This window comes from Enterobacter cloacae complex sp. 277I4, assembly GCF_050031465.1.
Lineage (GTDB): Bacteria > Pseudomonadota > Gammaproteobacteria > Enterobacterales > Enterobacteriaceae > Enterobacter > Enterobacter cloacae.
In genome coordinates this window covers 2,797,637-2,853,945 of sequence record NZ_JBLGWC010000001.1, presented here as the reverse complement: position 1 = coordinate 2,853,945, position 56,309 = coordinate 2,797,637, and the positions used below count along the sequence as shown (strand labels likewise).

Genomic DNA, 56,309 nt, shown 5'->3' with positions numbered 1-56,309 from the left:
GAGTCATTTTTGCGTGGCAGAATGATGCTGACATCGACACCGCGCTGTGCTGCGGTGCAGATTGCGTGCAGCAGGTCATCGCTCGGAACGAAGTACGGGGTGGTCATGATCAGATATTCACGCGCCGCGTAAGTGGCGGTCAGCAGCGCCTGATGGATTAAATCCTCCGGGAAACCCGGCCCGGAGGCAATGGTATGGATGGTATGTCCGCTGGCCTCTTCAAAGGGCATGATATTGCCATCCGGTGGCGGCGGGAGAATACGCTTACCGGTTTCTATCTCCCAGTCGCAGGAATAGACAATCCCCATGGAGGTGGCAATCGGTCCTTCCATCCTTGCCATCAGGTCAATCCACTGGCCGACCCCCGAGTCCTGCTTGAAGAAGCGGGGATCAACCATGTTCATGCTGCCGGTATAGGCAATATAGTTGTCGATCATGATCATCTTGCGGTGCTGGCGAAGGTCCATCCGGCGCAGGAAAACGCGCAGTAAATTGACCTTTAACGCCTCGACCACTTCGATGCCGGCATTACGCATCATCCCTGCCCAGGGGCTACGGAAAAAGGCGACGCTGCCTGCGGAGTCGAGCATCAAACGGCAGTGAATGCCACGACGTGCGGCAGCCATCAGCGATTCCGCCACCTGGTCTGCCATCCCGCCGGGCTGCCAGATATAGAACACCATCTCGATATTGTGACGAGCCAGTTGAATATCGCGGATCAAGGCCTGCATGACGTCATCAGAAGAGGTCAGCAGCTGGAGCTGATTGCCTTTTACCCCACCAATACCTTGTCTGAGTTCACACAGTTTAAATAATGAGGAGGCAACGCTGCTGTTTTCCTCTGCGAAGATGTGTTTACAGGCTTTGAGATCGCTCAGCCATTTGGCGGTGGAAGGCCACATGGCCCGGGCACGCTCGGCACGACGCTTGCCCAGATGAAGTTCACCGAAAGAGAGATAGGCAATAATTCCTACCAGCGGCAGGATATAAATTATAAGAAGCCAGGCCATGGCAGAGGGTACGGCTCTGCGCTTCATCAGGATGCGCAATGTCACACCCGCGATTAACAGCCAGTATCCCAGAATGACCAGCCAACTCACCACGGTGTAGAAGGTTGTCATAGGTAAAAAAATCCTTTTGAAAGCGTATTGTTATGAGTGTACGCATCAGGAATCATCTGGCAAATAAAAACGCCAGGTAAAAGCGCTGGTTTGCTGCAGGGTTGGGTTTATAATGGCCTCTCTTTTAGAGAAAGAGTTGTAGACATGAAGCGCAGTAGAACTGAAGTAGGGCGCTGGCGCATGTTGCGACAGGTGAACCGTCGTAAGGCTCGTTGGCTGGAAGCACAATCCCGCCGCAATATGCGTATACACGCCATCAGGAAATGTGGAATGACCCGGCACCGCAATGCGTTGCTGTTCGCAGTCCAGGATTTCTGAGAACCATCAGGGCACCGCAAGGTGCCCAATGATTTTATGGCGTATGGTTGTTGGGAATAGCGTCTTTGCAGCGCTATTCCTGTTGTGTTGAGCAAAAGGAGGGAGAAGTGTTTGCGGAGTTTGGCGTACTGAATTTCTGGACATACGTTGTCGGCGCATTTTTTATTGTGCTGGTGCCAGGGCCGAATACTTTATTTGTGCTGAAAACCGGGATTGGTCACGGCGTTAAAAAAGGGTATCTCGCCGCCACCGGCGTGTTTATCGGCGATGCCGTACTGATGTTCCTGGCCTGGGCGGGCGTTGCCGCGTTAATTCAGACCACACCGGTACTGTTTAATATCGTACGTTATTTAGGTGCTTTTTATCTGCTGTGGCTGGGCGGTAAAATGCTCTGGTCGGTCATTACCCGTCAGAATAATACACATGAAAGCGGTACCGAGCCTGCCAGCATGATCATGAAACGCTCGCTGGTATTGAGCCTGACGAACCCGAAAGCGATTCTGTTCTACGTCTCGTTCTTTGTTCAGTTTATCGATGTGAATGCGAAGAATACCGGTACCTCTTTCCTGATCCTCGCGACCACGCTTGAGCTAATAAGCTTTATGTATATGAGCTTCCTGATCTTCTCAGGCGCTTTTGTCACACGTTATCTGAAAACGAAAAAGAAACTGGCAAAGCTGGGGAACGGCCTGATAGGACTGTTGTTTGTCGGGTTTGCGGCGCGGTTAGCATCGCTGCATTGATTGAAAGAAAGGCTCCTGAGGGAGCCTTTTTGGTATCAGAACACTTTCTTGTACGGTCGAACCGTCACTTTCGCATAAACACCCGCAGCAACGTACGGATCGGCATCGGCCCAGGCCTGAGCGGCCTCCTGGGATTCAAACTCGGCAATCACCGTGGAGCCAGAAAAACCGGCAGCACCCGGATCGTTGCTGTCGACGGCTGGCATAGGGCCCGCAGTCAGTAAACGCCCTTCATCCTGTAGCAACTGTAAGCGTGCGAGGTGAGCAGGGCGTACAGACTGGCGTTTTTCCAGGGAATCAGCGACATCTTCAGAGTAAATCACGTAAAACACGGTGAAGCTCCTTAACCATTAAAAGTGTCAGTTACGTTATGTGAAAGGACAACTGACTGCAATGTAAAATAAAAACAATGTTAATACCCTGATCTGAATGCCTCTTTTTTGGCCTCTCCCGCGCCTAAATTGCGCCAGAACAAAGTGTCTTATTGAATATGATTGCTATTTGCATTTAAAATCAGGGTTCGGTTTTTTAACGTTGATGATTATGACTTCGATGACCCTTGATTTACCTCGCCGCTTTCCCTGGCCGACGCTGCTTTCTGTCGTGATTCACGGTGCTGTCGTGGCGGGTTTGCTCTATACCTCGGTTCATCAGGTTATTGAAATGCCAGCGCCTTCGCAGCCCATTTCAGTGACGATGGTCTCGCCTGCGGATCTTGAGCCGCCGCAGGTTGCACCACCGCCGCAGCCGGTTGCTGAGCCGGAGCCAGAACCAGAACCTGAGCCGGTTCCGGAGCCACCAAAGGAAGCGCCGGTGGTGATCCATAAGCCCGAACCCAAACCGAAGCCTAAGCCGAAACCAAAACCGGTGAAAAAGGTGGAGGAGCGCCCTAAACGGGAAGAACGCCCGGTTGAACCACGCGCTACGCAGAGGGTAGAAAACACAGCGCCTTCGCGTCCGTTGATGAATAACACGCCCACGACCGCAAAACCGACGCCAACCGCGCCCGCTGGCCCGCGCGCCGTGAGCCGCAACCAGCCGCAATATCCTCCTCGTGCTCAGGCGTTGCGCATTGAAGGTCGCGTGCGGGTCAAATTTGACGTCACCCCGGACGGGCGTGTTGATAACGTGGAAATCTTGTCTGCTCAGCCTTCAAATATGTTTGAGCGTGAAGTGAAATCGGCGATGCGCAGATGGCGTTATGAGCCAGGCAAACCAGGCAGTGGGTTGATCGTTAATATTGTTTTCCGCCTGAACGGCGGGGCGCAGATGGAATAAGAAAAGCCTCCGCAAGGAGGCTTTTTTATGTCTGACGATCAGGCCTGAGGCAGCTGGCGGGGTTTGCCCTCGCTATCGACTGCCACATAAATAAACAGCGCTTCTGTTGCTTTATAACGCTGTCCAATCGGTTCAGATGAGACCTTTTTCACCCAGACTTCAATGTTAATGGAAATGGAAGTATTACCGCGCTTGACGCAGCGTGCATAGCAGCAGACCACATCACCCACCGCGACCGGGCGCAGGAAGGTCATCCCATCCACCCGGACGGTCACAACGCGACCATGCGCGATCTCTTTTGCCAGAATTGCGCCGCCCATATCCATTTGCGACATCAGCCAGCCGCCAAAAATATCGCCATTGGCATTCGTGTCCGCAGGCATTGCCAGTGTGCGTAAAACCAGTTCGCCCTGAGGGGCGTCATTTGTTGTCATTGTTTTAAACTCGTAACTGAAGACTTCAGGCGGGATGCTACTATGATTTTTGGCAGGAGAGAATAGACCAGAACGCCTGTTGTGCACGTTCTGGTCGGGGATTCATCAGTGTTTATCATCCTGCGGCATGTGCCGGTAGATATAGACACCGCTTAACAGAGTGAAGATGAGCGTCAGCGCCGTCAGGCCAAAGACCTTGAAGTTGACCCAGATATTCTGCGGCAGCCAGAAGGCGATGTAGATATTCGCCAGGCCGCAAAGAATAAAGAACAGCGCCCAGGCGATATTCAGACGGGACCATACTTCCTGTGGCAGCGTCAGCTCTTTACCCAGCATGCGCTGGATCAGTGGCTTTTTCATTACCCACTGGCTGATCAGCAACGCACCGGCAAACAGCGCGTAAATCACGGTGACTTTCCATTTAATGAATTCATCATTGTGGAAGAACAGCGTCAGGCCACCGAACACGGCCACCAGTGCGAACGTAATCAGAGCCATTTTTTCGACTTTACGATAGCGAACCCAGCTGTAGATCAGCACGATAGCGGTAGCAACGATCAGCGCCATCGTGGCTGCATAAATGTCATACAGCTTATAAAACGCGAAAAACACGACCAGCGGTAAAAAATCAAGAAACTGCTTCATTCTGTGATTCCATCTTCTGTGTGTGGCCGGGTGCTGCGCTGCACCCCGCCACAGGATTACTGACGAATTAACATATACAGGCGGAACAGATAAACCAGCAGTATCGCTGAAATCAGATTACTCAGCGTGTTGGCTACCACCGCACCGACGTTCGGCGTTAAGACTGCAAAGTTTGGGGCAAACAGCAGCAGGAGCGTTTTGGCCAGCAGCCAGCTAATTACGGCCGGTGCCACCAGGCGCATATTGGCCCATGCCAGTTTGATGCTGCTGCGCATGGCGGTAAAGATCCCCATTTTGTCCTGCACCACCATCACCGGAGCGAACGCGAGGACGATAGCCAGCAGCACGCCTGGAACCACAACGAGCATGATCCCCATCTGCACCAGCAGGGTGGTTAAAAAGATGAGGATAAACAGCTTAGGCAATACCGGCGCGCTGGCACCGATCGCCCGTAAGGCGCTGACGCGATGGCCTGCAGAAACCAGCTGGATCATCAGCAGAACACCGCCCGCGAGAATGGCATTGCCGATCAGTCCAGAGAAAGTCGATGCCGCAGAGGCCCGCAGCAGGATTTGCTGCTGCTCTGGCGTCATGTTTTGCACCAGCTCAAACAACCCCACGCTCCCTGCAAGATGGTCGCCCTGGCTCAGGCTAGCGATCTGTTCGTCACTCGGAGAGAACGCGTGACCCAGCACCACCGTAATAAAGGCGCATAACAACGCGATCAGTAAAAAGGTTACGAACTGATTGCGGAAAAAGTTTCCCGTGTCACGGTAGACAGACTTCGCCGTGATAGACATGCACTCTCCTTGAGTATTGCAGGTGTTAATTAGCCGGCAATTGTACACCGGATAACGCGGTCGTGGCAGCATCAAGGCTTGTATGGAAAAGCATATCTTTGTAAAGCGGCGGTAATCCGAAGCGCGCGCGGGCGCGATTACAGGCTTCGTTGACCTGACCCTCTTCGCCAGACATCGCAAAGTCCCGACACGGGCTGGGGCGATCCTCATAGATGGAGCAGCGGGTCGACACGCCTGGCTCGCCTTGTAACGCCACACAGCGGGCCTGCTTTTGATTTGTACCGCTCATGCAGCGCAGAAAAGGGGATAACGGTTCAGTGAGATGAACCGGAACGGTGCCGCCGCCATCGCTGGCTTCGGCCCAGTAGAAAGAGACTCGAAAATACGCACAACAGGCTCCGCACGTCATGCACGGGTTCATATCACTCATGGCACACCTGCAAAAAAGAACGCATCAAATCACATTGTGAGAGCGCTAAATTATCCAGCCGCCATTCGAAGAGCAAGAGGGGGGAAACAGAAAATTTTGTAACCGGGAAATGCCAAAAATTGACGTAAGAACAACTTTTGGCCTTACGGTGTGTCACCAAAAATTAACCCAGATCAATGAATGTTAAGTTACTGGTTTTAATGTGATCTGTGACAGATCACTTATTACTCATTTGTGAGTATATTCTCATCCGCAGCTAAAACCACAACGATGGAGCGGATATGAAAAAATTAGCGGTGGCAGCCCTTATCTTAAGCAGTCTCTCTGGCGGCGCGTATGCGCATGAAGCAGGTGAATTCTTTATTCGTGCCGGTTCGGCAACGGTACGTCCAACTGAAGGTTCTGATAACGTGCTGGGAATGGGCGGCTTCAACGTCAGCAACAACACCCAGTTAGGTTTAACATTCACGTATATGGCGACGGATAACATTGGCGTTGAGCTTCTGGCAGCGACGCCATTCCGTCATCGCGTTGGTTTAGGCCCAACCGGTGATATCGCCACGGTGCATCATCTGCCGCCAACGCTGATGGCGCAGTGGTACTTTGGTGACTCAAGCAGCAAACTGCGTCCCTATATTGGCGCAGGCGTGAACTACACAACCTTCTTTGATGAGAATTTTAACGATACCGGTAAAGAGGCCGGACTGACCGATCTCAGTCTGAAAGATTCATGGGGCGTGGCAGGACAGGTGGGGATGGACTATCTCATTAACCGCGACTGGTTAATTAACGCCTCGGTCTGGTATATGGATATCGATACCGATGTCCGCTTCAAGGCAGGCGGACAGCAACAAAGCATCAGTACCCGTCTGGATCCATGGGTATTTATGTTCTCTGCAGGTTATCGTTTCTGATTCTACTTTCCGGGACTGGCCAGAACATGGCCAGTCTTTCTAGCGGCTTACCTCTACGGTTGCCCCTCCATGTTCCAGCGGGCAGAACCCATATCCTGAAATACACGCTCGTCTGTGAAGGGCGGGAAGGTGGCCCGTGTTGCCGCGTCGGCTAAAGCCTGGCAATACGCTTTGTCTCCGCCTTTTATCTCCAGGTTCTGCAGTAGCCCGTCGACGGTGAAGTCGAGATGCATGTTGCATCGCTTACCATTCCAGGCGTGCGGATCGGTCAGCGCCGAGTCCAGCGCTTTCTTTATCGCGGCAGCCTGTTGACCATAGATATCCTTATCGGAGACTTTACCGGACTGCTTATAGGAGCACGAGTCGAGAGCGGTTTTCTTCTGACAACCTTCAGGCGCGAGAGGGGCACAGCCCGTTATTGCTGTGGCAAGGCATATCAGCATCACTACTTTTTTCATTGTTAAGTCCGTTTATCGAAATTATTTTATTGTACAACGATTTAAATCAGCCCCGGGATTCCGGGGCTTAAGTTTCTCACCAGCCTCGCTAGCGTACAACCAGCACCGGGCATTTTGCATGGCGTACCACAACCGCCGCGTTTGAACCTAAAAGGTAGGTTGTGATATCCGGTCGATGGGACGCAATGATAATAAGGTCTGCGTTGATACTGTCAGCCAGCTTCAGGATCTGATCTTTAGGCGCACCTGAGATGGCGTGTGTCTCCACACGATCGGCAGGTAAATTGAACTGCTTAACCATCTCTTTGAGCTTCGTAAGGGCTTCCTCCTGAATCTCCGCCAGCTTTGGCATTTCAACCGAATACGCCAGCCCAAGCGATGAATAGTAAGGGAAAGAAGGCACTACCGTCAGAAAATGGATTTTACCGTTACCGATTGCTGCGTTTGCCTGAACATAGGGAATCACCTGTTCGGTCAGACGACTTTCAGAGATATCGACAGGGACTAAAATTGAATTAAACATACCTCACCTCCTGTTTGTTTTTTATCCACTTTAAGTGTAGTGCTACCATTTTCAGTGGCGCTGTATTCGCCATCAAAATGGGAGGTGAGGCAGCTTTTTTGACGGGGGGACGCCCCCCGTCACCTGGCGGTTTACTTCTGGATAAGATAGCGAATGGTCGGGCCATCCTGCTGAATATCCAGTACGGTATAACCGTGGTTTTTGGCATCCAGAGGAATGTTGTTGATGGACTGCGGGCAGTCGCTCACCACTTCCAGAATTTCCCCTTTTTGAAGCTGCGGGAGCGCTTCAAGCGTAGCGACAGCCGGGTAAGGACACGGTTCACCGACCATATCAAGGCGGTAGTCAGGCACAATCTCTTTCATGCTGCATTCTCCTGGGGTTCAGGTTTAACCGTGGCACGGCGAAAGAAGCGTTTCTCTTGCGCGACAACCAGTAAAAAAGCGACCAGCAGCAGGGCGTAGGTCACCAGCAGCCCGCCGAGCGGGCCAAACGTGCTGAGCAGATTCACCTTGTCCCAGTTCGTGGCCAGCACCGGAGACAAATCGTCCCAGTACCAGGCCAGCAGGGTGGAGCCGATGACGTTCCCCAGACCTACCCACCAGTAATGCACCTGACCTTCAACCGCGCGGTACATCCAGCCGGTTTCACACCCGCCAGCCAGTACAATTCCGAAGCCAAACAGCAGACCGCCAATCACCGCGTTCGGACCAGCCCACATGATTTTCGGCTCAACACCCAGTTGCACATAGCTGAAGATGCCAATGGCGCTTACCGCCATACCCGCAATAATCGCTTTGGCCATCATTGTACGGCCGGTGATCCACATATCGCGAAACGCCGAGGTGAAGCAAATCTGCGCACGTTCTATCAGCAGGCCGAAACCGACACCGAACAACATGGCCAGACCCAGCTTAGGCTGGTTGAGCGCCGTACAGAGCGCCCAGGCGACCATGGCGAAAAAGACCAGCATGCCGAGACGAAAACGACGACGCGCCTGAGAAGGCTTTTGCGTCAGCGGCGAGGCAGCGCTGACCTTCACCATTTTGACCGGAATGCGGAACAGCGGCAGGAGGGTAAACTTCGCGCCAAAGTAAGAGCCAATCGCCGTGGCGACAGCAAAAAACCAGGCGTGCAGCGAAAACTGTGGAATGCCGGTAAAGAAAGCGGCCAGGTTACACCCCATCGCCAGACGGGCGCCGAATCCGGCAATCATGCCGCCGACAATCGCCTGCATAACGCGTATCCGGCTTTTAGGCATTCGCAACTTAACGTTGTTAGCCCACAGCGCGGCGGCAAAACACCCCCCGAACATGCCGATAATCATCATACCGTCGATACGGGTCAGCGGCGTGCCGTCCAGATGAATAAGCTTAAAGTAACCCCACTCCTCGGTATGTACGCCAGCGAGCTGCAGCAGTTGCCCACCCCAGCGGGTGAATTCGCCGGTCACGGCCCAGAAGGTGCCGGTAATGCCGAAATAGTAGGTGGAAAGGATCCCCGCCGCGATGACGGCCGGTACTGGTGACCAGAACTTAACCAGGTAAGTCTGTTTGAAGTATTGCCATGACATGAGTAAGCCTCTGAACTCAGAAGGTTTAAAGCCGAAAAGAGACCAAATCATACGCTTACGGCAAGGTTTGAAAAGCCATTGACGCCGAAAATATCGATGGGATCAATTTTGGCGTAACGCTTAAGTGATAGCAGGAATATAAGAGGAAGACCGTCTGGCTGAGTCGCCAGACGGTGGAAGGGTCAGGCTTTACGCGTTGCGGCTTTCATCGCCGTAACAAATGCTTTGAGTTCAGCCAGCATCTGATCGGGTTTGTCCACGTTCTTCTCAATGATTTTGACGATAGCAGAGCCGGAGATCGCGCCTGCCGCTTTTGCGTCAATTGCCGCCGTAACCTGATCCGGGGATGAAATGCCGAATCCCTGCAGCGGAGGTGCTGCGTGGTATTCAGCCAGTTTTTCAACCAGATGATGCAGCGGCAGCGCGGCTTTGTTTTCAGCACCCGTCACGCCCGCGCGGGAGAGCAGGTAGGTGTAACCACGGCCGTAAGAGGCAATCTGGCGCAGCAGTTCGTCATCGGCGTTTGGCGGGCAGATGAAAATCGGCGCCACGTTATGACGCATAGCAGCCTGGCGGAACGGTGCAGATTCTTCAACCGGGACGTCGGCCACCAGCACGGAGTCAACGCCGACCCGCGCGCACTCGGCATAAAATTCGTCGATTCCGCGGTTAAAGACCAGGTTGGCATACATCAGCAGGCCAATCGGAATGGTCGGGTGCTTCTGACGGATCGCGGCAAGCATCTCAAAACACTGCGTTGGGGTTACGCCCGCGGCAAAGGCACGCAGAGTGGCGTTCTGAATGGTCGGGCCATCCGCCAGAGGGTCAGAGAACGGGATCCCCAGCTCCAGCGCATCGGCACCGGCTTCAATCAGGGCGTCGATAATTTTTAGCGACTGTTCCGGGCCCGGATCGCCCAGGGTTACGAAGGGAACGAACGCGCCTTCCTGGCGGGATTTCAGTTGTGCAAATGCGTTATCGTAGCGTTCCATCAGATTTCCCCTCGTGCTTTCAGAATATCGTGAACGGTGAAGATATCTTTATCACCGCGACCGGAAAGGTTAACGACCAGCAGTTGCTCTTTTTCCGGGTTTTCTTTCATCATTTTCAGCGCATGCGCCAGAGCATGCGAGGACTCCAGCGCCGGTATGATCCCTTCGCTGCGGCACAGCGTCTTAAACGCTTCCAGCGCTTCGTCATCGGTGATGGAGACGTAGTCCGCGCGTCCGGTGCTGTTCAGGAACGCATGCTGTGGCCCGACGGACGGGAAATCCAGACCGGCAGAGATGGAGTACGACTCTTCAATCTGACCTTCATCGGTCTGCATCATCGGCGCTTTCATGCCGAAGTAGATCCCCACGCGGCCATGTTTCAGCGGAGCGCCGTGCTCACCGGTTTCAATCCCGTGACCCGCTGGCTCCACGCCGATCAGGCCAACACGGGTTTCGTCGATAAAATCAGCGAACATCCCGATGGCGTTTGATCCCCCGCCCACACAGGCAATCACCGCGTCCGGCAGACGGCCTTCTTTTTCAAGGATCTGCGCTTTGGTCTCTTCGCCAATCATGCGCTGGAATTCACGCACGATAGTCGGGAACGGGTGCGGACCAGCGGCTGTGCCGAGCATGTAGTGCGCGGTTTCATAGCTACCAGACCAGTCGCGCAGCGCTTCGTTACAGGCATCTTTCAGCGTGGCAGAACCACTGTGAACTGGGATCACTTCTGCGCCCATCAGACGCATACGGAATACGTTCGGAGACTGACGCTCAACGTCTTTCGCCCCCATATAGATACGGCATTTCAGGCCGAGGAGGGCGCTGGCCAGTGCTGATGCCACGCCGTGCTGACCCGCGCCGGTTTCGGCGATGATCTCGGTTTTGCCCATCCGTTTTGCCAGCAGTGCCTGTCCTAACACCTGGTTGGTTTTATGCGCGCCGCCGTGCAGCAGGTCTTCACGCTTGAGGTACAGCGTGGTTTTGGTGCCGGCAGTCAGGTTACGGCATTTGGTCAGCGCTGTTGGACGGCCCGCGTAGTTTTTCAGCAGGTCGGTAAATTCAGCCTGAAACGCTGGATCTTTCTGTGCGCTCACAAACGCTTCTTCCAGCTGGCGCAGTGCGGGCATCAGGATCTGCGGAACGTACATCCCGCCGAACTCACCAAAATACGGGTTAAGTAATGTCGTCATTTTTTCTTCCTTAATATGCACGCAGAGTTTTAAATACCGAGGCCAGCTTACTGGCATCTTTGATGCCCGGTTGCGACTCTACGCCTGAATTGAAATCGAGGCCCGCGCAGCCGGTTTTGGCTGCTTCCACACAGTTATCCGGGCTAAGTCCACCCGCCAGCAGGACATTGTCCAGCGCTTCGCCGTTCAGCAGTGACCAGTCAAAACGCTGGCCTGTACCGCCCTGGCCGTTATCGAGCACGTATTTATCAACATGATTCAGGTTACGTGCTGGCAGGGTGCTGCCCACGCTCTGCGCTTTCCAGATCTGAACCTGAGGAGCCAGCCCGGCACGCAGGGCATCGATGTATGCCTGATCTTCATCACCGTGCAGTTGTACTGCACTAAGGGATAACGCTTCGGCTTTTGCCGTAACGTCCGCAATATCAGCGTTACGGAAGACGCCCACATAGCTGAGTGGGGCTGCCGCTATCACCTTGCGTGCCTGTTCATCGCTCACCGCACGCGGTGAGGAGCCCACAAAGATCAACCCGCCGTAAATAGCCCCCGCCTCATAGGCAGCCTGGGCATCCTGTTCGCGGGTTAAGCCGCACACTTTGTTTTCACCCAACAGCACCCGACGCACTGCGGCATTGAGATCGTCATGTGCCATCATCGCGGAGCCAATCAGGAAACCGTTGGCGAAGTGGCTCAACTCACGCACCTGGGCGTAGCTGTTGATCCCGGATTCACTGATAACGGTCACGCCAGAGCCCAGATGCGGTGCCAGCTGACGCGTACGATTCAGGTCGATTGACAGATCGCGCAGATCGCGGTTGTTAATCCCGACCACTTTCGCCTGCAGTGCAATGGCACGCTCCAGCTCTTCTTCGTTGCTCACCTCGGTCAGCACGCCCATGTTGAGGCTGTGCGCCACCGCAGCCAGCTGGCGATACTGCTCGTCGTCGAGTACCGAGAGCATCAGCAGGCAGGCGTCAGCCTGGTAAAAACGCGCCAGCCAGATCTGATACGGGTCGATAATAAAGTCTTTGCACAGAATCGGTTGCGGCGCGATGCTGCTGACAACAGGCAGAAAATCGAAGCTGCCCTGGAAATATTTCTCATCCGTCAGCACGGAGATCGCCGACGCATGATGCTTATAAATGCCGGCAATACGCGCCGGATCGAAATCCTCACGGATAACGCCTTTCGACGGGGAGGCTTTTTTGCACTCAAGAATAAATGCGGTGCGCGCGCCCTGCAGGGCATCATAGAAACGACGGCTGCTTGGGACGACGTCGTTCTGAAAACTGGCAAGCGGCTGCTGCGCTTTGCGGGCTTCCACCCAGATGGCCTTATCGGCAACGATTTTCGCTAAAACGGTCTGCATTCTTTACCCTCTTGCCGCAAGTGCGGTAACGCGATCGTAAGCTGCACCAGAGCGCAGTACGTCCAGAACTTTTTGTGCGTTGGCTTTGAGATCCTCTTCGCCGTGCAATCGCATCAGCATGGCGACGTTGGCTGCCACGGCTGCCTCATGGGCGACCTCTCCCTTACCTTGTAATAAGCGCGTGAGAATGTCACGGTTTTCTTCCGGCGTGCCGCCTGCCAGCGCCTCCTGATGATACGGCGTTAAACCAAAGTCGGCGGCTTCCAGCTGATAGCTCAGGATTTCGCCATTGCGCAGTTCCGCAACGAGAGTTGGCGCGTGAAGGGACACTTCATCCATTCCCCCGCTGTGAACCACTGCCGCGCGCTGATAACCGAGCACGCGCAGGGTTTCGGCAATTGGCAGAACCAGTTCCGGGCTGTAAACACCAATCAGCGCCAGCGGCGGGTGCGCCGGGTTGATCAGCGGCCCCAGTACGTTAAACAGCGTGCGTGTTTTGAGTTGCTGACGAACCGGCATCGCATGGCGGAAACCGGTGTGATACTTCGGCGCAAACAGGAAGCAGACGCCCAGATCGTCCAGCGCTTCACGGGAGCGTTCGGCGTTCATATCCAGGTTAATGCCGAAGGCAGCCAGCAAATCGGACGAGCCCGAGCGGCTGGAGACGCTGCGGTTACCGTGTTTCGCCACTTTCAGGCCACACGCCGCGGCCACGAAGGCACTGGCGGTGGAGATATTGATGCTATTGCTGCCATCTCCCCCGGTGCCGACGATATCCGCAAACTGATAATCCGGGCGCGGGAAGGGGGCGGCATTTTCCAGCAGGGCCGTGGCGGCACCGGCGATTTCTTGCGGGCTTTCGCCGCGCACTTTCATGCTTACCAGTGCGGCCGCCAGCTGTTCAGGTTTCAGCTCACCGCGAACCACAGCAGAAAAGAGCTGGTGGCTCTCCTGCTGGCTCAGGGTCTGCGCCTGATACAGCTTTTCCAGAATCGGTTGCAGCGTGTTGGTCTGCTCCAGTTTCTGCAACGCCCAGTCCAGCGTCTGCTCCAGCAGTCGCGCGCCATGGGTCGTGAGAATCGACTCCGGATGGAACTGCATGCCGCAGACGCGATCCGCATCGTGACGCACAGCCATCACCATCCCTTCAAACGAGGCGTTAATGGTCAGCCCGGCCGGGATGTTGCTGCCTACCAGGGAGTGATAACGCGCAACCGGCAGCGGATTTGGCAGGCCGGCAAACATCGCCTGGCCGTCATGTTCAATGCTGGAGGCCTTGCCATGCAGGATCTCACCTGCCTGACCCACGTAGCCGCCATAGGCTTCCACAATCGCCTGGTGACCCAGACAGATACCGATAATCGGCAGTTTACCGCGCATACGGGTCAGCAGCTCCGGCATACAGCCCGCTTCACTGGGGGCACCTGGACCAGGAGAGAGCATCAGCACCGGGTTTTGCATGGTTGCCAGACGGTCTATCAGCGTCTGTGCCGGAACATGGTTACGATAGATAACGACGTTGTGACCATTCGCACGCAGCTGATCTGCCAGGTTATAGGTAAAAGAGTCGATGTTATCGAGCAGCAGAATGTCAGCCATCAGAAAATCTCCTGTGCGTGATGTGCGGTAGCAATGGCGCGCAATACCGCGCGGGCTTTACTGCGGGTTTCGTCAGCTTCAGACTGCGGAACAGAATCCAGAACAATCCCTGCGCCTGCCTGCACGGTAGCGATACCGTCCTCAACGTAGGCGGAGCGGATCACAATGCAGGTATCCAGATCGCCATGGGCAGTGAAGTAGCCCACTGCACCACCGTAACTGCCGCGACGGCGCCCTTCAGCCGCCGCGATCAGCTGCATGGCGCGAACTTTCGGCGCGCCGCTCAGCGTGCCCATGTTCATACAGGCGCGGTAGGCGTGAAGCACGTCGAGGTCGCTCCGCAGTTCGCCCACCACGCGGGATACCAGATGCATAACAAACGAGTAGCGGTCGACCTTGGTTAAGTCCGCCACGTAGCGGCTGCCAGGGGTACAAATGCGCGCCAGGTCGTTACGGGCCAGATCAACCAGCATCAGATGCTCGGAGAGCTCTTTATGGTCGGTACGCATTTCCAGCTCAATGCGGCTGTCGAGATCGCGATCCAGCGAGCCATCGGCTCGACGGCCGCGTGGACGGGTTCCGGCAATCGGGTAGATCTCAATCTGGCGGCTGGTGGCGTCATATTTCAGTGAACTTTCAGGGGATGCGCCAAACAGGGTGAAATCGTTGTCCTGCATAAAGAACATGTACGGGCTTGGGTTGCTCTTTTTCAGCACGTCATAGGCCGCGAGCGGCGACGGGCAGGGCAGAGAGAAACGACGGGAAGGAACAACCTGGAAAATTTCTCCGGCGCGAATCGCTTTTTGCATCTGGCGAACCACGGCACCGTACTGATCGTCGCTCTGATTAACCTCACAGGTCATTTTCTCGACACGATGTACAGGCAGCGCAGGCGGCGCTTCGGTCATTTGTTGCTGCAACTGCTCAATACGCTGCTCAAGGCGTTTTTTCTCTGTCGCGGATGGCGTGAAGAGGCTTGCCTGAATACGGGTGTTTTTTTTCTGGTGGTCGATCACCAGTAAGGTTTCGGCCAGGTAGAAGCAGTAGTCGGGGCAGCGGTTACCCTGTTCAATGTCCGGTAAATCTTCGAACCCGGCCACCAGGTCGTAAGCAAACAGCCCGCCAAAGAACATTGCTTCGCGTTCATCTTCCGGCACGGCGACCAAATTTTGCAGCAGACGGAAGGCATCAAAAACGGAAAGAGAGCACAGGCGTGCGTCTTCGTCCAGCAACTGGCTCACCGGCGGGAAGTGCAGAACGCGCATTTCAGGATGGTGTTCATTTTCGATACCAGCAGGCAGGCTCGCATCCAGTAACGGCAGCAGAGCCGCACCGTTATCCGATAACGCTTTGATAGTGACAGTGTCACCTAGCGCCGTAATGCGCAGCGCGCTGTCCACCAACAGCAGGCTCTTGAGATCGTCTTTGCTGTCAATATCGGCGGATTCCAGTAACAACGTGGCTGGACGCGCACCGCAGACCTGATGAAACAGCGCGGTTGGGTTGTGGCGATAGGCCGCCTCGCTGGTCAGCAATTCGAGGTGTGGTTTGGCTGTTTGCATTATGTTGTTCTCATTTATTCTGTTCAAAAAAAAGCCCGCTGATGAGCGGGCGGGTATCTGTTTGCTGTACGCAAACGTGTGACACTGCCCGGAAATCAGGAAGTGCGCCACCAACCGTGCAGAGTGAAATGTGCAGTCATTTTCAGATACCTTTCTCGTGTGAACTTGCGTACTAGTTAACTAGTTCGATGGCGTATTGTCAACCCTTGATTTCAGAATTTCGTGGCAAGTCGGTATCATGGGCTTTTAAGATGTCTCTAACCTGTGACGGGAAGTGCTTTGAGCGATACCACCTACGCCGTAATTTATGATTTACACAGCCATACCCAGGCCTCCGATGGTCTGCTGACGCCCGAAGCGTTGGTGCATCGTGCCGTTGAAATGCGGGTTGGCACGCTGGCCATAACCGATCACGATACAACCGATGCCATTCCAGCCGCGCGCGCCGAGATTGCCCGCAGTGGTCTGGCACTCAAACTGGTTCCTGGCGTCGAGATATCGACCGTCTGGGAGAATCACGAAATCCATATTGTTGGCCTGAACATCGATATAGACCATCCGGTAATGTGTGCGTTTTTGCAAGAACAAAAAACGCGCCGCAATCAGCGAGCAGAAATGATCGCTGAACGTCTGGAAAAGGCGCATATTCCGGGCGCACTGGAAGGGGCAAAAAGGCTGGCAAACGGGGGCGCGGTAACGCGCGGTCATTTTGCCCGTTTTCTGGTTGAGGCAGGCAAGGCCACAACGATAGCGGATGTCTTTAAACGCTATCTGGCTCGCGGGAAAACCGGATATGTTCCGCCACAGTGGTGTACAATAAAACAAGCTATTGATGTGATTCATCATTCTGGCGGTAAGGCCGTGCTGGCCCATCCGGGGCGGTATAATCTTTCTGCTAAATGGCTGAAAAGACTGCTGGCGCATTTTGCCGAATGCGGTGGCGAGGCGATGGAAGTCGCCCAGTGTCAGCAGGCGCCCAACGAGCGTTCGCAGCTTGCGACCTACGCCCGCCAGTTTGGTTTGCTGGCGTCACAAGGCTCAGATTTTCATCAGCCCTGTGCGTGGATAGAACTGGGACGCAAGCTTTGGTTACCCGCAGGCGTTGAGCCTGTCTGGCAGCTCTGGGAACAGCCACAGCAACTTGAAGAGAGGGAAGTATGAGTCAGTTTTTCTATATTCATCCGGATAATCCGCAGCCGCGCCTGATTAATCAGGCCGTGGAGATCGTGCGTAAAGGGGGCGTTATCGTCTACCCGACCGATTCGGGTTATGCGCTGGGCTGTAAGATTGAAGATAAAGCGGCGATGGAGCGTATTTGCCGTATTCGCCAGTTGCCGGACGGTCACAACTTTACCCTGATGTGCCGGGATCTCTCTGAGCTATCGACCTATGCTTATGTCGATAACGTGGCATTTCGTCTGATTAAAAATAACACGCCGGGCAACTACACCTTCATCCTGAAAGGGACGAAAGAGGTTCCGCGCCGTCTGTTACAGGAAAAGCGCAAAACCATCGGGATGCGTGTGCCGTCTAACCCGATTGCCCAGGCCTTGCTGGAAACGCTGGGTGAGCCGATGCTCTCAACCTCGCTGATGCTGCCCGGCAGTGAATTCACCGAGTCCGATCCGGAAGAGATCAAAGACCGTCTGGAAAAGGTGGTTGAGCTGATTATTCATGGCGGTTACCTCGGTCAGCAGCCGACCACGGTTGTCGATTTAACGGAAGATGCACCGGAAGTGATTCGCGAAGGCGTGGGTGATGTTAAGCCTTTCTTGTAAAGGTGTAAGCAGCTATACTACGCGGCCATCAAATCAGGGCATAGCCCTGGTTTGACCTGATTCGACGCCTGTGAAGGCGACACCTGAGGAAGCTCAATGAGCGAGAAGTTACAGAAAGTGCTGGCGCGTGCCGGCCACGGCTCACGCCGTGAAATCGAAGCCATTATTGAAGCCGGACGCGTGAGTGTGGACGGTAAAATCGCCACGCTCGGTGACCGCGTAGAAATCGTGCCGGGGCTTAAAATCCGTATCGACGGTCATCTTATCTCGGTTAAAGAATCTGCTGAGCAGATCTGCCGCGTGCTGGCATACTACAAGCCGGAAGGTGAACTGTGTACGCGCAACGACCCGGAAGGTCGCCCGACGGTATTTGACCGTCTGCCTAAACTGCGTGGCGCACGCTGGATTGCCGTGGGGCGTCTGGATGTGAACACCTGCGGTCTGCTGCTGTTCACAACGGATGGTGAACTGGCAAACCGTCTGATGCACCCAAGTCGTGAAGTGGAACGCGAATACGCCGTACGCGTGTTCGGCCAGGTTGATGAGAACAAACTGCGCGATCTGTCGCGTGGCGTTCAGCTGGAAGACGGTCCTGCAGCGTTCAAAACCATCAAATTTACCGGTGGTGAAGGGATCAACCAGTGGTACAACGTTACCCTGACCGAAGGTCGTAACCGTGAGGTTCGTCGTCTGTGGGAAGCGGTGGGCGTGCAGGTTAGCCGCCTGATCCGTGTCCGCTACGGCGATATTCTGCTGCCAAAAGGTCTGCCACGTGGTGGCTATACCGAACTGGACCTGACGCAGACCAACTACCTGCGTGAACTGGTGGGTCTGGCGCCAGAAACCACCTCCAAAGTGGCGGTGGAGAAAGATCGCCGTCGCATGAAGGCGAACCAGATCCGTCGTGCGGTGAAACGCCACAGCCAGGTGAACAATAATCGCCGCGCTGGCAGCCGTAATAACAACGGTTAAAAATAGAAGCCCGGTTAACATCACCGGGCTTTTTATCAGTAATCAATGCCGATTTGCGCTTTGATACCGGCATCAAAAGCATGTTTAACCGGACGCAATTCGCTGACGGTATCCGCTAATTCCAGAATATCCCGATGACAGCCGCGGCCTGTGACGATCACCGTCTGATGTGCCGGGCGATTCCTGAGTGCCTCCAGTACGGCGTCCAGCGGCAGATAGTCGTAGGCGACCATATAGGTGATCTCATCCAGTAACACCATGTTCAGGGCCGGGTCTGCCAGCATTCGTTTTGCATGCTCCCAGACCGCGAGGCAGGCCGCGGTGTCGGTTTCCCGGTTTTGGGTATCCCACGTAAAGCCTGTCGCCATCACCTGGAACTCAACCCCGTGCGGCTCAAGTAAATTACGTTCACCGTTGGGCCATTCCCCTTTAATAAACTGAATGACACCCACTTTCTGCCCGTGACCAACGGCGCGCGTGGCGGTACCAAAGGCGGCGGTGGTTTTGCCTTTGCCGTTGCCGGTAAACACGATGATGATCCCGCGTTCATCCTGCGCAGCGGCGACACGGGCATCAACCTGTTCTTTCAGGCGCTGCTGACGTTGCTGGTGACGTTCTTCACTCATTGCGAAATCCCGGGTTTACGGCCTGGCTGGGCATCAAAGGTCATCCCTGTTTTACGGCGGCTGTCATCGCCCATCAGCCAGAGATAGAGCGGCATAATATCTGCCGGGGTTTTAAGCTTCTGTGGATCTTCCGTCGGGAAGGCGCTGGCGCGCATTTTGGTGCGCGTTCCGCCTGGGTTAATGCAGTTCACGCGCAGATGACGGCTCTGATATTCCTCCGCCAGCACCTGCATCATCCCTTCGGTCGCGAATTTTGAGACCGCATACGCCCCCCAGTTTGCGCGGCCTTCGCGCCCTACGCTGGAGGAGGTGAACACCAGCGAACCGGAATCAGATTTGAGTAATAAAGGAAGAAGTGCCTGGGTCAGGAAAAAGGTGCCGTTGATATTGACCTGCATGACCTGCTGCCAGATCTCAGGATCCTGTTCATCCATCGGGCGAACCTCCCCAAGCAAGCCGGCATTGTGCAGTACGCCATCCAGCCGTGGGTAGTGGGTGCTGATGCGGTGGGCAAGCTCCTGGCACGTTTCAGGGGTACAGGTGAGCAGATCCAGTGTGTACCAGCGGGCAGGAATGCCACCGGCGGCGTCAATCTCCTGAGCCACTCCTTTGAGTTTTTCTTCGTTACGGCCAATGAGAATTACGCTCGCGCCATAGTCAGCGTAGGTCAGTGCCGCTTCGCGGCCAATGCCATCGCTGGCACCAGTGACCAGAATGATGCGGTTCTGCAGCAGATTTTTTTGCGGTTGATAATGCACGGTGACTCCTCGGCGCACAGTGATGCAAAGACGCCTTATTGTGTGACTTTTCGGCTTTATGCCCGAATTAGCATGAGAATTCAATCAGTCTACAGGACGCATCGCTGTAAAATTAACAATTTGCAAATATTTAAACCAGAATCGGGGGATTCCTGAAGACGGCTCGCAGAGGTAATGTCACGAGCGAGACGCATGGGCAGGGCTGTTGTACACTGCCGTGAAAGATTCGTGGTTAAATCAAGGTGGAACGCGTGGAATTACTTTCTCAATATGGGTTGTTTTTGGCAAAGATCGTGACGGTGGTGATTGCCATTGCGGTAGTGGCCGTTCTGATTGTTAACCTGACGCAGCGCAAACGTCAGCGTGGTGAGTTACGCATTACCCGCCTGAGCGAGCAGTATAAAGAGATGCAGGAAGAGATGTCGCTGGCCCTGCTTGACAGCCATCAACAGAAACTGTGGCACAAAGCGCAGAAGAAAAAGCATAAGCAGGACGCCAAAGCGGCAAAAGCCAAAGCGAAGCTTAACGCGCCGGAGGAAACCTCAATCCCGCGTGTCTATGTGCTCGATTTTAAAGGCAGCATGGATGCCCATGAGGTCTCTTCCCTGCGTGAAGAAGTCACCGCCGTGCTTGCCGTGGCTAAACCGCAGGATCAGGTGGTTGTCCGTCTTGAGAGTCCGGGTGGGGTCGTTCATGGTTATGGGCTGGCGGCTTCGCAGCTACAGCGTCTGCGTGAAAAACAGATCCCGCTGACGGTTGCGGTGGACAAAGTCGCGGCGAGCGGTGGCTATATGATGGCCTGCGTGGCGGATAAAATTGTTGCGGCGCCGTTTTCTATTATTGGCTCCATCGGGGTGGTTGCGCAAATCCCGAACTTTAACCGCTTCCTGAAAAGCAAAGAGATCGACATTGAATTGCATACGGCGGGTCAGTACAAACGTACCCTGACGCTGCTGGGGGAGAACACGGAAGAAGGACGGCAGAAATTCCGTGAAGATCTCAATGAAACCCATCACCTCTTTAAAGACTTTGTGCACCGTATGCGCCCGGCGCTTGATATTGATCAGGTGGCAACTGGGGAGCACTGGTACGGTACGCAGGCGCTAGAAAAAGGGCTGGTGGATGAAGTGGGCACCAGTGACGACCTGCTGTTGAATCTGATGGAAGGGCGCGAACTGGTTGGCGTGCGCTTTACCCAGCGTAAGCGATTGCTTGACCGCTTTACTAACAGCGCGGCCGAAAGCGCGGATCGCCTGCTGCTCCGCTGGTTGCAACGCGGACAAAAACCGCTGCTGTAAACAAAAACGCGAGGCCAGAGCCTCGCGTTTTGCGTTAATCGACCAGGTGATATTTCTCTGAAAGCGTGTGCGCCAGGTATTTAAACATATTGAATACGGCGGTGCTTTTCGGGGTGGGTAACCCTTGTTCGTCAAGGAAGTATTCGCCGCTGAATACCAGCACGCCGTTACGTTGTTCCACGCCGGTCGCTTCAATACCCGCCAGGGTGTCTTCATGGTCACGAATCAGCTTATTTGCTTCGATAAGCAGAGAGGCTCGATCAATGGGTTGGGTTGTATTCTGCATAATCCACTCCTTAAACAGTGACAATAGTCTACGCCGGGGGCGCTTTGGGGGCAAATTTTCCCTGTAATGTGAGGGGGTAAGGGGCCGTGACCTGGCTGGCAGGATTTGCTTTTGCATGCTAATAAAGTTGCGTAACGAATTTTATCAGGTAGAGTGTGCGCTTTCGTCATTCTGGCAACAGAATTGCTTGACATTCGACCGGGAATTCGTCACGAATTACATCCGATGTGAGAAAAATACCCGATAACTCAATCACCTGGGCGTTAACGCTTTGACGTTCAGTAAGACAAAGGGGTTGATATCCCCTGACGCAGTCGCAATATCAATGGCTCGTCGTCAGTGGAAGGGAAATCAACATGCGGCGTATTCCTGGAAGAATTAAATTAGGTAAAGGTGAATATGGGTAAAGCTCTCGTCATCGTTGAGTCCCCGGCAAAAGCCAAAACGATCAATAAGTATCTGGGTAATGACTACGTGGTTAAGTCCAGCGTCGGTCACATCCGCGATTTGCCGACCAGTGGCTCAGCCAGCAAAAAGAGCGCAGACTCTACCTCCACCAAAGGGGCTAAAAAGCCTAAAAAGGATGAACGTAGCGCGCTTGTCAACCGCATGGGTGTTAACCCATGGCATAACTGGGATGCACACTATGAAGTGCTGCCCGGCAAAGAAAAAGTCGTTAACGAGCTGAAGCAGCTTGCTGAAAAAGCAGACCACATTTATCTCGCAACCGACCTTGACCGCGAAGGGGAAGCCATTGCCTGGCACCTGCGGGAAGTGATCGGGGGTGACGACAAACGCTACAGCCGTGTAGTGTTTAACGAAATTACGAAGAATGCGATTCGCCAGGCGTTTGAGAAGCCGGGTGAACTGAACATCGACCGCGTAAACGCGCAGCAGGCACGCCGTTTTATGGACCGTGTCGTGGGTTACATGGTCTCTCCACTGCTGTGGAAAAAGATTGCCCGCGGTCTGTCCGCAGGGCGTGTGCAGTCCGTTGCTGTGCGTCTGGTTGTTGAACGCGAGCGTGAGATCAAAGCCTTCGTCCCGGAAGAGTTCTGGGAAGTGGATGCCAATGTCACCACGCCGGGTGGAGATGCGCTGCCGCTGCAGGTGAGTCATCAGAATGACAAACCGTTCCGTCCTGAAAACCGTGAGCAGACCATGGCTGCCGTGGCGCTGCTGGAAAAAGCGCGCTACCAGGTTCTGGAGCGTGAAGATAAACCGACCAGCAGCAAACCTGGCGCACCGTTTATTACGTCTACGCTGCAACAGGCTGCGAGCACGCGCCTGGGTTATGGCGTGAAGAAAACCATGATGATGGCCCAGCGTCTGTATGAGGCGGGTTATATCACCTATATGCGTACTGACTCGACAAACCTGAGCCAGGATGCCGTCAACATGGTGCGCGGCTACATCAGTGACAACTTCGGTAAGAAATACCTGCCAGCGAGTGAAAACCAGTACGCCAGCAAGGAGAACTCACAGGAAGCGCACGAAGCCATTCGTCCTTCTGACGTCTCCGTGTTAGCCGAATCGCTGAAAGATATGGAAGCCGATGCCCAGAAGCTGTATCAGCTTATCTGGCGTCAGTTCGTGGCGTGTCAGATGACACCAGCACAGTATGACTCCACCACGCTGACCGTTGGCGCGGGTGATTTCCGCCTGAAAGCGCGTGGCCGTATCCTGCGCTTCGATGGCTGGACTAAAGTGATGCCTGCGCTGCGTAAGGGTGATGAAGACAGAACCCTGCCTGCGGTAAACAAAGGGGATGAGCTATCTCTGGTTGATCTCGTGCCTGCCCAGCACTTCACCAAGCCGCCAGCGCGTTTCAGCGAAGCGTCTCTGGTTAAAGAGCTGGAAAAACGCGGTATTGGCCGTCCGTCCACCTATGCGTCGATTATTTCGACCATTCAGGACCGCGGTTACGTGCGTGTTGAAAACCGTCGTTTCTATGCGGAAAAAATGGGTGAGATCGTCACTGACCGCCTGGAAGCCAACTTCCGCGAACTGATGAACTACGACTTCACCGCGCAAATGGAAGACAGCCTCGATCAGGTTGCCAGCCATCAGGCCGAGTGGAAAAAGGTTCTCGACAGCTTCTTCAGCGACTTTACCAACCAGCTTGAAAAAGCGGAAAAAGATCCTGAAGAGGGCGGCATGCTGCCGAATCAGATGGTCCTGACCAGCATCGACTGCCCAACCTGTGGTCGTAAAATGGGGATCCGTACTGCCACTACTGGCGTTTTCCTCGGCTGTTCTGGCTACGCGCTGCCGCCGAAAGAACGCTGCAAAACCACCATTAACCTGGTACCTGAGAACGAAGTGCTCAACGTGCTGGAAGGTGATGATGCGGAAACCAACGCTCTGCGTGCAAAACGTCGCTGCAAGAAATGCGGCACCGCGATGGACAGCTACCTCATCGATCCAAAACGTAAATTGCACGTCTGCGGTAATAACCCGACCTGCGATGGATATGAGATCGAAGAGGGTGAGTTCCGCATTAAAGGTTACGACGGTCCTATCGTTGAGTGTGAGAAGTGTGGTTCTGAGATGCACCTGAAAATGGGGCGCTTCGGCAAGTACATGGCGTGCACCAACGACGAGTGTAAGAACACGCGTAAAATCCTGCGTAACGGTGAAGTCGCGCCGCCGAAGGAAGATCCGGTTCCGCTGCCAGAGTTGCCGTGCGAGAAGTCCGACGCTTACTTCGTGCTGCGTGATGGTGCTGCCGGCGTGTTCCTTGCGGCAAACACCTTCCCTAAATCGCGCGAAACCCGCGCGCCACTGGTGGAAGAGTTGTACCGTTTCCGCGACCGCCTGCCTGAGAAACTGCGCTACCTGGCCGATGCGCCACAGCAGGATCCGGAAGGCAATAAAACCGTTGTGCGTTTTAGCCGTAAAACGAAGCAGCAGTATGTTGCGGCAGAGAAAGACGGCAAGGCAACCGGCTGGTCAGCATTCTTTGTTGATGGCAAATGGGTTGAAGGCAAAAAATAATCTTTCCTTACCGTAACTTACCTGTGAAAGGGCCGGACTTCCGGCCCTTTTTTATTACCTTGTTATTATTTTTTGTTCCGTACTATACAGTCAGGCTATAAATGATATAGTGGTTATAGTTAACCCTTTTCTTATTATCAAATCGTCTTAAGCGATTGACCGCATGCGCTAAATCGGATGGTCTGGCATGAAATTACAGCAGCTTCGTTATATTGTTGAGGTGGTAAACCACAACCTTAACGTCTCTTCTACCGCTGAGGGGCTATATACCTCTCAGCCGGGTATCAGCAAGCAGGTCCGCATGCTGGAAGATGAGTTAGGTATTCAGATTTTTGCTCGTAGCGGTAAACACCTCACCCAGGTGACGCCAGCAGGGCAGGAGATTATCCGCATCGCGCGGGAGGTCCTCTCTAAAGTCGACGCCATTAAATCGGTGGCGGGAGAGCATACCTGGCCGGATAAAGGGTCGCTGTATATTGCCACCACCCATACCCAGGCACGCTATGCGCTGCCGGGCGTTATTAAGGGCTTTATTGAGCGCTATCCACGTGTTTCTCTCCATATGCATCAGGGCTCGCCGACGCAAATCGCTGAGGCGGTTTCGAAGGGTAATGCGGATTTTGCTATCGCAACCGAAGCGCTGCATCTGTATGACGATTTGGTTATGCTGCCGTGTTATCACTGGAACCGTTCTATTGTCGTCACGCCCGATCACCCGTTAGCCGGTAAAGGGTCGGTCACTATTGAAGAGCTGGCGCAATATCCCTTAGTGACGTATACCTTCGGCTTCACCGGGCGCTCCGAGCTTGATACTGCATTCAATCGTGCAGGATTAACGCCGCGTATCGTTTTCACCGCAACCGATGCTGACGTGATTAAGACCTACGTGCGGCTTGGACTGGGGGTAGGGGTGATTGCCAGCATGGCGGTTGATCCCGTATCTGACCCTGACCTCGTGCGTCTTGATGCGCATGATATTTTCAGCCATAGCACCACCAAGATTGGTTTCCGTCGCAGTACCTTCCTGCGTAGCTATATGTATGATTTTATTCAGCGCTTTGCCCCACATTTAACGCGCGACGTGGTCGATACGGCCGTAGCATTACGTTCAAATGAAGATATCGAAGAGATGTTTAAAGACATCAAACTTCCAGCAAAATAATCACTCCCGGTATCTTTCCGCCCAGGAAAGATACCGAAATAACCTCTCAAAGCTAAATTAGAATTATCATCATCTGCACTTAACTGCCGTATAATGTCATTAACCATTTATTCAGTGTGGTTATAATGTCGTGAATTGGCGACAAAAGTAGAACTAATTTTTGGCTTCGCAAATATTTCCTTTCAAATATTTATTTCTGGTCAAAAGAATGAATATTTCCCATCAATAGATACGTAAATTCACTGGCTTTTCGGCTAAAGTTTCTTTAGGATTTATCTCAACAGATGATTAATTGTACCAATTGTTTGGTCTCTAAATGATAAGCGATATCGATTGTATGAGGTTAGCAATGCCTTCAGGAAGTGAAGAACCGCAAAGGGATCCTGCGCTCAAGCGTAAAGCCTGGCTGGCGGTCTTTCTCGTCTCCGCCTTGTTTTGGGTGGTGGTTGCTTTCCTGGCCTGGAACTATTGGGGTTGAATATGGCAGTGACGGTACGTACAGAAACAGTTAAACAGATGTGTCAGCTTCGTGACAGGGGCCACAAAGTGCGCAAAGCACCTGCCACTGCCGTACCCGCGTCCTGGAAACTGACGCCGCAGCAGCAAGCGTTTATTGATGTGTTCGCAGAAGACGAACCCAAAAAACAATAATTTACTTAATTGCGTAATGATGCAAATAGTCTGAATAAAGGCTCAATGCATTTGTACTCTTTAATAAATACACATCAGCAATATTGAACTGAGGGCAGACCTCGGAACCTTTAATAAATAATGCCTGGTGTCCCTATGATGAATAACATGATGTCTATGAAATACTGGTCATGGCTCGGCGTTTTTTCCGCGTCGATTCTGTTCTGGTCACAGCTTATCTGGCTGGCCCTCCACTAAATCGTAAAACCTCGCTACGGCGGGGTTTTTTGTTTTCTCCCCCGCACTGGAACATTCCTGGATTTATCATTTCGGGTTGTTATCAAAACGTTACGACATCTTTGTGTTATCTTTAATTACAGCCCTGATGATTGTCAGGACATCTCTGTAATTAAGGAGGAGCTTATGTCGGTAACCCTACGCGAAGCCAGTAAGGACACATTACAGGCAGAAAATAAAACCTGGCACTACTACAGCCTGCCGCTGGCAGCCAGGACGCTTGGGGACATTTCGCGTTTACCCAAGTCCTTGAAAGTTTTACTGGAAAACCTCTTACGCTGGCAGGATGGTGATTCCGTCACCCTTGAAGATATCCAGGCACTGGCAGGGTGGCTTAAGCATGCCCATGCTGACAGAGAAATTGCCTATCGACCGGCAAGGGTCCTGATGCAGGACTTTACCGGGGTCCCTGCTGTGGTTGACCTTGCGGCAATGCGCGAAGCGGTGAAGCGCCTTGGCGGCGATACCGCTAAAGTAAATCCGCTCTCTCCCGTTGATCTCGTTATCGACCACTCTGTCACCGTGGACCACTTTGGTGACGACGATGCCTTTGGCGAAAACGTACGTCTGGAAATGGAGCGTAACCACGAACGTTACGTCTTTCTGAAGTGGGGGCAGCAGGCCTTTAGCCGCTTTAGCGTCGTTCCGCCCGGTACGGGTATCTGCCACCAGGTGAATCTTGAATACCTGGGCAAAGCGGTCTGGAGTGAATTGCAGGATAAAGAGTGGGTGGCCTATCCGGATACTCTGGTGGGCACCGATTCGCACACCACCATGATTAACGGCCTGGGCGTTCTGGGCTGGGGCGTTGGCGGAATTGAAGCCGAAGCGGCCATGCTTGGCCAGCCGGTATCGATGCTGATCCCTGATGTGGTGGGCTTTAAGCTTACCGGCAAACTGTCGGAAGGCATTACCGCCACCGACCTGGTACTTACCGTCACGCAGATGCTGCGTAAGCATGGTGTGGTGGGTAAATTTGTCGAATTCTACGGTGACGGGCTGGATTCATTACCGCTTGCCGACCGTGCTACCATCGCCAACATGGCGCCGGAGTATGGCGCAACCTGTGGCTTTTTCCCCATCGATACTGTCACGCTGGAATATATGCGCCTGAGTGGCCGTAGCGAAGAGCAGGTGGCGCTGGTTGAAGCGTATACCAAAGCGCAGGGGATGTGGCGTAACCCGGGCGATGAACCGGTATTTACCAGCACACTTGAACTGGATATGGGGACCGTCGAGGCGAGCCTGGCGGGGCCAAAACGTCCGCAGGATCGGGTGGCGTTGAGTGACGTACCGAAAGCCTTTGCCGCCAGTAATGAACTGGAAGTTAACACGGCGAAAAAAGACCACCGCCCAATCGACTATGTCCTGAACGGACATCAGTATCAGCTTCCGGATGGTGCGGTTGTCATTGCAGCCATAACCTCCTGTACAAATACGTCGAACCCCAGCGTGCTGATGGCCGCCGGTCTGCTGGCGAAGAAAGCGGTAGAGCTGGGGCTTAAGCCACAGCCGTGGGTAAAAGCCTCTCTGGCACCGGGCTCCAAAGTGGTTTCAGATTACCTTGCACAGGCCAGATTAACGCCGTATCTGGATGAGCTGGGCTTTAACCTGGTGGGGTACGGTTGCACCACCTGTATCGGGAACTCGGGTCCGTTACCTGAACCGATTGAGATGGCGATCAAGCAGGGCGATCTCACCGTCGGGGCCGTTCTCTCCGGTAACCGAAACTTTGAAGGCCGTATTCATCCGCTGGTCAAGACCAACTGGCTGGCGTCTCCACCGCTGGTTGTGGCATACGCTCTGGCCGGGAATATGAATATCAACCTGGTCACCGATCCGATTGGCCACGATCGCAAGAATGATCCGGTCTATCTGAAGGATATCTGGCCATCTGCCCGGGAAATTGCATTGGCCGTAGAGAAAGTTTCTACCGAAATGTTCCGCAAAGAGTATGCGGAGGTGTTTGAAGGTACGCCGGAATGGAAGGCCATCGACCTCGTGGGTTCAGATACCTATGACTGGCAGGACGATTCGACCTATATCCGCCTGTCGCCGTTCTTCGATGAGATGCTGGCTGAACCTGCACCGCTGCAGGATATCCACGGCGCGCGCATTCTGGCGATGCTGGGAGACTCTGTCACCACGGACCACATTTCGCCGGCGGGAAGCATCAAAGCCGACAGTCCAGCAGGCCGTTACCTGCAGAGCCGGGGTGTGGAGCGCCGGGATTTCAACTCCTATGGCTCACGTCGTGGTAACCATGAAGTGATGATGCGCGGCACATTTGCCAATATCCGTATCCGCAATGAAATGGTGCCGGGCGTGGAAGGGGGCATGACGCGACATTTGCCGGGGAGCGACGTGATCTCAATTTATGACGCCGCCGTCAAATACCAGCAGGAAGGCACGCCGCTGGCGGTTATCGCCGGGAAAGAGTACGGCTCTGGCTCCAGCCGTGACTGGGCGGCGAAAGGCCCGCGTCTGCTTGGGGTTCGGGTGGTGATTGCCGAATCGTTTGAACGTATCCACCGTTCAAACCTGATAGGGATGGGGATCCTGCCACTCGAATTCCCGCAGGGCGTCACCCGTAAAACGCTGGGACTCACCGGGGAAGAGCTGATTGACATTAGCGGCCTGCAAAATCTGCAGCCGGGTAAAACGGTGCCGGTGAAATTAACGCGCGCAGACGGTAAAACAGAGGTGCTCGACTGCCGGTGTCGTATCGATACGGCAACAGAACTCACCTATTACCAGAACGACGGCATTCTACATTACGTGATTCGTAAGATGCTGGACTGATGGAGCCAGCCCGGCACGCGATGGCGTTGCCGGGCACTTCGCGATCACTCGCTCAGCAGATGCCCCATTTTGGCGGCTTTGGTATCGAGGTAGTGCGCGTTTTTTGGGTTACGTCCCACAATGAGCGGTACACGCTCAACGATATTGATCCCCGCTTCGGTCAGAATTTCGACTTTTTTCGGGTTGTTAGTCAGCAGGCGTACTTCATCCACGCCCAGCAGCTTAAACATATCCGCACACAGCGTGAAATCGCGCTCATCGGCAGCGAAGCCGAGCTGGTGGTTTGCTTCTACCGTGTCGTACCCTTGGTCCTGCAGCGCGTAGGCGCGGATTTTATTCAGCAAGCCAATATTGCGCCCTTCCTGGCGGTGATAAAGCAGCACACCGCGACCCTCTTCGGCAATATGAGAGAGCGCTGCCTCCAGCTGGAAACCGCAATCACAGCGCAGGCTGAACAACGCATCGCCGGTCAGACACTCCGAATGAACGCGAGAAAGTACCGGGGTTTGTCCTGAAATGTCGCCGTACACCAGCGCGACGTGATCCTGTCCGGTCGCCAGTTCTTCAAATCCCACCATCAGGAAATCGCCCCATGGGGTTGGCAGTTTGGCTTCTGCCACACGTTTAAGCTGCATGTGATTCTCCAGAGTAGGCTGACACGTTTCGTGTCTTCCGCCTGTTTTTGCTTTCTGTATCCGTTCATTTTGCCACAAGCTCAGCAGGTTCGCCTAATGGCTGCCATGCTATACGAACGTTAAACGCACGATCCGACATATCCACCCGTCGGATGAATTTCAGTTATGATTGTGACGCTTAGCGAAAAAGGAGAAGACATGCTTTCAATCGCCAGACGAACGGCAGCAGGTGCGGCCATATTGTTGATTATGCCATTAGCCGTTTGGGTATCAGGCTGGATGTGGCAGCCCGGGCACAATACCCTGTGGCTGAAAACGTTATACTGGATAACAGAGACGGTCACCCAGCCATGGGGCATCATTACTCATGTAGTGCTTTGCGCCTGGTTTTTGTGGTGCCTGCGCTTTCGTCTCCGCGCAGCGCTGGTGCTCTTTGCTATCCTCGGTGGGGCGATTCTTGTTGGCCAGGGGGTAAAATCCTGGGTGAAAGGCCATGTGCAGGAGCCGCGGCCTTTTGTGGTCTGGCTGGAAAAAACGCATCATGTACCGGTGAATGAGTTCTACAATTTAAAACGTAAAGATCGCGGTGCGCTGGTAAAAGAACAGCTTGCGGAACAGCAGAATATCCCGACGTTTTTACGTAAACACTGGCAAAAAGAGACTGGCTTTGCGTTTCCATCCGGGCACACCATGTTCGCCGCCAGTTGGGCACTTCTTGCCGTCGGCCTTTTATGGCCGCGGCGTCGGACTGTCACTATCGCCATTTTATTGGTCTGGGCGACGGGGGTGATGGGGAGCCGTCTACTGCTGGGCATGCACTGGCCACGCGATTTAGTGGTGGCGACGCTCATTTCATGGCTGCTTGTTACCCTTGCCACCTGGCTGGCTGAACGGCTCTGCGGTCCGTTAACGCCGCCGCCGGAAGAGAAAGAAGAGATCGCCGAAAGGGAGCACAGTGGCGTCTGAAGGTTGATTTTGCGCATTTAGCCCATAAATCCATGACGGGCGCGTCACTTTTTCCTTTTCGCGCCCGTCGCTAAAATGGTAGTTTATAAGGCTGATTGCGGTAAGTTGAACACACTTTATTCGCTTGAACCACATAACGGGAAGTAATGTGAAATATTTACTCATTTTCTTACTGGTATTGGCGATTTTTGTCATTTCAGTCACATTGGGTGCACAAAACGATCAACAGGTGACGTTTAACTATCTGCTGGCGCAGGGCGAGTATCGGGTTTCGAGCCTGCTGGCGGTCTTGTTCGCAGCGGGTTTCGCCATCGGCTGGCTGGTTTGCGGTCTGTTCTGGTTAAAAGTACGTGTTTCGCTTGCGCGCGCTGAACGTAAAATTAAACGCCTCGAACATCAAATTGCGCCTGCGTCCGACATCCCGGAAAGCTCTGGTGTGCCGGTCGTCAAGGAATAATCGAATATGCTGGAGTTGTTGTTTCTGCTTTTGCCTGTAGCCGCTGCCTATGGCTGGTATATGGGCCGCAGAAGTGCGCAACAAACAAAACAGGATGAGGCGAACCGACTCTCCCGCGACTACGTTGCAGGGGTGAACTTCCTCCTGAGCAATCAACAGGACAAAGCGGTCGACCTGTTCCTCGACATGTTAAAAGAGGACACAGGGACCGTTGAAGCACACCTGACCCTGGGCAACCTGTTCCGCTCGCGCGGCGAGGTTGACCGTGCCATTCGTATTCACCAGACCCTCATGGAAAGCGCCTCGTTAACTTACGATCAGCGCCTGCTGGCAGTACAACAGCTGGGCCGCGACTACATGGCGGCAGGGTTGTATGACCGTGCGGAAGATATGTTCTCGCAACTGGTGGATGAAACAGATTTCCGCATAGGTGCGCTGCAGCAGCTGCTGCAGATTTACCAGGCCACCAGCGACTGGCAGAAAGCCATTGATACCGCTGAACGTCTGGTTAAGTTGGGTAAAGACAAACAGCGCGTCGAGATAGCCCATTTTTACTGCGAACTGGCCCTGCAACAGATGGGGAACGACGACATGGACAAAGCCATGGCGTTGCTGAAAAAAGGGGCCGCCGCAGACCGCAATAGTGCGCGTATTTCCATCATGATGGGGCGCGTGTTTATGGCGAGTGGCGACTATGCCAAAGCCGTTGAAAGCCTGCTGCGCGTCATTGATCAGGACAAAGAGCTGGTCAGTGAAACCCTTGAAATGCTGCAGACCTGTTATCAACAGCTGGGTAAACAGGATGAGTGGGTAGCGTTCCTGCGCCGCTGCGTGGAAGAGAACACCGGAGCCACCGCGGAGCTGATGCTTTCCGACGTAGTGGAGCAGCATGAGGGTAGCGACACGGCGCAGGTTTATATTACGCGTCAGCTGCAGCGTCATCCTACCATGCGGGTTTTCCATAAGCTGATGGATTACCACCTGAACGACGCAGAAGAAGGGCGTGCTAAAGAGAGCCTGATGGTGCTGCGTGACATGGTGGGCGAACAGGTGCGTAGCAAGCCGCGCTACCGCTGTCAGAAGTGTGGTTTTACCGCGTATACGCTGTACTGGCACTGTCCTTCATGCCGGGCCTGGTCAACCATCAAGCCCATTCGCGGTCTCGATGGACAGTAATTTTTTTAAAACACCTCACTTTAGTTACAACATACTGATCACTTTTATAATCCCGTTCAGCATCGTGCGGTTTGCCAGCCTGGCAGGGAATAAAACGATCCTGTCAATTTGTGGCGCTGGCAGGTAGAATGCACGCCGTTTATCTGTTCCGCGCCGCTGCGCGCCCATAGACGAAAAGGGCTGGTCATGACGTCTGTTACTTCCTCCACTTCCCGCGTAGTTACTGATTCTCCTGTTGTTGTTGCTCTTGATTACAATAAACGTGACGCTGCTCTGGCTTTTGTCGACGGTATTGATCCTCGCGACTGTCGCCTTAAAGTGGGCAAAGAGATGTTTACGTTATTTGGACCGCAAATCGTACGCGATCTGCAACAGCGCGGTTTTGACGTTTTCCTCGACCTCAAATTCCATGATATTCCAAACACCACGGCGCACGCCGTTGCCGCGGCTGCCGAGTTGGGTGTATGGATGGTTAACGTGCATGCATCGGGTGGGGCGAGAATGATGACAGCCGCGCGTGAAGTGCTTCTGCCGTTTGGTAGCGACGCCCCCTTGTTGATTGCGGTAACGGTGCTGACCAGCATGGACGAAAATGACCTGCGTGACCTCGGTGTGACGTTGTCACCGGCTGAACATGCAGAGCGTCTTGCGCGGCTGACGCAAAATTGCGGCCTGGACGGTGTAGTCTGTTCCGCGCAGGAAGCGGTGCGTTTCAAAACGGAGCTGGGCCAGAATTTCAAACTGGTCACGCCGGGTATTCGCCCAGTGGGCAGCGAGGCTGGCGATCAGCGCCGTATTATGACCCCTGAGCAGGCGCTGGCGGCAGGCGTGGATTACATGGTGATCGGCCGTCCGGTGACACAATCTGCTAATCCGGCAGAGACGCTTAAGGCTATCAACGCATCACTGAAAAAGGGGGCGTAATGACCGATTCAAACAGCCGTCTGGTCTATTCAACCGAAACCGGGCGCATTGATGAACCGAAAGCGAAAGCAGAGCGCCCGAAGGGCGACGGTATTGTCCGTATCCAGCGCCAGACCAGCGGGCGTAAAGGTAAGGGTGTTTGCCTTATCACGGGTATCGATCTGGATGATGCAGAACTGGCGAAACTGGCGGCTGAACTGAAAAAGAAATGTGGCTGCGGCGGTGCCGTCAAAGACGGGATAATCGAAATCCAGGGTGATAAACGCGATGTCATTAAATCGCATCTCGAAGCCAAAGGGATGAAAGTAAAACTGGCGGGCGGCTAAAATAAATGAGCCACGGTATTTACCGTGGCTCTTGTTTTATACGTGCGTAAGTCAGACCTGAAATGCGATAAATATCGCGATGCCCATCAGGGCGTATAATAATTATTTGCCGACCTGGTGACCGATAATACCACCAACAGCAGCACCACCTAATGTACCCAGCGTACTACCGTCTGTTAATACTGCACCACCCAGTGCACCAGCACCGGCACCAATGGCGGTGTTACGGTCACGTTTAGACCAGTTAGAGCATGCGCTCAGGGACATTGCTACAGTGATTGCCAGAACAGCGGCGGCTAATTTTTTGCTGGTTAAGGTCATAATACTTTCTCCTGAATTATCGATTCACGGAAAGATGCACGCTTTAAGTATAGACTAAACGAATACTTAAATTCTGTTCTCCGTGAAAGCTGGTCGCGCAGGTGTTACGTCATCACGCAGGTGATAGTCACTTCCTGTTATATCGCTAACATTAATTTTACGTCTTCAGGGTCAGTTAAACAGGTAAAAACTCTTAAAGGGGGGTTAGGATTCCTCTCAGAGAGAGGTTAAGAGGCGCCTGAAATTCAGGCGCTCGCGGTATCAGGCGGGTTTTTTAATAATGTCGACGATAAGTCCGTCTTCCTGGAGTTTATTCCGATGCGCTTCGCTCAGACGGTCATCGGTTATTACGCGGCTGAACCGGGATATTGGCCCCATCGTATAAGGATGGACCGCGCCAAATTTTGAACTGTCGGTCAGCACGATTGCCTCACACTCTTTTTCCAGTACCGCGTTCACAACGTCTGAACGCATCATATCCCGGCCGGTAAAGCCGGTTTCTGGCTGCCAGCCGTCAATACCGATGAAGGCCTTGCTGAAATGCACCTGCTGCACGTACTGACGCGTCAGCGGGCCGACCATGCTCTCACTTTTTTTCTGATAGATACCGCCCAGCAGAATGACCTCGCAGCGTGTCTCCTTCAACAAGTGAGCGATATAGCTACTGACGGTAATGATGGTGATGTCTTTTTGCTCGGCCAGGGTGCGGGCCAGCAGGGCGTTGCTACTGCCGTTCTCAATAAAGACCGTTTCGCCATTGTTCACTAAGGACGCGGCAAACTCAGCCAGCTCACGTTTGAGGGCATAGTTATTCATCATGCGGGTTTCTACGTCCTCGCTGTCCAGCGGGACCGCATACCCATGCGCACGACGCAGGTAGCTCTGTTTTTCGAGTAGATTCAGATCCTGACGGATGGTGACTTCAGAAACGCCTGTCGTTTTAGCGAGATCGACGACGCTCACGCGCCCCTGATCGATGACCATCTGCAAAATGATTTGTTGTCGGGAATTCATAGCATCCATTTAATAAAGCGAAACGAGGGCGGATAGGGCGTGGTTAAACTTCCCACGGGGCTTTTGGCTGTCTGTTTTCTGACGCGGTTTCGGCGCCATTCTGAGCCAGAAGTTCAGACTTCAGGATCTCAAGGTTACGGATCGCAGAGTGATAATCGCCCGCCACCAGTATATCCAGCACGGTATCAATTCGTTGGGCTACGGCCTGCGCATCAATGTTAGACATAATCTCATCCCGGGTACGAAAAGTTAATATTTTCAATGATGCAGAAAATGGATTCAAAAGAGAAGGGAAAAAATGCAATAACTAAATTACATAAATGAAAGTAATAAATTTATTCCCCCGCATGCAGCGTGATGAATGAGTGGATTAGTCTAAAACTGCGCGCAAGGCGCTTTTTTATATGAGGAATTAGACTATGACAGTTATCAATCAGACTACCTGCACACTGTTTACCGATACTGAACGTTTCACTCAGTTGTCCGGGTATTATGAGGAGGAGCGCCGCACAGTCTGGATGATGTTGCGGGCGCAGCCACGACCTTGCTTCAACCATGCGTTAATCGAAGAGATCATGAACCTCTCCTGGCTCGTTCGCCAGTCCGGGTTTGCGGTCGATTTTTGGGTTACCGGTTCGCTGGTACCCGAGATGTACAATGCGGGAGGTGATTTACAGTTCTTTGTCGAATGTATCCAAAACGGACGCCGCGAGGCGTTAAGAGCCTATGCCCGTGCCTGCGTGGACTGCGTTCATGCGGCGTCACGGGGTTTTGATACGGGGGCTATTACCCTGGCGATGGTCGAAGGCAGTGCGTTAGGGGGCGGATTCGAAGCCGCGCTGGCGCACCACTTTGTGCTGTCCCAGCGCGATGCCCGCTTAGGCTTCCCTGAGATCGCCTTCAACCTTTTCCCCGGCATGGGGGGGTACTCGCTGGTTGCTCGCCGCTCAGGCATGAAGCTGGCGGAGGAGCTCATCTACAAAGGGGAGTCTCATACGGCAGAATGGTATGAACAGCATGGGTTAGTGGATGTCCTGTTCGAACCCGGGCAAAGTTACGTCTCCGTCAGAACGTTCATTGACACGCTGCGGCCGAAGATGAACGGCGTAAAGGCGATGTTACGCGCCCGTACCCGCGTGCTGCAGCTGCCTCGCAGTGAGCTGATGGATATCACGGAAGATTGGGTTGACGCTGCGTTCTGCCTTGAACCAAAAGATATCGCTTATATGGAGCGTCTGGTCATGCTGCAAAACCGCCACCAGGCGGCGGGTTTACGCAAAGCCAGTTAGTGCTGTTTACGCGCCTGATATCGCTTTAGCCATCGCTCGAATGCGGCAGCGGGCATGGGCTTAGCAAAGAGAAAACCCTGCCGTTCGTTGACGCCGTTCTTAGTCAGAAAGGCGTCTTCTTTTGCGTTCTCCACACCTTCGGCAATGACCTGCAAATTCAGTGCCTGTGCCACCGCGACGATGGCCCGCACCAGCGACTGGGAAATAGACTGTTTATGAATATCCCGGACAAATGACTGATCGAGTTTTATCGCATCGATGGGGAAGCGTGCCAGCTGCGACAAAGACGAGTAGCCGGTACCAAAATCGTCCAGATGGATTTGCGCACCAAGCTGGCTGAACTGCTGGATCACCGACAGCGCCAGCTCTTCGTTTTCAATGAGGCAACTTTCCGTTAACTCAACGTCGATAGGGCAGTATTCAAAATCCAGATCCTTCAGGGCCTGTTTCAAGTCGCTGAAAATGGTTTGATCTGCCAGCTGACGGGCCGAGACGTTCACCGCCACGCGCAGGTTAATGCCTTTGTCGCGCCATTTCGCCACCTGGCGAACCACATCAAGCATGACCCAGCGGCCAAGCGGCACAATCAGCCCTGACTCCTCAGCATACGAGATAAACTCCAGCGGAGGAATCAACCCGCGTTCTGGTGATTGCCAGCGCACCAGCGCTTCAAGGCTTCTGACTTCACCACGCCAGGTGACTTTAGGCTGGTAGTGGATCAGCAGTTGATCGTTATCCAGCGCTTTGCGCAGGTTGGTATCCAGCCAGAGATACTCAAACACGCGCTGGTTCATTTCCGGCGAGAAGACGCAGAACTTACCCCGGCCGTTCTCTTTTGCGGTGTACATGGCGGTATCGGCATTGCGGATGACGCTTTCCCGATCGTTACCGTGCTGCGGGGCGAGGGCGATACCTAACGAGCAACCGGTATAAATTTCAATCAAACCAATTCTGAACGGCTGGCGCAGACGGGTCAGAATGCGTGATGCCATCGCTTCCAGAGAACCCTGAGAGGTATTGGTGGCCATGACAATAAATTCATCGCCGCCGAGTCGCGCCAGCACCTGGCCTTCTTCCAGACAGCTCAGAATGGCCAGCGCGACCGCCTGTAATAACTGATCGCCAAACATGTGCCCGTAGGCGTCGTTCACCTTTTTGAAGTTATCGAGATCGAGATACACCACGCCAACCTGCGTCTCACCGCGGCTGTCGATGGCATCTGAAATCAGTTCGTGGATCGCGTTGCGGTTCGGCAACCCGGTGATGGTGTCGGTATTGGCCAGCACCCGCAGACGCTCCTGGGCGCGGCGCTCCTCCGTAATATCGGTGCCGGAACAGATAAGAAAAATTTCATTTTTACCGCTGCCGCTGTGGACAAATTTGTTTCTGAACAGAAACAACCGTTGTCCTTTTCGCGTTTTGATCCAGCGCTCGACTTCGTAAGAGCTGCCGTTGCGAAAGAAGCCGGTGATGTTGCGCTTAGAGGCTGCCGCTTCACTGCGGCTCATAAACAGCTTAAACACGTTCTGGCCGATAACTTCTTGTTCTTTCAGGCCGGTGTACTCCTCGCTCAGGCGGTTAAACCGCTGAATATTGCCGTGCTGATCGAGGATTACGATAACGGAGTTGGCTTCCGAAACCACTTGTTCCGCAAAGGACAGCCCCTGAGCCAGGTCCCGGGCTACGGAAGGCGTATCGTTCCACGCAGAGGCAGTTCCGGCCCACTCATTACGGGTTATTTTGCGTCCGACAAGGTGAACAGGAACATCTTCGCCGTACAACGAGAGCGTCATAGAGATACTGGACGTAATGACGGTTAACTGGCGAATAAGTTCGGCCTGTTCATCATCCAGCGCCACCACCTGAGTGACATCGGCATTTTCGCTGGTGGAAAGGTGCAGAGCATTGCTGTCTGCTGTCAGTCGCCACCAGGGGCTGTGAGTTCCCATGTAACGAAACAGCAAATTCTGCTCCCGATCGTCCATCATGTTTTCTCCTGCAGCTGCCTGTTAGCGCACAATTTATTCCGTTGCAATCGGCTTTTTCGAGGTGAGACCACGGCCAGACCGATGTGAACTTATTGTTTTTTCCCGGGTTTCTTATAATAAAACGAGTCAGGTAAAAAAGGATACTTAGCAAATAAAAATTCACGTAACCGAATATAACGGCACTCTTTTACTGTAGATAATTCTGGCGAATTTGGGCGAGGGAAGTCTGAAAATAGTAAGAAAAAATGAAGAATTTGCAGCGTGGCGTAAAAGAAAAAATTGTCGGCCCGTCCGGCAAGGAAAGGGCCGACAATTGAACAGCTTATCAGGCGGCAGGGCGCGCGATGATGCTGCGGGTTTCCATGCGGACTTCGGCGATAGTTACGTCAATCACGTCGGTGACCTTGTAAACCGTTTCACCTTTGATTTGCACAGTCCCGTTTTCCTGGCTACAGACAAGTTCATCGCGAACGGCATGCAGGAACGGCGCAGGGATAAAGGCCACCGCCCCATTATCCACCAGACGTACGCGCATCCCCCCACGGCTGATATCAATGATTTCTGCAGCGAAGCGAGTGTCTGTGCCGGCTTTGTCCTGCAGGAAGCGGGCGTACAGCCAGTCACCTACGTCACGTTCCGCCATGCGGTTCAGGCGCCGACGATCTGCCATCTGCAGGGTCGTGTCATCCTGAGGACGCGCAATTGATTCGCCCTTAATGATCGCTTTCAGCAGGCGATGGTTAACCATATCGCCATACTTACGAATTGGAGATGTCCAGGTGGCGTAGGCTTCAAGACCGAGGCCGAAGTGTGGGCCAGGCTCAGTGCTGATCTCGGCAAAGGACTGGAAGCGACGAATACGGCTGTCGAGGAAACCAGAAGGCTGTGCGTCCAGCTCGCGGCGCAGCTTGCAGAAGCCCTGCAAGGTTAGCACTTCTTCCGGGTCAACATGCACATCATGGTTCTTCAGTAAGGCGGCCAGCGCTTCGGTGTTCGCCGGATCAAACCCGGTATGAACGTTATAAATGCCGAAGCCCAGCTTGTCGCGCAGCACGCGTGCGGCACAAATATTGGCGGAAATCATCGCTTCTTCGACGATGCGGTTCGCAATGCGTCGTGGTTCGGCCACGATATCCAGCACTTCGCCTTTTTCGCCCAGAACGAAGCGATAGTCCGGACGATCCTTGAACACCAGCGCATGGGTTTGACGCCACTCGCTGCGGCTCAGACAGATGCGATGCAGCAGACGAATCTGTGCGGCAACGGCCTCAGAGGCCGGTTCCCAGCTGCCCGTGCTCTCCAGCCAGTCAGAGACGTCGTCGTAAGCCAGCTTGGCTTTAGATTCAATGGTGGCCGCGAAGAATTCGATATCATCTTCAATTGTGCCGTCCGCAGCAATGGTCATGCGGCAGGCGAGCACCGGACGCACTTCGTTCGGCCGCAGCGAACAGAGATCGTCGGAGAGTTCACGAGGCAACATCGGGATGTTAAAGCCCGGCAGATAGTTGGTGAACGCACGGATTTTCGCGATATCGTCCAGCTTGCTGCCTTCGGCAATCCAGGCGGTAGGATCGGCAATGGCCACGGTTAACAGCAGTTTGCCGTCGGCAAGTTCTTCAGCGTACAGCGCATCATCCATATCTTGCGTACTGGCGCTGTCGATAGTAACAAACTCCAGGGCAGTCAGATCGCGACGCTCAAGACCTTCGTCCTGCATCTCGGTGGCGACGCCGTTCGGGGCTTCTTTCTCAAGATTATGGCGCGCAAGCGTAACCCACCACGGTACAAAATGGTCATCACCGAACGTGATGAACTGGGTCAGTTCCGCATAGAAACCGCGATCGCCTTTCAGTGGATGACGGCGCATTTCGGCAACGGCCCAGTCACCTTCTTTAAAATCATGCTCAACGCCGCGAGCGGCACGGCAGGGGATGGCGTCTTTCAGCAGAGGATGATCCGGCACGATGGAGAGACGATCGTCTTTTCTCTGCACCTTGCCCACAAAACGGGTCAGGAACGGCTCGATCAGTTCTTCCGGCTCGGCAGATTCACGCTCTTTTTCGGTATGAATAACCGCCATGACGCGGTCGCCGTGCATCACTTTCTTCATCTGCGGTGGCGGAATGAAGTAGCTTTTCTGCGCGTCGACTTCAAGGAAACCAAAGCCTTTTTCCGTGGCTTTTACGACCCCTTCTGCACGCGGCGTCTGGGAATGCAGTTGCTGTTTAAGCTGCGCTAGCAGCGGGTTGTCCTGAAACATAATGTTCTATTTTCGTAGCCATTGAGCGGCTGACAGTTTTACGCGATTCTCACTGCCACAGCAAGCGCTCTTTGGGTAAATAGTATGGTTATTCCGCTTTGCCAAGCGCCACTTTCAAACGCTCCAGCCAGCCGTCTAACGCGCTTCGCGTAAGCAGTGCAATCGCCCGGCCAGCGGGAAGTCCTTCCTCCGTGAGCGGGTTAAACTGTGCTGCACTGAAACGGTCCGGTGAACGTGTCAACAACTCCACGGCCGCTAAGAGCGCAGGCGACGCGGCCCGGTCTTCATTGCGGCAATGATTCAGGATTTCTCCCGTCAGATCGAGCAACGTGGGTTCGTGGCAGAGCACAGGCGTCAGCGCCTGAAGGGCGGGCTCGGCTTGCCAGCGTGAAAGCGACTCGAGTTGATGCGCACTGGCATAGCGCAGTTCCACGACAGGCAGTAGAGCGATCCAGACGCCGGGCCTGGCGGGCAGCGTGTGCGGTTGAATATGGTGTCCCGGCAACCAGCGTACGGGGTGGCCCAGCAGCGCCTGAAATACTGCTACCACGCGGGCCTGAAAACCGATGAAGCCAATAATCTGGCTGATGAGCACGATGTCATACGTTGTCAGACCCACCTCATCAAGCTGGTTCTGCGCTTTATCATCAATGACATCCGGTGAGCTGGCAAGCTGGCGGGCATACTGCGTGATCTGGGCCAGACGGCGGTTACTTTCGCGAGAGGAGTCCGGGCCGGGAAGGGGGGCGAGAAGGGCGGCGTAGTGGTTACAGAGCCTTTGAACCCCGCAGGCCTGCGCCACCGTCAGCGCGGTGCTTAGCCTGTCGTAGGCACTCAGCGTATGCAGACGGTTGACGGCGATATCGAGTGGAAACAGCCGGTGACATAACGCCCGGGCAGGAGTAAGCCAGCCAGCACAGGCAGTAACAATCTCATCCGGTAAGGCTAAATCGAGCAAAAAACGATCGTCGATGTTAGCGGCTTCGGGCACCAGAGGCAGGACATCCGTCTGCGCGTGGTTTGACTGGGTTTCGTGGTACCAGTGGCCTTTGCCGGAAAAACGGCGTTGTTCCATGGGCGTTCCTTGATCTCAAAATGGCGATCAATATCCTGGCGTAAGGCGGATGAGGGGAAAAATATTGTTAGGTGATAACAAATAGCAGAACGGAATAACGAGAGAGGGCGGGACGGGAAAAACTCTCTTCCCGCCCGGGAAGAGAGTCACAAACTTATTTAATTTCCAGCTCGTTCATTGCAGCGATGTTGAAGCCGCCGTCAACGTGAACCACTTCGCCGGAGATACCCGCGGAAAGGTCAGAGCACAGGAATGCTGCAGAGTTACCCACATCTTCAATGGTAACGGTACGACGAATCGGGGTAACCGCTTCGCAGTGTGCCAGCATTTTACGGAAATCTTTGATACCGGAAGCCGCCAGGGTGCGGATTGGACCTGCAGAGATGGCGTTAACGCGCACGCCTTCAGGGCCCATTGCGTTCGCCATGTAGCGGACGTTTGCTTCCAGAGACGCTTTAGCCAGACCCATCACGTTGTAGTTAGGGATTGCGCGCTCTGCGCCCAGGTAGGACAGGGTCAGCAGGGCGGAGCCCGGGTTCAGCATGGCACGGCAAGATTTCGCCATCGCAACAAAGCTGTAAGAGCTGATGTCGTGAGCGATTTTAAAGCCATCGCGGGTTACCGCGTTCACGTAGTCACCGTCCAGCTGGTCGCCAGGTGCGAAGCCGATGGAGTGAACGAAACCGTCGAATTTGTCCCACGATTTTGCCAGTTCAGCAAACATGCCATCGATGCTTTCATCTTGTGCAACGTCACATTCCAGAACAATGCTGGAACCCAGCTGCGCGGCAAATTCTTCAACACGGCCTTTCAGCTTGTCGTTCTGGTAGGTGAACGCCAGCTCAGCGCCTTCGCGATGCATTGCCTGTGCGATGCCGTATGCGATGGACAGTTTGCTGGCAACGCCGGTTACCAGAATGCGCTTACCGGAAAGAAAACCCATAGCTTTAATCCTTATATTCATTGCTTATTTTGCCTTGTAATTCATAGCGTTACAGGCAGTATTTCAAAATTATTCGAAATCAGCTCGAAATTATAGCCCACTCACTGCCCCTTGTGTCACGCTATTTCTTGCTCTTCTGCCGCGACGGGGCTCCCGGGAAGTATTGAGCTGACGCTTTACTATTCTGTTTCACAGGGTTCTCAGCAGTATACCACTGCGCGTCAGGTTCGCCTCATCCAACCAGAGAAGGGAGAACGACGCCGCCACGTCGATACGCCCGGACCTTTTGCGCAAAATGATCCGTTCAGCCGTTTCAACTGACTAAAATTTATCGCGGGTCGAAGCACATCAGAAATTTCATTCTTATATTTACGCGTAAAGTAAAAATTTGAAAACAGGAAATATTTCGTGCATCCGCTTAGAAATAAATATCTTACAAAGGGAGTTGTAATTGATGAAAGAGGAAATGTATCAATACGATGACGATGATATCGACTCGATTGCCTGGTCCGTCGCATTTAGCGAGTGGCTGGGAATGGACTCATTACAGGATTGTGTTCTGAAAAGGATCTCAGAGAAGGACAGGGAAAAATATGAAAGTAAGTTAGCTGAATTTCGCCATTTTTTTCAATACGCGTCAGGAGAAGAATATTTTTCACGTTATCTAATACAAAATAAAATGCAGCGCTAAGTTTATTTTATACGGATATATGGATTATATGCATGAGGATTGCACAGTTATTAGCAAAAACGTTAATTGCCGGAACGTTTTCTCTCCCATACGTGACGGTGTCGGCCATGATGCCCGCGGATAATAATCAGTACGACGCCATGATTATCGAGGCGAGAAAAGGCAATACACAACCTGCATTAACCTGGTTTTCGGGTCATCACCAGCTTGATGAATCTCAGGTTGCCGACTGGATGCAGATCGCCCTCTGGGCAGGCAAAAATGACGAGGTCATCGAGGTCTATTCCCGTCACCAGAATTACACGCTGCCGGCGAGAGCCTTGGCCGCACTGGCGGTTGCCTGGCGCAATAAGCAGGAGTGGAAAAAAGCGCTACAAGTCTGGAACCGTATCTGTGATGAAAGCCCGTACACGGCGGAGTTTTGCCGGGGAAGAGTATTGACCCTCGCCGACAGCGGTGAGTATGACGGGGCGCTGCGCGAAATACGCCTGCTGCAAAAAAGAGCGCCAGACAGCAAAAATTCTCTGGCGGAAGCGTATGTACACAGGCTTGCCGGCCATTACCCCGAAGAATTACTGGCCATCACACAGGCGATGCGCCAGTCAGCACACCCGGAAACGTTGTTTGATGCCTGGCGTGAGGCGCTGGCAAACAATCAGTTGCCGGCAACCGAACTCAAGCATGTGCAGGCGCAGGGGAAACAGCCACAGGCCAGCGAACGCGCGGACGCGGCGGCTGAGTTAGTCAGGCTGGCGTTCATGCCGACCCGCAGCGAAAAAGAGCGCTACGTTATCGCCGATCGGGCTTTATCCCTTTATGACGGGATGATCGCCGAGTGGAAAAATAAGCCGGAGTATGACGCGGTATACCGCCGGATTTACGTCGACAGACTCGGGGCCTTGCTTTCACGCAATCGCCACGAAGAGGTCATCGCGCAATATCAGCAGATGCAACAGGATGACTTCGTGCTGCCGGAGTATGCCCAGTACTGGGTGGCGTCGGCGTATCTCAAAACGGGTCAGCCCGATCGGGCGCAGGCAATGCTCTCAAGGCTGTTTTATCAGACACCCCAGAAGGTCGATGACATTTCGGAGGAGGAACGTGCCGATCTGTTTTATAGCCACCTGGAGAGTGAAAACTACCGCCCTGCGATGCTGCTGACGAAACGCGTCGTTGATACCACGCCGGCCACCGTATATCCGCGCGGATCGTCAGTGCCCGTGCCGAATGATAAGTGGCTTGAAGGGCAACAGTTCCGTTCCTCGCTGGCGATGTACGAACAGGACCTGGCCCGAGCGGAATCACTGACGCGCAACCTTGCACAGGCGGCGCCGGGTAACCAGGGATTGCGTATTGACCATGCGCGCGTTCTTCTTGCACGCGGATTGCCACGAGCCGCAGAAGAGAGCCTAAAGCAGGCCGAGTTGCTTGAACCGTCCAGCATTGCCCTGGAAACCGAACAGGCCTATGCCGCGCTGGATCTTCAGGAGTGGCAACAGGCTGAGGAGCTGACAAAGGATGTGGTGCAACGCGCTCCTGACAATGCGGCGGTAAAGCAGCTCAGTAGGGCGCTTGCTACCCACCAGCGTGCAGAATTACGGGTGGCAGGAACGGTTGGTATTGATTCTGACTCTCCTGACGCAGGACGTCACGATGTTAGCTTCAACAGCACCCTTTATAGCGCTCCGCTGAATTATAACTGGCGCGGATTCGTTGGCTACGGCTTTTTTGACGGCCGTTTCCAGGAGGGAAAAGGCGTAGTGCATGACGGACTCATGGGGCTGGAATGGCGTTCGCGAGATCTTTGGGCGGAGGCTGAAGTCTCAGGCCGACGTTTCAGTGGCGATCAAAAAATCGGGGCCCGGCTTTCGACCCGTATCGATTTTAACGATAGCTGGCAGTTGGGGCTGGAAGGTGAACGCGTGTCGCGTAATGCGCCGATGCGTGCCATGAAAAACGGCATTACCGCGAACAGCGGTGGGATGGAGATACGCTGGTATCAGCATGAAAGTCGACAATACAGCGCGCGCTATCTGAAGACCGATTTCTCTGACGGAAACCACCGGAATGAATATTTCCTCAACGGTCAGGAACAGGTCTGGACTTCGCCTGATGTGAGCCTGAACCTCCAGCCGGGCGTCTATTACGGCATTAACAGTCAGTCAGACGTGCCTTACTTCAGTCCGGAAAAACGTATGGACGTGATGGCCGGGATGACACTGGATCATCGGCTGTGGCGCCGGTACGAAAACAGCTGGACGCAGAGATTCAGTGCCGGTGCAGGAAATGCGTGGCAGAAGAGCTATGGCAGCGGGCTCATCACCCAACTGGGCTATGGACAGCGCGTGTCCTGGCGCGACGGGGGAGAAGCGAGTGCGACGATACGCTGGGATAAACGCCCCTACGACGGAAAGCAGGAACACAATCTATCTGTTGATTTTAATGTGAACCTTCGATTCTGAGGCAACATATGTTACGGAAAGGATTTCAAACATTACTCATGCTGCTTGGCATTATGCTCGTAGCCGCGTGCGTCGACGGGCGCGGGCCTGCCTATACCAGCCCGGCCCTGCGCGAAAAGTTACGTGCCGAAATGCCATGGCCGGCGAATGGCTTCGTGACGATTGCGTATCATGAAGTGGAAGATGGCGAAACGGATCAGCGTTTTATGTCCGTGCGCACCTCCGCGCTGAAAGAGCAGTTTGCCTGGCTACGTGAAAATGGCTACAAGCCGGTTAGCCTGGCGCAGATCCGTGAGGCACACCGCGGGGGTAAGCCCTTACCGGAAAAAGCGGTTTTATTGTCCTTCGACGACGGCTTCAGTAGCTTTTATACGCGTGTCTTCCCGCTGCTTGTTGCCTTTCAGTGGCCTGCTTTATGGGCACCGGTTGGCAACTGGATTGACACCCCCGCCGGGCAACCGGTGCAGTACGGCGATGAAAAGATCGCGCGTGAACGCTTTGCAACCTGGCAGCAGGTACAGGAGCTTTCCCGTTCTCCGCTGGTGGAGATAGGTGCGCATACCTGGAACAGCCATTTTGGCACCCTGGCGAATCCGAGCGGCAGCATGCTGCCTGCATTTGCGAATCGTCAGTTTCTCAAGAGCGATCAGCACTACGAAACCGAAAAGGAGTATCGTTCGCGCATACGGCAAGACGCAAAGATGCTGATAAGCCACTTTAAGACGCATACCGGTAAAGCCCCTACGGCCTGGGTGTGGCCATATGGCGCGGCGAACGGGACGGCAATTCAGGAGCTTAAGGCTCTCGGCTTTGACATGTTTTTCACGCTGGAGGATGGGCTTTCATCGGCCACGGAGCTGGATTCAATTCCGAGGATATTGATAAATGGCAACCCTACCCTTGAAGAGTTTGCGCTTCAGGTGACGGGGGTGCAGGAACAAGCGTTCCAGCGCGTGATGCATGTCGATCTGGACTATGTGTTTGATCCCGATGCCGGGCAGATGGAAAAAAATATCGATGCCCTCATTCAGAGGGTTAAAGATATGGGGATCACCACCGTTTACCTGCAGGCGTTTGCCGATCCGGCGGGTGATGGTCTGGTGAAGGCGGTCTACTTCCCAAACCGTTGGCTGCCGGTGAAGGCTGACATTTTCAGTCGCATTGCGTGGCAGCTCCGCACCCGGGCAAACGCGGCCGTTTATGCCTGGATGCCGGTCCTGAGCTGGGATATGTCGGCAAACTTAACCCGCGTGCATAGCCTGGCGGCAGACGATGACGAACGTCCTCAGGTCAGTCCATCACAGTATCGGCGTCTGTCACCATTTGATGCTGAGGCGAGGCAGCGCATTGGTGATATGTATCAAGATCTGGCGGCGCATGCCTCGTTTGACGGCATTCTTTTTCATGACGACGCCGTGCTGACCGATACGGAGGACGCCAGCTCTGTAGCACTGGCCGCTTATGAAAAAGCGGGTTTTAGCCGTGATATCAGGGCAATTCGCGATGACGCGCAGCAATTTGAGGCATGGACCCGGTTCAAAACCGAAACACTCACCCGTTTCACCCTTGAACTGGCGGATAAAGTAAAAGCTATCCGTGGCCCGCAAATCAAAACGGCGCGTAACCTGTATGCGTTGCCGCTGATTGAACCGAAAAGCGAAGCGTGGTTTGCACAGAACCCCAATGACTTTCTTACGCACTATGACTGGACGGCCGTCATGGCGATGCCCTACATGGAGGGTGTGAAGGATCGGGAGAGCGACAAGTGGTTTAAGGCACTTATTGCGCGCGCAGCGGCTTTATCTGACGGGAAAAATAAGATGATTATCGAGCTTCAGGCTCGGGACTGGCGACCGGACGGGCAACACCAGCGTATTGAATCCCGCAAGATTGCGGAGTGGATGCGTATTATGCAGCTCTCTGGAATGAAACATTATGGCTATTACCCTGATGACTTTTTGAATAATCAGCCGAAAATAAATGTTATTCGGCCGGAATTCTCAACGAACTGGTACCCTGAAGATGAATAATCGCTATTTCTCAATCGTTATTTTAATTCTGGTGTTGTGTATCCCTGTCGGGTTAACCCTGCTGTTTTCCGCAGAGGTGATGCTGAGATATGTCTTTTTCTGGCCGTTCTTTATGTCGATATTCTGGATAGCAGGCAGCGTCTTTTTCTGGTTCTATCGCGAGCGGCACTGGGAGTGGGGTAAAGATGCGTCGGTACCGATGATTAAAGATAACCCCTTAATTTCGATTGTTATCCCTTGTTTTAATGAATCGAAAAATATTCAGGAGACCATCGCGGCGGCTATGTCACAGCGGTATGACAATTTTGAAGTTATTGCAGTGAATGACGGATCGTCGGACGACACGGGCTTTCAGCTAAATATGTTGGCCGAGCGTTATCCCCGCCTGCGTGTTGTGCATTTGATGGAGAACCAGGGAAAAGCAATTGCGTTGAAAAGTGGTGCCGCCGCTGCAAAAGGGGAGTTTCTGGTTTGCATTGACGGCGACGCCTGTCTGGATCGTGACGCCGCAGCCTGGCTTGTCGCGCCGATGATTGATAACTCGCGTGTGGGGGCTGTGACCGGCAATCCGCGGATCCGCACTCGCTCAACATTAATCGGCAAAGTCCAGGTCGGTGAATTTTCATCGATCATTGGTCTTATCAAACGTACGCAACGGGTCTATGGCCAGGTGTTTACCGTTTCAGGGGTAATTGCGGCGTTCCGCCGGAGCGCGCTGGCGGATGTGGGTTACTGGAGCGATGACATGATCACGGAGGATATTGATATCAGCTGGAAACTACAGCTTCGTCGCTGGTCTGTGTTCTATGAACCGCGGGCGCTGTGCTGGATTTTAATGCCGGAAACGCTGCGCGGGCTGTGGAAACAGCGTTTACGTTGGGCGAAGGGGGGCGCGGAGGTTTTCCTGAAAAACATGAGCTCCCTCTGGCGCTGGAAACACAGGCATATGTGGCCCCTTTTTATGGAATATTGCGCGACGACGGCATGGGCATTCACCTGCCTGGTCAGTGGGTTGGTCATCCTGGCGGAGGTAATCCAGAACGGATCAACGGGAGGGCTCTCCATTTCATCGGTGTCAGAAAATGCCGGAGTGCTGCTTTGCAGCCTGTGTCTGGTGCAATTCCTGGTGAGTATCCTGATTGAGTACCGCTATGAGCATAACGTCGTTGCCACGCTGTTCTGGATCATCTGGTATCCGATCATCTTCTGGCTTATCAGTTTATTCACCACGCTTGTCGCGTTCACTGTTGTGATGCTGAATCCCCGTAGCACTCGTGCGCGTTGGGTCAGTCCGGATCGCGGGATTGCAAGGGGGTAACATGAAACACTGGATTATCAATTCGCAAAAAAGCGTCTTCCGGGAGTGTCTGGAACTGATCGTAACCTGTCTTTTGTGGGCTATGTTTGTGTACTTTGCCTCGGGGTTTATCGCTTTATTCCTGAAGGGGTTTACGCAGGGGAATGACGCTTTTTTGCGGCTGTTCTTCTATTTCATCCTGGCGATACTTAACGCGCTGGTACTGGTGCTCTGGGCGATTTACAACCGCTATAAGCATCAGAGAATTGCGGTTCCTCCTGCCCGTGTGGCGAGTGAGGCGGAACTGGCGATGAGCTTTTCACTTTCCCAGCCGGTTTATCAGCAGTTCCAGGCTAATAAAAAGTTATACGTTGATTTTGACAACCATGGTGACGTGGTAAATGTCACCTCAGAGTAGTAGTACGATCCCCCTGACCGTGCCGGTCAGGGGGCGGTTTGCGTCTTTATAGTTATGCGGTAAGAAGGATGATGAATAACATTACGTTGGCCGAGAAAATGATCATGCTTTCCGGTGCATTTCTATTTGCACTGATGATCGCGGTAAACTCTTTTTGCGTGAATGATAATCCAGGCTTCAGAGTACCCATGACCACATATTTAATCGTCATGATTGCGCTGTTCTTTCTGGATACCATCATCTTTATTTTCATCCAGATGCAGTATGCGTCTGACAGAACACACCTGTCCTCATTGATTCTGAGTATGGCGTTTTTAAGTGGACTGGTTTATTTCATTGAAACGATCGTTATTATTCAATATCCTGAACACGCTGGTTTTTCTAATGCGGTAAAAACAAACGACACGGCTGTATTCTATTTTTTCAGGCAACTAAGCTTTATCTTTTTACTGGCGCTCGCCGTTCGGGTGGAAAAAATCACAACACGTTCGTCGTCAGGACGGATTAATAAGTTCAGCCTGGCGTTAACATTATTTATTCCGCTGGTTGTGTTCCCGGTTCTGGCCCATTATATGAGCAGCTATCATCCTGCATTATCATTAACGATAGCGGCAGATGGTCGTGACCAGCATGCTCCCGTCTGGGATGTCCGGTACGTTAACGTTCTGATCACGCTCTGGTCGTTTTTACTCTGCTATATGACCTATGTGACGCGACTGTCTTCAGGCATGTGGAACAGTATTATTGTGGTGTGTCTCTCCGCCATCATTTACAACTTTTTCCTGTTGCTGCTCGATACGTATAATATGTCACTCTGGTATATTAGCCGTACAGTAGAGGTATTTAGTAAATTATTTGTTATTTTCACCTTGTTATTTCACGTATTCAGCACGTTAAAGATTTTTGGCGATCGAATTAATCGCGACCCGCTTACGCAGATCTTTAACCGTAAGTATTTTTATGAGGCGCTTCAACGGAACCGCATGCTCAGGACAGAAAAAGGCACGAGCATAATGATGCTGGATATCGACAACTTTAAGTCTATTAATGATACCTGGGGTCATCCGGTAGGGGATCGCGTCCTTCTGGCGGTGGTGGATATTATCAAAGACAGTATCCGGGATAAGGATATTTTTGCCAGACTGGGCGGTGAGGAGTTTGGTCTTCTGCTACCGAATACTGACGAGAGCCTGGCGGTATCCGTTGCCGAGCGTATTCGCCATAATGTCCAGCACCGGACCGGACAGGGTAACCTTTACGCGCTTCCTGCAGAGGTGACGCTGAGTATCGGCGTGTGCTCAGCCATTCAGAGCAACCTTAACAGCACCGATATTATTCGTAACGTGGATGAGGCGCTCTATGAGGCCAAGCACAACGGTAAAAACAGAATCGTAAGCAGACACGCAGAATGTGGGTGAGCTTATAAAATGGGGATAAAAACGTCAAAATTAACATGCTCATCGCTGTAAGAATTAAACTGCATTAAATAAATGCCCTCGCGCAACGCCAGACGCTTTTTAACCATTGCTTTAACGAAGGCAATTTTGTTAAAGGCGCTGTAGCCCTCCCAGCTACCGCTGAAGGTCATTTTTGCGTATTTTCCTTTTACTACGCACGTCCCTCTTTTTGCAGTCGTGTCGCTTTGTAAGGAATACGAGATTAAGACCTCAACAAGATAAGATCGGCTTTTGCCTAAGCGTTCGGGTGGGCGAGGCACAAGGGTGATGCGATCAATCTCATGACGATTTTCGATAAGCAGTTTCTTGATTTTTTTAGTAATATCATGGACCGAGGTATCAAAAAGATGATCATGTTCGATAATTTGATGGGTATAGAGAAATGTTTCATTCAGTTCACAAATTTCGAGTTCTGGAGTTTGATGGTCGCTTAATAAAAAAGAGGGCTGTAAAACATCAAAATTCCACACTCTGGCACGTCTGTACTCAGAGGGTGTCAGCCCGGTCATTTTTTTAAAGGCTCTGGAAAAACCCTGGCTACTCTGGTAATGGAAAAGATAAGCAATATCCGTCACCGGAATCGAAGTCATCCTTAGCATAATAGCAGCACGGCTCAGCCTTCTTCTGAGAATATATTCTCCTAACGAGAGCTGATAGTGCTCCTTAAACCAGGTTTCAATGGTTCGTCTGCTGTATCCGATATCCGCAACCAGGTCATCAATATGTAAAATAGTAAAGTTATTTTCCTCCACCCAGGAGAGAATATACCTTCTGATGCTGTCTTTCATTGGCGTGTCAGTTATTACTTAACGGTAAATGAGTTTCATGCTGGGCAAATTATGCCGGAAGTTAATTGACTGGCGAAGGGATTCTGGCAATAACTTTAATTTCAAAATCAAAACCAGCGAGCCAGTTAACGCCTATGGCAGTCCAGTTTGGGTAAGGAGGACGCGGGAACGCCATTTTTTTCGCCTGCATAATGACGGGAAACTGGTTTTCAGGGTCGGTGTGAAATGTCGTTACATCGATAATATCGTCAAAGGTACATCCCGCGGCCGCAAGGGTAGCCTGGAGGTTATCAAATGCGAGCTGTACCTGAGCGGCGAAATCGGGCTCAGGTGTGCCATCGCTGCGGCTGCCGACCTGGCCAGAAACAAATAACAAATCGCCCGAGCGGATGGCAGCAGAATAGCCATGCTCTTGATAGAGGGCATGACGGTTGGCCGGGAATACAGGTTCACGTGGGTGCATAGCATTTCCTTTTATAGTCGAGGTTATTGTCGTGATGACAAAGTAGAAGTAACATACGCGATGTATGTGAAAAAATGTAATCCACATACGCCGTGTATGTCAAATGGAAAACGCTGCTTAACCAAGGAACCCCCATGGCTGCAAAACGTCGTGCTGAGACGGCACAGGAAAATCGCGAAAAAATGATACAGGCAGCCCGTAAGGCGTTTGCTGAAAAAGGATATGCCGCTGCCTCAATGGATGAACTGACTGCCAGCGTGGGCTTAACGCGCGGTGCGCTGTACCATAATTTCAGCGATAAGAAAGGGTTACTGGCGGCTGTAGTCGCACAGATAGACAGTGAAATGGCTGAAAAAGCGAAAGCCATTGCTTCCACTGCGGAAAATGACTGGGAGAGGTTGCTGGCGGAAGGCGTCGCTTATATCAAAATGGCGCTGGTTCCGGAAGTGCAGCGTATCGTTCTTCTTGATGGTCCAGCTGTTCTGGGCGATCCGGCGCAATGGCCTAGCCAGAACAGTTGCCTGGAGTCGACTCGTCACACCATCGAAAAAATGATCGCATGCGACGTTCTTAAACCGGTTGATGCAAAAGTCGCAGCCCATCTGCTGAATGGCGCTGCGCTGAATGCTGCCTTGCTCATTGCCGCGAGTGACGACCCGCAGAAAACGCTGCCCCATGCCATTGAGGTATTCACTCTTCTGGCTGGCGGGTTACGCAATAGCTAAGGGATATTTTTAACGATCCTTTCTCCATGCATCAGCAGTTAGCGCTTCACCAAAATGTCCGGCAATCAGGCGTTTTGTTAAATCGTGGAGTGGGGAGGCCAGCACATCCGCCGTGCTGCCGCGCTCGACAACTTCCCCCTGATGCATGACCATCACCTGGTCGCTGATGTGTTTCATCATGCCAAGATGTTGGGTCACGTAGATATAAGAGATCCCCTGTTTTTCCTGCAATTCCAGCATCAGGTTAATTAACTGCGAACGCATCGACATATCCAGTGAGGCGAGTGCTTCGTCAGCAATAATCACCTTCGGGCGCAAAATCAGGGCGCGCGCCAGCCCCAGACGCTGCTTCTGTCCCGGAGCCAGCATATGCGGATAGTAACTTTCGTGATCGGGCAGCAGTCCGACCATACGCAGGGTTTCAAAGATACGTTTACGGCGAGCGTCAGGCTCCAGATCGGTATTCAGCCGCAGCGGGAAATCCAGGATCTGCGAAATACGCTGGCGCGGATTGAGCGAGGTGGAGGGATCCTGGAAGATCATACGGATGCGCTGGCTGCGGAAGGAGTAATCGCCAAATGCCAGCGGATGATCGTCAATCAGCACTTCACCGCCGCTTGGCTCAACCATGCCCGCCAGCATCTTAGCCAGCGTGGATTTGCCGGAACCATTCTCGCCAATAATCGCCAGCGTCTGCTTTTCGCGCAGCGTAAAGCTCAGCGGTTTCACCGCTTCCACGGTCTGGCGATGGAACAGCCCGGTGCGGTAGCGAAAGGTCTTACTCAGGTTGCGTACTTCCAGTAAGGTTTCGACCATTTCACTCTCTCTCCATGTTCAGCGGGAAATGACAGGCGTAAAGATGGTTTTTCGCCCCCGTCAGACGCGGCGTTTCAATACACTTACGCTGAGCATACGGGCAACGTGGCCCAAGACGACAGCCTATCGGCAATGATTCCAGAAGCGGGATCGCACCCGGCAGCGTGTTCAGACGGCTCTTGTGCGGCATGGCGCTGCCAAAATCCGGGATCGCACGAATCAGCGCCTGGGTGTAGGGATGGTGCGGCGTGGTGATCAGATCTTCACTGGGGGCGGTTTCCACCGTTTGCCCACAGTACATCACATCAATTTTATCCGCCCATTTGCTGAGCATTTGCAGGTCGTGACTGATCAGCAAAATGGTGGTGTTGTTATTCTGATTCAGCCGCGTCAGCAGACGGAATATCTGCGCCTGCGTGGTCGGCTCCATCGCGTTCGTTGGTTCATCCGCAATCAACAGACGCGGCTGATTGGCCAGCGCGATGGCGATCATCACTTTCTGGCATTCACCGTCGGTGAGTTCGTAGGGGAAACTGCGCATTGCGTCTTTATGATCTTTGATCCCGACGCGGTGCAGCAGCTCAATGGCGCGGCGTTTGCGCCAGCCGAAACGCTGCCACCAGCGGCCTTTATAAGTCCAGCCGGGGATATTCTGCATCAGCTGCTTACCTACGCGCTCGGACGGGTCAAGGCAGGATTGTGGCTCCTGGAAAATCATCGAGACGTTATGGCCGACCAGCTTGCGACGCTCGCGCGGAGAGAGGCGCAGCAGGTCAATATCATCAAAACGCATGCGGTCGGCGGTGACGCGCCAGTTGTCCTTCGCTACACCACAAATGGCTTTGGCGATGAGGCTTTTCCCGGAGCCGGATTCGCCCACCAGCCCGCGAATTTCACCTTCAGCAAGGGTAATGCTGATTCGATCGACAGCCTTAACCCAGCCCTCACCGGTTTTAAACTCGATGGTGAGGTTGCGGATATCAAGAAGCGGCATTATTGCACCCCCGCATTAATTGCGCGGCGAATACCGTCGCCCAGCAGGTTAATCAGCAACACGCTGACCATAATGGCCGCACCCGGTAACATAACTGTCCACGGGGCGACGTAGATAAGCTCCAGCGCATCGCCCAGCATCGCACCCCATTCCGGTGACGGCAGCTGGGCACCCAAATCGAGGAAACCCAGCGCAGCGATATCCAGTATCGCCATCGACAGGGCGCGGGTGATCTCGGTGACCAGCCCGGCTGCGATATTCGGCAGGACGGCAAACCAGAGAATATTCAGCGTGGTGGCACCGTCCAGACGGGCAGCAACAACATACTCTTTCTCCAGTTCGTCATGCACCATGCTGTACACAGAGCGAACGATACGGGGCAGGATTGCCAGCCACACGGCAAACATGGCATGCGTCAGGTGCGGCCCGGCAAAGGCCACCACAATGATCGCCAGCAGCAGCGATGGGATAGAGAGCAGGGTGTCCAGAATGTGATTCAGCACCGCCGAGCGCAGACCGTGGGTGGAGCCAGCAAAAATGCCCAGCGCCAGACCGCAAACTGTGGCGGCAAGCGTCACCACAAACGCGCCACCCACCGTTGGGGCGGCACCGCTCAGCAGGCGGCTCAGCACATCACGGCCCAGATCGTCGGTGCCCAGGAAGAAGGAAACTTCCCCATAGCGTGACCACGACGGGGGCAACAGTTGATAGCCGAGGAACTGCTGGTCGATACCGTACGGCGCAAACCACGATCCAAATACGCACAGCAAGACCAGACCGGCACAGCCGTACAGGCCGATCATTGCCGTGGTGTCACCATAGAATTTACGCCACACGGTACGTAGCGCACCGGGCGTGCGCTTTTCACTGTATACGCTATCGTAGGGCATATGAATCCGTTTTAAGTTTGTTTGTCATGCTTTAGGTCTTTTGAAAAATGCTGATATGCCAATAACTTGCCTGCTTTGAGTGCTTTGATATTGGGTATTACACAATAATTAGAAGGTTATCAATTTCCGATGAATGTGTACATCATCTGTATGACTTCTCCCTGAGTGTGCACATTGCTTATTCATACAAAACTTCGAAAAGCTTTATGCAACAAAAGAGACAAAATCGAGATTATTCCAGACGCTCATGGCATGAATGTCAGATTGCCTACATCCGATAGTATAACATTCTTTTACCGTTAAAGATGGAATGGAAAAGCGAATCAATTGACAATTGGTGATTAGC

58 protein-coding genes, 1 pseudogene and 1 other annotated feature (2 of these 60 running past the window's edge) are annotated in these 56,309 nt (G+C 53.4%); of the genes and pseudogenes, 27 read left to right on the top strand and 32 right to left on the bottom strand.

Annotation, left to right across the window (positions count from 1 at the left end):
* Positions 1–1,121, bottom strand: the 5' portion of a protein-coding gene (gene cls, locus ACQG19_RS13885) for a cardiolipin synthase (RefSeq protein WP_020690926.1). Its footprint begins 340 nt before the window's first position; only the first 1,121 of its 1,461 coding nucleotides appear in the window; its start codon is at positions 1,119–1,121; its stop codon lies beyond the left edge, outside the window.
* Positions 1,122–1,265: 144 nt separating this feature from the next.
* On the opposite strand from cls, the gene ACQG19_RS13880 reads away from it, so the two are divergent.
* Together ACQG19_RS13880 and leuE are read left to right on the top strand one after the other, a co-directional pair.
* Entirely contained in the window at positions 1,266–1,439 is a 174-nt protein-coding gene (locus tag ACQG19_RS13880; protein WP_086528096.1) for a YciY family protein, read from the top strand.
* Between the two features lie 107 nt (positions 1,440–1,546).
* The gene (leuE, locus tag ACQG19_RS13875; protein WP_013096278.1) at positions 1,547–2,182 is read left to right on the top strand and encodes a leucine efflux protein LeuE; all 636 of its coding nucleotides are present in this window, start codon (positions 1,547–1,549) and stop codon (positions 2,180–2,182) included.
* 35 nt (positions 2,183–2,217) lie between these two features.
* Here the strand turns inward: leuE and ACQG19_RS13870 are convergent, their stop codons facing one another.
* Entirely contained in the window at positions 2,218–2,514 is a 297-nt protein-coding gene (locus tag ACQG19_RS13870) for a YciI family protein (protein WP_008502794.1), read from the bottom strand.
* A 220-nt stretch (positions 2,515–2,734) separates the two neighbouring features.
* Here ACQG19_RS13870 and tonB point away from each other — a divergent pair, with 220 nt between their 5' ends.
* Positions 2,735–3,460 (top strand): TonB system transport protein TonB, encoded by a 726-nt coding sequence (tonB, locus tag ACQG19_RS13865; RefSeq protein WP_246931902.1) that lies wholly within the window; start codon positions 2,735–2,737, stop codon positions 3,458–3,460.
* Between the two features lie 38 nt (positions 3,461–3,498).
* On the opposite strand, the gene yciA is transcribed toward tonB, so the two are convergent.
* The 4 genes from yciA to ACQG19_RS13845 form a co-directional block, all read right to left on the bottom strand.
* Positions 3,499–3,894 (bottom strand): acyl-CoA thioester hydrolase YciA, encoded by a 396-nt coding sequence (gene yciA, locus ACQG19_RS13860; protein ID WP_013096281.1) that lies wholly within the window; start codon positions 3,892–3,894, stop codon positions 3,499–3,501.
* A gap of 105 nt (positions 3,895–3,999) precedes the next feature.
* A complete protein-coding gene (locus ACQG19_RS13855; RefSeq protein ID WP_013096282.1) occupies positions 4,000–4,539 on the bottom strand; it encodes a septation protein A in 540 nt (179 codons plus the stop codon).
* Positions 4,540–4,595: 56 nt separating this feature from the next.
* Positions 4,596–5,339, bottom strand: coding sequence for a YciC family protein (locus ACQG19_RS13850; protein WP_013096283.1), 744 nt, complete (start codon positions 5,337–5,339; stop codon positions 4,596–4,598).
* A 25-nt stretch (positions 5,340–5,364) separates the two neighbouring features.
* Positions 5,365–5,769: a YkgJ family cysteine cluster protein gene (locus ACQG19_RS13845; protein WP_058650762.1), complete on the bottom strand. Its 405-nt coding sequence runs from the start codon at positions 5,767–5,769 to the stop codon at positions 5,365–5,367.
* Between the two features lie 281 nt (positions 5,770–6,050).
* Between ACQG19_RS13845 and ompW the strand changes: the two genes are divergently transcribed.
* Positions 6,051–6,683: an outer membrane protein OmpW gene (ompW, locus tag ACQG19_RS13840; RefSeq protein ID WP_246931661.1), complete on the top strand. Its 633-nt coding sequence runs from the start codon at positions 6,051–6,053 to the stop codon at positions 6,681–6,683.
* A gap of 53 nt (positions 6,684–6,736) precedes the next feature.
* Here ompW and ACQG19_RS13835 read toward each other — a convergent pair whose 3' ends face one another.
* From ACQG19_RS13835 to trpL, 10 genes are all read right to left on the bottom strand, one after another.
* Entirely contained in the window at positions 6,737–7,141 is a 405-nt protein-coding gene (locus tag ACQG19_RS13835) for a cell envelope integrity TolA C-terminal domain-containing protein (RefSeq protein ID WP_038419776.1), read from the bottom strand.
* Positions 7,142–7,229: 88 nt separating this feature from the next.
* Complete coding sequence (gene uspF / locus ACQG19_RS13830) at positions 7,230–7,664, bottom strand: universal stress protein UspF (protein ID WP_013096287.1); 435 nt, start codon at positions 7,662–7,664, stop codon at positions 7,230–7,232.
* 131 nt (positions 7,665–7,795) lie between these two features.
* The gene (gene yedF / locus ACQG19_RS13825; RefSeq protein ID WP_013096288.1) at positions 7,796–8,029 is read right to left on the bottom strand and encodes a sulfurtransferase-like selenium metabolism protein YedF; all 234 of its coding nucleotides are present in this window, start codon (positions 8,027–8,029) and stop codon (positions 7,796–7,798) included.
* On the bottom strand, positions 8,026–9,237 hold the full coding sequence (gene yedE / locus ACQG19_RS13820) for a selenium metabolism membrane protein YedE/FdhT (protein WP_029883576.1): 1,212 nt from the start codon (positions 9,235–9,237) through the stop codon (positions 8,026–8,028). Before yedE ends, yedF begins: the two co-directional genes overlap by 4 nt.
* Before the next feature lie 182 nt (positions 9,238–9,419).
* A complete protein-coding gene (gene trpA, locus ACQG19_RS13815) occupies positions 9,420–10,229 on the bottom strand; it encodes a tryptophan synthase subunit alpha (protein WP_040022190.1) in 810 nt (269 codons plus the stop codon).
* Positions 10,229–11,422, bottom strand: coding sequence for a tryptophan synthase subunit beta (gene trpB / locus ACQG19_RS13810; RefSeq protein WP_013096356.1), 1,194 nt, complete (start codon positions 11,420–11,422; stop codon positions 10,229–10,231). Before trpB ends, trpA begins: the two co-directional genes overlap by 1 nt.
* A 10-nt stretch (positions 11,423–11,432) precedes the next feature.
* A complete protein-coding gene (gene trpCF / locus ACQG19_RS13805; protein WP_246931662.1) occupies positions 11,433–12,791 on the bottom strand; it encodes a bifunctional indole-3-glycerol-phosphate synthase TrpC/phosphoribosylanthranilate isomerase TrpF in 1,359 nt (452 codons plus the stop codon).
* Between the two features lie 3 nt (positions 12,792–12,794).
* Positions 12,795–14,390, bottom strand: coding sequence for a bifunctional anthranilate synthase glutamate amidotransferase component TrpG/anthranilate phosphoribosyltransferase TrpD (trpD, locus tag ACQG19_RS13800; protein WP_020690934.1), 1,596 nt, complete (start codon positions 14,388–14,390; stop codon positions 12,795–12,797).
* Positions 14,390–15,952, bottom strand: a complete 1,563-nt coding sequence (locus tag ACQG19_RS13795) for an anthranilate synthase component 1 (RefSeq protein WP_058682252.1) — start codon at positions 15,950–15,952, stop codon at positions 14,390–14,392. Before ACQG19_RS13795 ends, trpD begins: the two co-directional genes overlap by 1 nt.
* Positions 15,953–15,977: 25 nt before the next feature.
* Positions 15,978–16,071 (bottom strand) — a sequence feature (Trp leader region).
* Positions 16,048–16,092 carry a trp operon leader peptide gene (trpL, locus tag ACQG19_RS13790; RefSeq protein ID WP_106993556.1) on the bottom strand — a complete coding sequence of 15 codons (45 nt, stop codon included), beginning with the start codon at positions 16,090–16,092 and terminating at the stop codon, positions 16,048–16,050. Its footprint overlaps the feature before it by 24 nt.
* A 139-nt stretch (positions 16,093–16,231) precedes the next feature.
* Here trpL and rnm point away from each other — a divergent pair, with 139 nt between their 5' ends.
* The 3 genes from rnm (at position 16,232) to rluB (ending at position 18,702) form a co-directional block, all read left to right on the top strand.
* The gene (gene rnm, locus ACQG19_RS13785) at positions 16,232–17,113 is read left to right on the top strand and encodes an RNase RNM (RefSeq protein WP_246931664.1); all 882 of its coding nucleotides are present in this window, start codon (positions 16,232–16,234) and stop codon (positions 17,111–17,113) included.
* A complete protein-coding gene (locus tag ACQG19_RS13780) occupies positions 17,110–17,730 on the top strand; it encodes an L-threonylcarbamoyladenylate synthase (RefSeq protein ID WP_013096362.1) in 621 nt (206 codons plus the stop codon). The genes rnm and ACQG19_RS13780 overlap by 4 nt, the downstream gene beginning before the upstream one ends.
* Before the next feature lie 96 nt (positions 17,731–17,826).
* Positions 17,827–18,702, top strand: coding sequence for a 23S rRNA pseudouridine(2605) synthase RluB (rluB, locus tag ACQG19_RS13775; RefSeq protein WP_013096363.1), 876 nt, complete (start codon positions 17,827–17,829; stop codon positions 18,700–18,702).
* A gap of 35 nt (positions 18,703–18,737) precedes the next feature.
* Here rluB and cobO read toward each other — a convergent pair whose 3' ends face one another.
* Together cobO and ACQG19_RS13765 are read right to left on the bottom strand one after the other, a co-directional pair.
* Complete coding sequence (cobO, locus tag ACQG19_RS13770) at positions 18,738–19,328, bottom strand: cob(I)yrinic acid a,c-diamide adenosyltransferase (protein WP_013096364.1); 591 nt, start codon at positions 19,326–19,328, stop codon at positions 18,738–18,740.
* Positions 19,325–20,086 carry a YciK family oxidoreductase gene (locus tag ACQG19_RS13765; RefSeq protein WP_023620279.1) on the bottom strand — a complete coding sequence of 254 codons (762 nt, stop codon included), beginning with the start codon at positions 20,084–20,086 and terminating at the stop codon, positions 19,325–19,327. The genes cobO and ACQG19_RS13765 overlap by 4 nt, the downstream gene beginning before the upstream one ends.
* A 251-nt stretch (positions 20,087–20,337) precedes the next feature.
* Between ACQG19_RS13765 and sohB the strand changes: the two genes are divergently transcribed.
* On the top strand, positions 20,338–21,384 hold the full coding sequence (sohB, locus tag ACQG19_RS13760) for a protease SohB (protein ID WP_246931665.1): 1,047 nt from the start codon (positions 20,338–20,340) through the stop codon (positions 21,382–21,384).
* Positions 21,385–21,418: 34 nt separating this feature from the next.
* Here sohB and ACQG19_RS13755 read toward each other — a convergent pair whose 3' ends face one another.
* Complete coding sequence (locus tag ACQG19_RS13755; protein WP_003856804.1) at positions 21,419–21,670, bottom strand: YciN family protein; 252 nt, start codon at positions 21,668–21,670, stop codon at positions 21,419–21,421.
* 399 nt (positions 21,671–22,069) lie between these two features.
* Between ACQG19_RS13755 and topA the strand changes: the two genes are divergently transcribed.
* The 5 genes from topA (at position 22,070) to acnA (ending at position 29,558) form a co-directional block, all read left to right on the top strand.
* Entirely contained in the window at positions 22,070–24,667 is a 2,598-nt protein-coding gene (gene topA / locus ACQG19_RS13750) for a type I DNA topoisomerase (protein WP_038419681.1), read from the top strand.
* Between the two features lie 187 nt (positions 24,668–24,854).
* Positions 24,855–25,829: an HTH-type transcriptional regulator CysB gene (gene cysB, locus ACQG19_RS13745; protein ID WP_006175683.1), complete on the top strand. Its 975-nt coding sequence runs from the start codon at positions 24,855–24,857 to the stop codon at positions 25,827–25,829.
* Positions 25,830–26,166: 337 nt separating this feature from the next.
* Positions 26,167–26,307 carry a YmiA family putative membrane protein gene (locus ACQG19_RS13740; RefSeq protein WP_213382645.1) on the top strand — a complete coding sequence of 47 codons (141 nt, stop codon included), beginning with the start codon at positions 26,167–26,169 and terminating at the stop codon, positions 26,305–26,307.
* Between the two features lie 311 nt (positions 26,308–26,618).
* A complete protein-coding gene (gene ymiC, locus ACQG19_RS13735; RefSeq protein WP_044159376.1) occupies positions 26,619–26,717 on the top strand; it encodes a small membrane protein YmiC in 99 nt (32 codons plus the stop codon).
* A 165-nt stretch (positions 26,718–26,882) separates the two neighbouring features.
* Entirely contained in the window at positions 26,883–29,558 is a 2,676-nt protein-coding gene (gene acnA, locus ACQG19_RS13730) for an aconitate hydratase AcnA (protein ID WP_246931667.1), read from the top strand.
* A 44-nt stretch (positions 29,559–29,602) separates the two neighbouring features.
* On the opposite strand, the gene ribA is transcribed toward acnA, so the two are convergent.
* The gene (ribA, locus tag ACQG19_RS13725) at positions 29,603–30,193 is read right to left on the bottom strand and encodes a GTP cyclohydrolase II (RefSeq protein ID WP_013096372.1); all 591 of its coding nucleotides are present in this window, start codon (positions 30,191–30,193) and stop codon (positions 29,603–29,605) included.
* A 198-nt stretch (positions 30,194–30,391) separates the two neighbouring features.
* Here ribA and pgpB point away from each other — a divergent pair, with 198 nt between their 5' ends.
* From pgpB to yciH, 5 genes are all read left to right on the top strand, one after another.
* Positions 30,392–31,159, top strand: coding sequence for a phosphatidylglycerophosphatase B (pgpB, locus tag ACQG19_RS13720; RefSeq protein WP_246931669.1), 768 nt, complete (start codon positions 30,392–30,394; stop codon positions 31,157–31,159).
* A gap of 148 nt (positions 31,160–31,307) precedes the next feature.
* Positions 31,308–31,616 (top strand): LapA family protein, encoded by a 309-nt coding sequence (locus ACQG19_RS13715; protein ID WP_013096374.1) that lies wholly within the window; start codon positions 31,308–31,310, stop codon positions 31,614–31,616.
* A 6-nt stretch (positions 31,617–31,622) separates the two neighbouring features.
* Positions 31,623–32,792 carry a lipopolysaccharide assembly protein LapB gene (lapB, locus tag ACQG19_RS13710; RefSeq protein WP_013096375.1) on the top strand — a complete coding sequence of 390 codons (1,170 nt, stop codon included), beginning with the start codon at positions 31,623–31,625 and terminating at the stop codon, positions 32,790–32,792.
* Positions 32,793–32,978: 186 nt separating this feature from the next.
* Complete coding sequence (gene pyrF / locus ACQG19_RS13705) at positions 32,979–33,716, top strand: orotidine-5'-phosphate decarboxylase (RefSeq protein WP_222168463.1); 738 nt, start codon at positions 32,979–32,981, stop codon at positions 33,714–33,716.
* A complete protein-coding gene (yciH, locus tag ACQG19_RS13700) occupies positions 33,716–34,042 on the top strand; it encodes a stress response translation initiation inhibitor YciH (protein WP_013096377.1) in 327 nt (108 codons plus the stop codon). The genes pyrF and yciH overlap by 1 nt, the downstream gene beginning before the upstream one ends.
* Before the next feature lie 102 nt (positions 34,043–34,144).
* Here yciH and osmB read toward each other — a convergent pair whose 3' ends face one another.
* The 3 genes from osmB to ACQG19_RS13685 form a co-directional block, all read right to left on the bottom strand.
* A complete protein-coding gene (gene osmB, locus ACQG19_RS13695; protein WP_008501216.1) occupies positions 34,145–34,363 on the bottom strand; it encodes an osmotically-inducible lipoprotein OsmB in 219 nt (72 codons plus the stop codon).
* Between the two features lie 261 nt (positions 34,364–34,624).
* Entirely contained in the window at positions 34,625–35,377 is a 753-nt protein-coding gene (locus ACQG19_RS13690; protein WP_058660359.1) for a DNA-binding transcriptional regulator YciT, read from the bottom strand.
* Between the two features lie 43 nt (positions 35,378–35,420).
* The gene (locus ACQG19_RS13685; protein WP_020690946.1) at positions 35,421–35,603 is read right to left on the bottom strand and encodes a hypothetical protein; all 183 of its coding nucleotides are present in this window, start codon (positions 35,601–35,603) and stop codon (positions 35,421–35,423) included.
* 193 nt (positions 35,604–35,796) lie between these two features.
* Here ACQG19_RS13685 and ACQG19_RS13680 point away from each other — a divergent pair, with 193 nt between their 5' ends.
* A complete protein-coding gene (locus tag ACQG19_RS13680) occupies positions 35,797–36,666 on the top strand; it encodes a crotonase/enoyl-CoA hydratase family protein (protein ID WP_045903104.1) in 870 nt (289 codons plus the stop codon).
* On the opposite strand, the gene pdeR is transcribed toward ACQG19_RS13680, so the two are convergent.
* The 4 genes from pdeR to fabI form a co-directional block, all read right to left on the bottom strand.
* Positions 36,663–38,654 carry a cyclic di-GMP phosphodiesterase gene (gene pdeR, locus ACQG19_RS13675; protein WP_222168462.1) on the bottom strand — a complete coding sequence of 664 codons (1,992 nt, stop codon included), beginning with the start codon at positions 38,652–38,654 and terminating at the stop codon, positions 36,663–36,665. The genes ACQG19_RS13680 and pdeR overlap by 4 nt on opposite strands.
* A 325-nt stretch (positions 38,655–38,979) precedes the next feature.
* Positions 38,980–40,914, bottom strand: coding sequence for an exoribonuclease II (locus tag ACQG19_RS13670; RefSeq protein WP_058684608.1), 1,935 nt, complete (start codon positions 40,912–40,914; stop codon positions 38,980–38,982).
* 88 nt (positions 40,915–41,002) lie between these two features.
* Complete coding sequence (locus ACQG19_RS13665; protein ID WP_222168461.1) at positions 41,003–41,989, bottom strand: CMD domain-containing protein; 987 nt, start codon at positions 41,987–41,989, stop codon at positions 41,003–41,005.
* Positions 41,990–42,143: 154 nt separating this feature from the next.
* Positions 42,144–42,932: an enoyl-ACP reductase FabI gene (gene fabI, locus ACQG19_RS13660; protein ID WP_013096384.1), complete on the bottom strand. Its 789-nt coding sequence runs from the start codon at positions 42,930–42,932 to the stop codon at positions 42,144–42,146.
* Between the two features lie 454 nt (positions 42,933–43,386).
* Here fabI and ACQG19_RS13655 point away from each other — a divergent pair, with 454 nt between their 5' ends.
* From ACQG19_RS13655 to ACQG19_RS13630, 6 genes are all read left to right on the top strand, one after another.
* Positions 43,387–43,623 carry a hypothetical protein gene (locus ACQG19_RS13655; protein ID WP_058681314.1) on the top strand — a complete coding sequence of 79 codons (237 nt, stop codon included), beginning with the start codon at positions 43,387–43,389 and terminating at the stop codon, positions 43,621–43,623.
* Positions 43,624–43,655: 32 nt separating this feature from the next.
* Entirely contained in the window at positions 43,656–46,085 is a 2,430-nt protein-coding gene (gene pgaA / locus ACQG19_RS13650) for a poly-beta-1,6 N-acetyl-D-glucosamine export porin PgaA (protein ID WP_246931671.1), read from the top strand.
* A gap of 8 nt (positions 46,086–46,093) precedes the next feature.
* Positions 46,094–48,115, top strand: coding sequence for a poly-beta-1,6-N-acetyl-D-glucosamine N-deacetylase PgaB (pgaB, locus tag ACQG19_RS13645; protein ID WP_194500497.1), 2,022 nt, complete (start codon positions 46,094–46,096; stop codon positions 48,113–48,115).
* Positions 48,108–49,433 carry a poly-beta-1,6-N-acetyl-D-glucosamine synthase gene (pgaC, locus tag ACQG19_RS13640; protein ID WP_194500498.1) on the top strand — a complete coding sequence of 442 codons (1,326 nt, stop codon included), beginning with the start codon at positions 48,108–48,110 and terminating at the stop codon, positions 49,431–49,433. The genes pgaB and pgaC overlap by 8 nt, the downstream gene beginning before the upstream one ends.
* 1 nt (position 49,434) lies before the next feature.
* Entirely contained in the window at positions 49,435–49,830 is a 396-nt protein-coding gene (gene pgaD, locus ACQG19_RS13635) for a poly-beta-1,6-N-acetyl-D-glucosamine biosynthesis protein PgaD (RefSeq protein WP_102752864.1), read from the top strand.
* Positions 49,831–49,898: 68 nt separating this feature from the next.
* Positions 49,899–51,248 carry a sensor domain-containing diguanylate cyclase gene (locus ACQG19_RS13630; RefSeq protein ID WP_228486034.1) on the top strand — a complete coding sequence of 450 codons (1,350 nt, stop codon included), beginning with the start codon at positions 49,899–49,901 and terminating at the stop codon, positions 51,246–51,248.
* A gap of 2 nt (positions 51,249–51,250) precedes the next feature.
* On the opposite strand, the gene ACQG19_RS13625 is transcribed toward ACQG19_RS13630, so the two are convergent.
* Complete coding sequence (locus tag ACQG19_RS13625) at positions 51,251–52,075, bottom strand: helix-turn-helix transcriptional regulator (RefSeq protein ID WP_058681310.1); 825 nt, start codon at positions 52,073–52,075, stop codon at positions 51,251–51,253.
* A gap of 61 nt (positions 52,076–52,136) precedes the next feature.
* The gene (locus tag ACQG19_RS13620; protein WP_058681309.1) at positions 52,137–52,538 is read right to left on the bottom strand and encodes a RidA family protein; all 402 of its coding nucleotides are present in this window, start codon (positions 52,536–52,538) and stop codon (positions 52,137–52,139) included.
* A gap of 134 nt (positions 52,539–52,672) precedes the next feature.
* Here ACQG19_RS13620 and ACQG19_RS13615 point away from each other — a divergent pair, with 134 nt between their 5' ends.
* On the top strand, positions 52,673–53,263 hold the full coding sequence (locus tag ACQG19_RS13615; RefSeq protein WP_095907902.1) for a TetR/AcrR family transcriptional regulator: 591 nt from the start codon (positions 52,673–52,675) through the stop codon (positions 53,261–53,263).
* 9 nt (positions 53,264–53,272) lie between these two features.
* On the opposite strand, the gene sapF is transcribed toward ACQG19_RS13615, so the two are convergent.
* Genes sapF through sapC form a run of 3 tightly spaced genes read right to left on the bottom strand, consistent with a single transcriptional unit; the run spans position 53,273 to position 55,963 of the window.
* The gene (sapF, locus tag ACQG19_RS13610; RefSeq protein WP_013096393.1) at positions 53,273–54,079 is read right to left on the bottom strand and encodes a putrescine export ABC transporter ATP-binding protein SapF; all 807 of its coding nucleotides are present in this window, start codon (positions 54,077–54,079) and stop codon (positions 53,273–53,275) included.
* A 1-nt stretch (position 54,080) separates the two neighbouring features.
* Positions 54,081–55,073: a peptide ABC transporter ATP-binding protein SapD gene (gene sapD, locus ACQG19_RS13605; protein WP_013096394.1), complete on the bottom strand. Its 993-nt coding sequence runs from the start codon at positions 55,071–55,073 to the stop codon at positions 54,081–54,083.
* On the bottom strand, positions 55,073–55,963 hold the full coding sequence (gene sapC / locus ACQG19_RS13600; protein ID WP_020690956.1) for a putrescine export ABC transporter permease SapC: 891 nt from the start codon (positions 55,961–55,963) through the stop codon (positions 55,073–55,075). Before sapC ends, sapD begins: the two co-directional genes overlap by 1 nt.
* 174 nt (positions 55,964–56,137) lie before the next feature.
* Here sapC and ACQG19_RS13595 point away from each other — a divergent pair.
* Positions 56,138–56,309: pseudogene (locus tag ACQG19_RS13595) on the top strand (Arm DNA-binding domain-containing protein) (its annotated part continues 210 nt past the right edge of the window); the annotation flags it as partial.

Bases quoted from the DNA above. Each gene is read 5' to 3' on its own strand.
- ACQG19_RS13880 (WP_086528096.1), top strand. From the start codon at position 1,266: ATGAAGCGCAGTAGAACTGAAGTAGGGCGCTGGCGCATGTTGCGACAG.
- tonB (WP_246931902.1), top strand. From the start codon at position 2,735: ATGACCCTTGATTTACCTCGCCGCTTTCCCTGGCCGACGCTGCTTTCT.
- yciA (WP_013096281.1), bottom strand. From the start codon at position 3,894: ATGACAACAAATGACGCCCCTCAGGGCGAACTGGTTTTACGCACACTG.
- ACQG19_RS13855 (WP_013096282.1), bottom strand. From the start codon at position 4,539: ATGAAGCAGTTTCTTGATTTTTTACCGCTGGTCGTGTTTTTCGCGTTT.
- ACQG19_RS13850 (WP_013096283.1), bottom strand. From the start codon at position 5,339: ATGTCTATCACGGCGAAGTCTGTCTACCGTGACACGGGAAACTTTTTC.
- ACQG19_RS13845 (WP_058650762.1), bottom strand. From the start codon at position 5,769: ATGAGTGATATGAACCCGTGCATGACGTGCGGAGCCTGTTGTGCGTAT.
- ompW (WP_246931661.1), top strand. From the start codon at position 6,051: ATGAAAAAATTAGCGGTGGCAGCCCTTATCTTAAGCAGTCTCTCTGGC.
- ACQG19_RS13835 (WP_038419776.1), bottom strand. From the start codon at position 7,141: ATGAAAAAAGTAGTGATGCTGATATGCCTTGCCACAGCAATAACGGGC.
- uspF (WP_013096287.1), bottom strand. From the start codon at position 7,664: ATGTTTAATTCAATTTTAGTCCCTGTCGATATCTCTGAAAGTCGTCTG.
- yedF (WP_013096288.1), bottom strand. From the start codon at position 8,029: ATGAAAGAGATTGTGCCTGACTACCGCCTTGATATGGTCGGTGAACCG.
- yedE (WP_029883576.1), bottom strand. From the start codon at position 9,237: ATGTCATGGCAATACTTCAAACAGACTTACCTGGTTAAGTTCTGGTCA.
- trpA (WP_040022190.1), bottom strand. From the start codon at position 10,229: ATGGAACGCTACGATAACGCATTTGCACAACTGAAATCCCGCCAGGAA.
- trpB (WP_013096356.1), bottom strand. From the start codon at position 11,422: ATGACGACATTACTTAACCCGTATTTTGGTGAGTTCGGCGGGATGTAC.
- trpCF (WP_246931662.1), bottom strand. From the start codon at position 12,791: ATGCAGACCGTTTTAGCGAAAATCGTTGCCGATAAGGCCATCTGGGTG.
- trpD (WP_020690934.1), bottom strand. From the start codon at position 14,390: ATGGCTGACATTCTGCTGCTCGATAACATCGACTCTTTTACCTATAAC.
- ACQG19_RS13795 (WP_058682252.1), bottom strand. From the start codon at position 15,952: ATGCAAACAGCCAAACCACACCTCGAATTGCTGACCAGCGAGGCGGCC.
- ACQG19_RS13780 (WP_013096362.1), top strand. From the start codon at position 17,110: ATGAGTCAGTTTTTCTATATTCATCCGGATAATCCGCAGCCGCGCCTG.
- rluB (WP_013096363.1), top strand. From the start codon at position 17,827: ATGAGCGAGAAGTTACAGAAAGTGCTGGCGCGTGCCGGCCACGGCTCA.
- cobO (WP_013096364.1), bottom strand. From the start codon at position 19,328: ATGAGTGAAGAACGTCACCAGCAACGTCAGCAGCGCCTGAAAGAACAG.
- ACQG19_RS13755 (WP_003856804.1), bottom strand. From the start codon at position 21,670: ATGCAGAATACAACCCAACCCATTGATCGAGCCTCTCTGCTTATCGAA.
- topA (WP_038419681.1), top strand. From the start codon at position 22,070: ATGGGTAAAGCTCTCGTCATCGTTGAGTCCCCGGCAAAAGCCAAAACG.
- cysB (WP_006175683.1), top strand. From the start codon at position 24,855: ATGAAATTACAGCAGCTTCGTTATATTGTTGAGGTGGTAAACCACAAC.
- ACQG19_RS13740 (WP_213382645.1), top strand. From the start codon at position 26,167: ATGAGGTTAGCAATGCCTTCAGGAAGTGAAGAACCGCAAAGGGATCCT.
- ymiC (WP_044159376.1), top strand. From the start codon at position 26,619: ATGAATAACATGATGTCTATGAAATACTGGTCATGGCTCGGCGTTTTT.
- acnA (WP_246931667.1), top strand. From the start codon at position 26,883: ATGTCGGTAACCCTACGCGAAGCCAGTAAGGACACATTACAGGCAGAA.
- ribA (WP_013096372.1), bottom strand. From the start codon at position 30,193: ATGCAGCTTAAACGTGTGGCAGAAGCCAAACTGCCAACCCCATGGGGC.
- pgpB (WP_246931669.1), top strand. From the start codon at position 30,392: ATGCTTTCAATCGCCAGACGAACGGCAGCAGGTGCGGCCATATTGTTG.
- lapB (WP_013096375.1), top strand. From the start codon at position 31,623: ATGCTGGAGTTGTTGTTTCTGCTTTTGCCTGTAGCCGCTGCCTATGGC.
- pyrF (WP_222168463.1), top strand. From the start codon at position 32,979: ATGACGTCTGTTACTTCCTCCACTTCCCGCGTAGTTACTGATTCTCCT.
- yciH (WP_013096377.1), top strand. From the start codon at position 33,716: ATGACCGATTCAAACAGCCGTCTGGTCTATTCAACCGAAACCGGGCGC.
- osmB (WP_008501216.1), bottom strand. From the start codon at position 34,363: ATGACCTTAACCAGCAAAAAATTAGCCGCCGCTGTTCTGGCAATCACT.
- ACQG19_RS13690 (WP_058660359.1), bottom strand. From the start codon at position 35,377: ATGAATTCCCGACAACAAATCATTTTGCAGATGGTCATCGATCAGGGG.
- ACQG19_RS13685 (WP_020690946.1), bottom strand. From the start codon at position 35,603: ATGTCTAACATTGATGCGCAGGCCGTAGCCCAACGAATTGATACCGTG.
- ACQG19_RS13680 (WP_045903104.1), top strand. From the start codon at position 35,797: ATGACAGTTATCAATCAGACTACCTGCACACTGTTTACCGATACTGAA.
- pdeR (WP_222168462.1), bottom strand. From the start codon at position 38,654: ATGATGGACGATCGGGAGCAGAATTTGCTGTTTCGTTACATGGGAACT.
- ACQG19_RS13670 (WP_058684608.1), bottom strand. From the start codon at position 40,914: ATGTTTCAGGACAACCCGCTGCTAGCGCAGCTTAAACAGCAACTGCAT.
- ACQG19_RS13665 (WP_222168461.1), bottom strand. From the start codon at position 41,989: ATGGAACAACGCCGTTTTTCCGGCAAAGGCCACTGGTACCACGAAACC.
- fabI (WP_013096384.1), bottom strand. From the start codon at position 42,932: ATGGGTTTTCTTTCCGGTAAGCGCATTCTGGTAACCGGCGTTGCCAGC.
- ACQG19_RS13655 (WP_058681314.1), top strand. From the start codon at position 43,387: ATGAAAGAGGAAATGTATCAATACGATGACGATGATATCGACTCGATT.
- pgaA (WP_246931671.1), top strand. From the start codon at position 43,656: ATGAGGATTGCACAGTTATTAGCAAAAACGTTAATTGCCGGAACGTTT.
- pgaB (WP_194500497.1), top strand. From the start codon at position 46,094: ATGTTACGGAAAGGATTTCAAACATTACTCATGCTGCTTGGCATTATG.
- pgaC (WP_194500498.1), top strand. From the start codon at position 48,108: ATGAATAATCGCTATTTCTCAATCGTTATTTTAATTCTGGTGTTGTGT.
- pgaD (WP_102752864.1), top strand. From the start codon at position 49,435: ATGAAACACTGGATTATCAATTCGCAAAAAAGCGTCTTCCGGGAGTGT.
- ACQG19_RS13630 (WP_228486034.1), top strand. From the start codon at position 49,899: ATGATGAATAACATTACGTTGGCCGAGAAAATGATCATGCTTTCCGGT.
- ACQG19_RS13625 (WP_058681310.1), bottom strand. From the start codon at position 52,075: ATGAAAGACAGCATCAGAAGGTATATTCTCTCCTGGGTGGAGGAAAAT.
- ACQG19_RS13620 (WP_058681309.1), bottom strand. From the start codon at position 52,538: ATGCACCCACGTGAACCTGTATTCCCGGCCAACCGTCATGCCCTCTAT.
- ACQG19_RS13615 (WP_095907902.1), top strand. From the start codon at position 52,673: ATGGCTGCAAAACGTCGTGCTGAGACGGCACAGGAAAATCGCGAAAAA.
- sapF (WP_013096393.1), bottom strand. From the start codon at position 54,079: ATGGTCGAAACCTTACTGGAAGTACGCAACCTGAGTAAGACCTTTCGC.
- sapD (WP_013096394.1), bottom strand. From the start codon at position 55,073: ATGCCGCTTCTTGATATCCGCAACCTCACCATCGAGTTTAAAACCGGT.
- sapC (WP_020690956.1), bottom strand. From the start codon at position 55,963: ATGCCCTACGATAGCGTATACAGTGAAAAGCGCACGCCCGGTGCGCTA.